The 57,671-nt window shown below is 49.2% G+C and carries 50 protein-coding genes (1 of these 50 running past the window's edge); 22 read left to right on the forward strand and 28 right to left on the reverse strand.

Annotation, left to right across the window (positions count from 1 at the left end):
- Positions 1–86: 86 nt before the first annotated feature.
- From VT06_RS12155 to yjjX, 3 genes are all read left to right on the forward strand, one after another.
- Positions 87–422 carry a hypothetical protein gene (locus tag VT06_RS12155; protein WP_046554591.1) on the forward strand — a complete coding sequence of 112 codons (336 nt, stop codon included), beginning with the start codon at positions 87–89 and terminating at the stop codon, positions 420–422.
- Positions 419–1,036, forward strand: coding sequence for a hypothetical protein (locus tag VT06_RS12160; RefSeq protein WP_046554592.1), 618 nt, complete (start codon positions 419–421; stop codon positions 1,034–1,036). Before VT06_RS12155 ends, VT06_RS12160 begins: the two co-directional genes overlap by 4 nt.
- Positions 1,037–1,121: 85 nt before the next feature.
- Positions 1,122–1,634 (forward strand): inosine/xanthosine triphosphatase, encoded by a 513-nt coding sequence (gene yjjX / locus VT06_RS12165; RefSeq protein ID WP_046554593.1) that lies wholly within the window; start codon positions 1,122–1,124, stop codon positions 1,632–1,634.
- Here yjjX and VT06_RS12170 read toward each other — a convergent pair.
- On the reverse strand, positions 1,631–2,950 hold the full coding sequence (locus VT06_RS12170) for an APC family permease (protein WP_046554594.1): 1,320 nt from the start codon (positions 2,948–2,950) through the stop codon (positions 1,631–1,633). The genes yjjX and VT06_RS12170 overlap by 4 nt on opposite strands.
- Before the next feature lie 322 nt (positions 2,951–3,272).
- Here VT06_RS12170 and VT06_RS12175 point away from each other — a divergent pair, with 322 nt between their 5' ends.
- The 4 genes from VT06_RS12175 (at position 3,273) to VT06_RS12190 (ending at position 5,896) form a co-directional block, all read left to right on the forward strand.
- On the forward strand, positions 3,273–3,995 hold the full coding sequence (locus VT06_RS12175) for a GGDEF domain-containing protein (protein ID WP_052750251.1): 723 nt from the start codon (positions 3,273–3,275) through the stop codon (positions 3,993–3,995).
- A 115-nt stretch (positions 3,996–4,110) separates the two neighbouring features.
- A complete protein-coding gene (locus tag VT06_RS12180) occupies positions 4,111–4,542 on the forward strand; it encodes a DUF4398 domain-containing protein (RefSeq protein ID WP_082122520.1) in 432 nt (143 codons plus the stop codon).
- Positions 4,539–5,465, forward strand: a complete 927-nt coding sequence (locus VT06_RS12185) for an OmpA family protein (RefSeq protein WP_046554595.1) — start codon at positions 4,539–4,541, stop codon at positions 5,463–5,465. The genes VT06_RS12180 and VT06_RS12185 overlap by 4 nt, the downstream gene beginning before the upstream one ends.
- Before the next feature lie 110 nt (positions 5,466–5,575).
- Positions 5,576–5,896, forward strand: coding sequence for a hypothetical protein (locus VT06_RS12190; RefSeq protein ID WP_052750252.1), 321 nt, complete (start codon positions 5,576–5,578; stop codon positions 5,894–5,896).
- A 59-nt stretch (positions 5,897–5,955) separates the two neighbouring features.
- Here VT06_RS12190 and VT06_RS12195 read toward each other — a convergent pair whose 3' ends face one another.
- The 5 genes from VT06_RS12195 to VT06_RS12215 form a co-directional block, all read right to left on the reverse strand.
- A complete protein-coding gene (locus VT06_RS12195; RefSeq protein ID WP_046554596.1) occupies positions 5,956–6,714 on the reverse strand; it encodes a Crp/Fnr family transcriptional regulator in 759 nt (252 codons plus the stop codon).
- Between the two features lie 122 nt (positions 6,715–6,836).
- On the reverse strand, positions 6,837–15,566 hold the full coding sequence (locus VT06_RS12200; protein WP_082122521.1) for a GH36-type glycosyl hydrolase domain-containing protein: 8,730 nt from the start codon (positions 15,564–15,566) through the stop codon (positions 6,837–6,839).
- Between the two features lie 124 nt (positions 15,567–15,690).
- Entirely contained in the window at positions 15,691–16,470 is a 780-nt protein-coding gene (locus VT06_RS12205) for a Crp/Fnr family transcriptional regulator (RefSeq protein WP_046554597.1), read from the reverse strand.
- A 148-nt stretch (positions 16,471–16,618) separates the two neighbouring features.
- Positions 16,619–16,930: a BON domain-containing protein gene (locus tag VT06_RS12210; RefSeq protein ID WP_046554598.1), complete on the reverse strand. Its 312-nt coding sequence runs from the start codon at positions 16,928–16,930 to the stop codon at positions 16,619–16,621.
- A 25-nt stretch (positions 16,931–16,955) separates the two neighbouring features.
- Complete coding sequence (locus VT06_RS12215) at positions 16,956–17,285, reverse strand: BON domain-containing protein (RefSeq protein WP_046554599.1); 330 nt, start codon at positions 17,283–17,285, stop codon at positions 16,956–16,958.
- 221 nt (positions 17,286–17,506) lie between these two features.
- Between VT06_RS12215 and VT06_RS18090 the strand changes: the two genes are divergently transcribed.
- Both VT06_RS18090 and VT06_RS12220 read left to right on the forward strand, forming a co-directional pair.
- Complete coding sequence (locus VT06_RS18090) at positions 17,507–17,653, forward strand: lmo0937 family membrane protein (protein ID WP_152659019.1); 147 nt, start codon at positions 17,507–17,509, stop codon at positions 17,651–17,653.
- 21 nt (positions 17,654–17,674) lie between these two features.
- Positions 17,675–18,337 (forward strand): GGDEF domain-containing protein, encoded by a 663-nt coding sequence (locus VT06_RS12220; protein ID WP_046554600.1) that lies wholly within the window; start codon positions 17,675–17,677, stop codon positions 18,335–18,337.
- A 75-nt stretch (positions 18,338–18,412) separates the two neighbouring features.
- Here the strand turns inward: VT06_RS12220 and VT06_RS12225 are convergent, their stop codons facing one another.
- The 3 genes from VT06_RS12225 to VT06_RS12235 form a co-directional block, all read right to left on the reverse strand.
- A complete protein-coding gene (locus tag VT06_RS12225; RefSeq protein ID WP_046554601.1) occupies positions 18,413–20,341 on the reverse strand; it encodes a S9 family peptidase in 1,929 nt (642 codons plus the stop codon).
- A gap of 104 nt (positions 20,342–20,445) precedes the next feature.
- Positions 20,446–20,694 carry a GNAT family N-acetyltransferase gene (locus tag VT06_RS12230; protein WP_046554602.1) on the reverse strand — a complete coding sequence of 83 codons (249 nt, stop codon included), beginning with the start codon at positions 20,692–20,694 and terminating at the stop codon, positions 20,446–20,448.
- 5 nt (positions 20,695–20,699) lie between these two features.
- Positions 20,700–21,002, reverse strand: a complete 303-nt coding sequence (locus tag VT06_RS12235; RefSeq protein WP_235357420.1) for a hypothetical protein — start codon at positions 21,000–21,002, stop codon at positions 20,700–20,702.
- Positions 21,003–21,069: 67 nt separating this feature from the next.
- Between VT06_RS12235 and VT06_RS12240 the strand changes: the two genes are divergently transcribed.
- The gene (locus VT06_RS12240; protein WP_046554603.1) at positions 21,070–22,329 is read left to right on the forward strand and encodes an NRAMP family divalent metal transporter; all 1,260 of its coding nucleotides are present in this window, start codon (positions 21,070–21,072) and stop codon (positions 22,327–22,329) included.
- A 148-nt stretch (positions 22,330–22,477) separates the two neighbouring features.
- Here the strand turns inward: VT06_RS12240 and VT06_RS12245 are convergent, their stop codons facing one another.
- The 9 genes from VT06_RS12245 to VT06_RS12285 form a co-directional block, all read right to left on the reverse strand.
- Positions 22,478–23,341 carry a CopD family protein gene (locus VT06_RS12245; RefSeq protein ID WP_046554604.1) on the reverse strand — a complete coding sequence of 288 codons (864 nt, stop codon included), beginning with the start codon at positions 23,339–23,341 and terminating at the stop codon, positions 22,478–22,480.
- 84 nt (positions 23,342–23,425) lie between these two features.
- Positions 23,426–23,860: a copper resistance protein CopC gene (locus tag VT06_RS12250; protein WP_052750253.1), complete on the reverse strand. Its 435-nt coding sequence runs from the start codon at positions 23,858–23,860 to the stop codon at positions 23,426–23,428.
- Positions 23,857–24,231 carry a copper-binding protein gene (locus tag VT06_RS12255; RefSeq protein WP_052750254.1) on the reverse strand — a complete coding sequence of 125 codons (375 nt, stop codon included), beginning with the start codon at positions 24,229–24,231 and terminating at the stop codon, positions 23,857–23,859. Before VT06_RS12255 ends, VT06_RS12250 begins: the two co-directional genes overlap by 4 nt.
- 13 nt (positions 24,232–24,244) lie before the next feature.
- Positions 24,245–25,660 (reverse strand): multicopper oxidase family protein, encoded by a 1,416-nt coding sequence (locus VT06_RS12260; protein WP_046554605.1) that lies wholly within the window; start codon positions 25,658–25,660, stop codon positions 24,245–24,247.
- Between the two features lie 9 nt (positions 25,661–25,669).
- Positions 25,670–27,103 carry a TolC family protein gene (locus tag VT06_RS12265; RefSeq protein ID WP_052750255.1) on the reverse strand — a complete coding sequence of 478 codons (1,434 nt, stop codon included), beginning with the start codon at positions 27,101–27,103 and terminating at the stop codon, positions 25,670–25,672.
- Between the two features lie 2 nt (positions 27,104–27,105).
- Positions 27,106–27,429 carry a hypothetical protein gene (locus VT06_RS12270; RefSeq protein WP_046554606.1) on the reverse strand — a complete coding sequence of 108 codons (324 nt, stop codon included), beginning with the start codon at positions 27,427–27,429 and terminating at the stop codon, positions 27,106–27,108.
- Positions 27,430–27,538: 109 nt separating this feature from the next.
- On the reverse strand, positions 27,539–27,862 hold the full coding sequence (locus VT06_RS12275; protein ID WP_046554607.1) for a hypothetical protein: 324 nt from the start codon (positions 27,860–27,862) through the stop codon (positions 27,539–27,541).
- Positions 27,863–28,051: 189 nt separating this feature from the next.
- On the reverse strand, positions 28,052–28,543 hold the full coding sequence (gene ilvN, locus VT06_RS12280; RefSeq protein ID WP_046554608.1) for an acetolactate synthase small subunit: 492 nt from the start codon (positions 28,541–28,543) through the stop codon (positions 28,052–28,054).
- A 1-nt stretch (position 28,544) separates the two neighbouring features.
- Complete coding sequence (locus tag VT06_RS12285) at positions 28,545–30,284, reverse strand: acetolactate synthase 3 large subunit (protein ID WP_046554609.1); 1,740 nt, start codon at positions 30,282–30,284, stop codon at positions 28,545–28,547.
- Between the two features lie 299 nt (positions 30,285–30,583).
- Here VT06_RS12285 and VT06_RS12290 point away from each other — a divergent pair, with 299 nt between their 5' ends.
- Positions 30,584–31,429 carry a tetratricopeptide repeat protein gene (locus VT06_RS12290; RefSeq protein WP_046554610.1) on the forward strand — a complete coding sequence of 282 codons (846 nt, stop codon included), beginning with the start codon at positions 30,584–30,586 and terminating at the stop codon, positions 31,427–31,429.
- A complete protein-coding gene (locus VT06_RS12295; RefSeq protein ID WP_046554611.1) occupies positions 31,429–32,664 on the forward strand; it encodes a methyltransferase in 1,236 nt (411 codons plus the stop codon). The genes VT06_RS12290 and VT06_RS12295 overlap by 1 nt, the downstream gene beginning before the upstream one ends.
- An 8-nt stretch (positions 32,665–32,672) precedes the next feature.
- Here the strand turns inward: VT06_RS12295 and VT06_RS12300 are convergent, their stop codons facing one another.
- The 3 genes from VT06_RS12300 to speA form a co-directional block, all read right to left on the reverse strand.
- The gene (locus VT06_RS12300) at positions 32,673–33,602 is read right to left on the reverse strand and encodes an acyltransferase (protein ID WP_046554612.1); all 930 of its coding nucleotides are present in this window, start codon (positions 33,600–33,602) and stop codon (positions 32,673–32,675) included.
- Positions 33,602–34,495, reverse strand: a complete 894-nt coding sequence (locus VT06_RS12305) for an acyltransferase (protein ID WP_046554613.1) — start codon at positions 34,493–34,495, stop codon at positions 33,602–33,604. The genes VT06_RS12300 and VT06_RS12305 overlap by 1 nt, the downstream gene beginning before the upstream one ends.
- A 109-nt stretch (positions 34,496–34,604) precedes the next feature.
- Entirely contained in the window at positions 34,605–36,491 is a 1,887-nt protein-coding gene (gene speA / locus VT06_RS12310; RefSeq protein ID WP_046554614.1) for a biosynthetic arginine decarboxylase, read from the reverse strand.
- A 135-nt stretch (positions 36,492–36,626) separates the two neighbouring features.
- Between speA and speE the strand changes: the two genes are divergently transcribed.
- From speE to VT06_RS12325, 3 genes are all read left to right on the forward strand, one after another.
- Positions 36,627–37,487 (forward strand): polyamine aminopropyltransferase, encoded by an 861-nt coding sequence (gene speE, locus VT06_RS12315; RefSeq protein WP_046554615.1) that lies wholly within the window; start codon positions 36,627–36,629, stop codon positions 37,485–37,487.
- Between the two features lie 119 nt (positions 37,488–37,606).
- Positions 37,607–38,059 (forward strand): DUF4124 domain-containing protein, encoded by a 453-nt coding sequence (locus tag VT06_RS12320; RefSeq protein WP_046554616.1) that lies wholly within the window; start codon positions 37,607–37,609, stop codon positions 38,057–38,059.
- A gap of 221 nt (positions 38,060–38,280) precedes the next feature.
- Positions 38,281–40,860 carry a TonB-dependent siderophore receptor gene (locus VT06_RS12325; RefSeq protein WP_235357421.1) on the forward strand — a complete coding sequence of 860 codons (2,580 nt, stop codon included), beginning with the start codon at positions 38,281–38,283 and terminating at the stop codon, positions 40,858–40,860.
- Between the two features lie 57 nt (positions 40,861–40,917).
- Here VT06_RS12325 and VT06_RS12330 read toward each other — a convergent pair whose 3' ends face one another.
- Complete coding sequence (locus VT06_RS12330; RefSeq protein ID WP_046554618.1) at positions 40,918–41,550, reverse strand: OmpA family protein; 633 nt, start codon at positions 41,548–41,550, stop codon at positions 40,918–40,920.
- Positions 41,551–41,758: 208 nt separating this feature from the next.
- Here VT06_RS12330 and VT06_RS12335 point away from each other — a divergent pair, with 208 nt between their 5' ends.
- The 3 genes from VT06_RS12335 to VT06_RS12345 are packed head-to-tail and all read left to right on the forward strand — an operon-like array spanning position 41,759 to position 44,552.
- Positions 41,759–42,277 (forward strand): DUF4124 domain-containing protein, encoded by a 519-nt coding sequence (locus tag VT06_RS12335; RefSeq protein WP_052750256.1) that lies wholly within the window; start codon positions 41,759–41,761, stop codon positions 42,275–42,277.
- Positions 42,278–42,333: 56 nt separating this feature from the next.
- Entirely contained in the window at positions 42,334–43,440 is a 1,107-nt protein-coding gene (gene proB, locus VT06_RS12340; protein WP_046554619.1) for a glutamate 5-kinase, read from the forward strand.
- 44 nt (positions 43,441–43,484) lie between these two features.
- On the forward strand, positions 43,485–44,552 hold the full coding sequence (locus VT06_RS12345; RefSeq protein ID WP_046554620.1) for a glycerol-3-phosphate dehydrogenase/oxidase: 1,068 nt from the start codon (positions 43,485–43,487) through the stop codon (positions 44,550–44,552).
- Here the strand turns inward: VT06_RS12345 and VT06_RS12350 are convergent.
- The 5 genes from VT06_RS12350 to VT06_RS12370 all read right to left on the reverse strand — a co-directional run bounded on the left by VT06_RS12350 (position 44,535) and on the right by VT06_RS12370 (position 50,449).
- A complete protein-coding gene (locus tag VT06_RS12350; protein WP_235357422.1) occupies positions 44,535–46,643 on the reverse strand; it encodes a DUF6351 family protein in 2,109 nt (702 codons plus the stop codon). The two genes, VT06_RS12345 and VT06_RS12350, sit on opposite strands and share 18 nt — an antisense overlap.
- Before the next feature lie 93 nt (positions 46,644–46,736).
- The gene (argA, locus tag VT06_RS12355; RefSeq protein WP_046554622.1) at positions 46,737–48,056 is read right to left on the reverse strand and encodes an amino-acid N-acetyltransferase; all 1,320 of its coding nucleotides are present in this window, start codon (positions 48,054–48,056) and stop codon (positions 46,737–46,739) included.
- Positions 48,057–48,258: 202 nt separating this feature from the next.
- A complete protein-coding gene (locus VT06_RS12360; RefSeq protein WP_046554623.1) occupies positions 48,259–49,407 on the reverse strand; it encodes a glutathionylspermidine synthase family protein in 1,149 nt (382 codons plus the stop codon).
- A 6-nt stretch (positions 49,408–49,413) separates the two neighbouring features.
- Positions 49,414–50,025, reverse strand: coding sequence for a DUF1190 domain-containing protein (locus tag VT06_RS12365; RefSeq protein ID WP_046554624.1), 612 nt, complete (start codon positions 50,023–50,025; stop codon positions 49,414–49,416).
- 10 nt (positions 50,026–50,035) lie between these two features.
- Positions 50,036–50,449 carry a DUF350 domain-containing protein gene (locus tag VT06_RS12370; RefSeq protein ID WP_046554625.1) on the reverse strand — a complete coding sequence of 138 codons (414 nt, stop codon included), beginning with the start codon at positions 50,447–50,449 and terminating at the stop codon, positions 50,036–50,038.
- 200 nt (positions 50,450–50,649) lie between these two features.
- On the opposite strand from VT06_RS12370, the gene VT06_RS12375 reads away from it, so the two are divergent.
- From VT06_RS12375 to tmpT, 4 genes are all read left to right on the forward strand, one after another.
- On the forward strand, positions 50,650–52,704 hold the full coding sequence (locus tag VT06_RS12375) for a M13 family metallopeptidase (protein WP_046554626.1): 2,055 nt from the start codon (positions 50,650–50,652) through the stop codon (positions 52,702–52,704).
- A 91-nt stretch (positions 52,705–52,795) separates the two neighbouring features.
- Positions 52,796–55,225, forward strand: a complete 2,430-nt coding sequence (locus VT06_RS12380; protein ID WP_235357423.1) for a S9 family peptidase — start codon at positions 52,796–52,798, stop codon at positions 55,223–55,225.
- Between the two features lie 74 nt (positions 55,226–55,299).
- The gene (locus tag VT06_RS12385; RefSeq protein WP_046554627.1) at positions 55,300–56,526 is read left to right on the forward strand and encodes a serine hydrolase; all 1,227 of its coding nucleotides are present in this window, start codon (positions 55,300–55,302) and stop codon (positions 56,524–56,526) included.
- A 53-nt stretch (positions 56,527–56,579) separates the two neighbouring features.
- The gene (gene tmpT, locus VT06_RS12390) at positions 56,580–57,242 is read left to right on the forward strand and encodes a thiopurine S-methyltransferase (RefSeq protein ID WP_046554628.1); all 663 of its coding nucleotides are present in this window, start codon (positions 56,580–56,582) and stop codon (positions 57,240–57,242) included.
- A gap of 71 nt (positions 57,243–57,313) precedes the next feature.
- Here tmpT and malQ read toward each other — a convergent pair whose 3' ends face one another.
- Positions 57,314–57,671 carry the 3' portion of a 4-alpha-glucanotransferase gene (gene malQ, locus VT06_RS12395; RefSeq protein WP_046554629.1) on the reverse strand. It continues 1,787 nt past the right edge of the window, so the window shows 358 of its 2,145 coding nt (coding positions 1,788–2,145); its start codon lies beyond the right edge, outside the window; the stop codon is at positions 57,314–57,316.

Genomic DNA, 57,671 nt, shown 5'->3' on the forward strand with positions numbered 1-57,671 from the left:
AAACAACACGAAGCCAAGCTGCGTTTTTTACAACAAGAAGCTGAATTAAAGCAGCGCCGTAATGCTGCCAAAAGTAGTTAAGTATAGTGGACAGAGGGGTCCACTATAATCTCGTTGGCGCAGGTATTGCTGCGTTAGTCGCTGGCAGTATGATTGCTGTATTACCACTTGCTGCTGCAGTATTTGTGGCGATTGGCGTGGCTTATGTGTTAAACGAAGTGGATGCTAAATATGGTATTACCAGGGCATTAATTGATCGTTTAGAGCATGTTGAGTCTGAAATGAAGCAGGATGCAGTCGATGGGATATATTACTTGTTTTTAGTTACAGGTAAGGTAGTGAGAAGACGTTTGGTTAGTAGAACACAGCAATATATAAACCGTTTAATCAGGCGCTTTATTCAGTTTCCGGCTTTACGATGAGCGTCAGCAATACTAAAGCTATCGCTGCCGGGTTTGCGCTGCTGATTTTTATCTCGTTGCTACTGGTGGCCATTATTATGCTGCTGGTGCCTTCGTGGTTAAGCCAGCTAAACGAACTTGCATCAGAGCGGCCGCTAATTGTTATAAGTTATTCGGGTAACCTGATGCCTGGGGTTGTACTAAGTTTGATGGTGATGCTGGTGTTTATCATATTCCAGCTAACAGTACGCCTTCGTGGAGAAGTAGCTCTGTCAGTTATTGAAAAGGTAAATAACCTAAGCGGTAAGCTAATGGTTGTATCTTTAGTATTAATGTTTGTTGGTAGTTTTGCATTAGGTAACTGGTTGGACAATAAAGCTGAGCAAGCTGGCTATCAACCCTGCCCGACATCTACTTTACTATCTAATAGAGTAACTTATACCGCTTGGGTTAAAAACGAAGCGTTATGTTATGACCGTGATGTACGACGGATCATTAGCCGGGGCACACCAGACGAAACTGCTCAGGTGGAGCAACATTTACAAGCAAGACAAAAGCAACACGAAGCCAAGCAGCATTTTTTACAACAAGAAGCTGAATTAAAGCAGCGCCGTAATGCGACACAAAATGAATAAGTTACACGTATTAGTTAGGCCGGTAGTTGAGTTAGTCGCATTCACATGTTAAAAACGGCTAACTTAATCGATAAGAACCGCCATTATGTGGACTATTGTTGTTGCCTCGGCCAACCCGGCCAAAATTACTGCGGCTAAGCAGTGCTTTCAAGCTAACTTTCCTGAGCACGCCATTACGGTAACTGGCACCGCCGTGCCCTCAGGCGTGGCCGAGCAGCCATTAACCAGTGCTGAAACTTTACGGGGTGCTGAAAATCGCTTGCAGGCCTTAAAGCAGCAATGCCAGGCCGATTTTTATGTCGCAATAGAAGCCGGGCTGGATAATGACCTGACCTTCGCCTGGATGCTGATAGAGCATAACGGAAAGCAGGGCAAAGCCCGCTCTGCCAGCTTGATGTTACCGCCAACCGCATTGCAACTGCTGGCAGAAGGAGTGCAATTAGGTGATGCCATGGACCAGTTATTTGGTACCAGCAACATTAAGCAAGCCGGTGGCGCTATTGGCTTGCTTACCCACAACCGTTTAAGCCGGGCCAGTGTGTATCAGCAAGCACTGACGCTGGCGCTGATCCCCTTTTTAAACCCTGAACGTTTTTAATCAGCTGCCCGTCCGGCCTGCCAGCGCGCCAGAAAATATAACACGGTACCCAGTATTACAAATAGCGCCGTAGCCAGCACCGAAGACCAACTTACTTGCATTGCCAGCCAGATACAGGCGGCAATACCCAGCAGCGGTATGGTGTAACCTAATGGCAGTACAAAGCTGCTGCTGTTGGCCAGCTTTGGCCTAAGCACTGGCACGGCGGCGCAGGTAAGGCTATATAACAGCAAACGTGATACCACGGTTGCGGCGGCCAGCCACAGGAATGAGCCATATAAGGTGAGTAACAGGGCCAATACACCAAAAAACGCAATAGAGTTTGCGGGTGTTAAAAAGCGTGGCTGTACTACTGCAAACCAGGCCGGCAGGCTGCCATCTTCGGCTAAGGCAAAGCTGGCTCGTGGGGTTGAAAATATTGCACCGAGCAAGTTAGCCGCTACCGAGGAGACGACACCCAGCATTAGTACCGCCGCGCCAATAGGGCCAAATAACATCGCGGCAACGTCTAGCAGCGGGCTGGTTGAATTAGCAATATCGGGCACCGCGGCCACGCTAACCAGCTGAATGGCAATATACAGCAAGGTAACCAGCAGCAAACCAAGGATCAGCGCCCGCGGCATATCCCGCGCCGGGTTTTTTGCTTCACCCGCCGGTATTATTACCGATTCAAACCCGACAAAGGCATATATTAGCAATAAGGTGGCTGCGCCAATATCATAGCCGCTACTAAATACGTTAGCAGGGTTAAAGGTTGGTAGCAGCTGACCGCCCAAATAGCCGGCGCCGGCAATCACCAGCAATAATAGTGCGGTAAATTTAACCACCGTTAGCAAGGCTAACGAGCGAATAGCGCGCACTGAACCCAGTACATTAACCAAGGTCAGGCTGGCGATTATCATGCTGAGCAACACCCCCCGGTAAATTCCCGCGGTCGCCTCGGGCCAGAAATAGCCAATGCTATCAACCAGCAATACCGTGTTAGCCGCAAAAGAGACTAAGCGCGCAATATAATACAGCCAACCGGCCTGAAAGCCGATAAAGGAGCCAAACGCTGCTGTGCCATAACGCACCGGACCCCCACTGCTACTAAAATAACTAGACAGCTCTGCCATGCAAAGCAAAATAGGTAATATTAACAACGCACAAAATAGGTAAATAAGCGGGCTGTACTCGCCCGCCAGTTTGGCTGCACCGCCGGGCAAACCAAAAATGCCGGCACCAATTAAACCATTTACCACCAGTAACCACAGGCCAAATAAACCCAAATGGCGTGGCAGGCTACGCCCAGTTATGGCCAGTTTCACTTCAGACATACATTGTTTATTCCAGACATAAAAGCTATCCGCTGATCCCAGTGCTTTACTATAAAGTGAATGGGCGTGTTATGCACCCTATGCGCGCTAGCGCACCGAACTTAGTTGATCATTAGACTACAGTGGGCTGCTTGTTAGTACATTTCTGTACTGGCGGTAGCAACAACGAGGTATATATGAATAAGTTCAGCACACAGAAAAAATACCCCACTGAGCAAGCGAACCACCTTCAGTTAACAGACAAAAAGCCAACCAAGTCGGCTAAACAGCACGCTGACATAAAAACTGACCAGGTTATACCCATTACTTAGTAGGGAGTGTTATGGACGATCCTCAATTTGTTAATCCGTTTGTTCTGCCAAATAGCGCTTTGCAATTACACTTTGAAGCACTGAGTGCTGAGATGGTACGCATACGCTGTGAAGTGTTATTGCAACATAATATTTGGTACCAACAGCAGCAGCAGTTGCAACAAGATAAAGCACTGCTGTCAGTCGCACTGCTACAAACCAGCGCCTTGCATGCCAGTACTCAGGATAAATTACAACGGCTTGAAGAGCATGGCGAACGGGACGTGCTGACCCAAACCCTTAACCGCGATATTATGCTAGACCGAATTAGCCACGCCATCAGCTTGGCAAAAAGGGAACAAAGCCAGTTTGCGCTGTTATTTATTGATCTGGACAATTTTAAACCAATTAATGATCAATTTGGTCATGCCGCAGGTGATGCGGTATTGCAGCAGGTGAGTGCCCGCTTAACTTCGGCCATTCGTGACAGCGATGCGCTTAGCCGCCATGGCGGTGATGAGTTTTTATTACTGCTGAATAATACCAAATCCCCGCAGGATATTAGCGCCTTCACTGCAAAAATAGTGCACATGCTGGCAGAACCCTATCAGCTTGTTTGTACTACCGTTTCGTCATCAGCCAGTGTCGGTGTGGCGGTATTTCCTGCTGATGGAGACAACGCGGCAGCCCTGATTAACGTTGCCGATGCGGCTATGTACCGGGCCAAGCAACAAGGCGGTAACCGGGCTTGCTAAGGCGGGTCCTGTTATTGCTGCTATGCGCGCTAACGTACCGACGCCGATAAAATTAAAGGCTATTACTAACGTAGGGTGCACCTTTGTTGCCGCCCGCATGTGTCAGGAGCTACAGATGAAAACAACGACCACCGATTCTATATTCACCACTTTGCGTTTATACCGGCTGGGCTTGGGTAAAAACTGCTTATTACTGGCAGGCGCCATGGTAATGCTAACGGCTTGCGCAACAGCACCTAGGCCACCATTGGCCGAGTTGCAGGCGGCAGAGCGCGCTATTAGCGAAGCTGAACAAGCGCAGGTTGTGCGCTATACCACAACTGAATTAAATACTGCCCGTACCGAACTAACGGCAGCCCGCAACGCGGTGACTGCAGAAAATATGCCGCAGGCACAACGTTTGGCACTGCAAGCCGAGTTAAGTGCTGAGTTGGCAGTCGCCCGGGCGGAACTATTAAAAGCAGAAGCCATTAATAAAGATATGCAACAAAGTATTGAGGCGTTACGTCAGGAAACACAGCGTAATGTGTCGGGAGTAAGACCATGAATAAAATTAATATTCAGTTATGCCGTAAAACGCTGCTTAACCTAAGTGTAGCGAGCGTTTTTCTGGCCGGATGCGCTAGCGGCCCTAAAAGCCCTGATGCTGCGGCTAATGTCCGGCAACAACTAACGCAATTACAAAGTGACTCGCAACTGGCGGTACTGGCACCACTGGCAATAAAAGAAGCCGAGCAGGCGGTTATGCTGGCAGAACAAGCAGAAAAAAATACCGTTCTAGTTGAGCACCGGCTCGTAATGGCTGAACGCAAAATCAGTATGGCCAGAACACAAGCTCAAACCCGCCAGTTAGAGCTGCAGCGAGATGGCTTAAATCAGCAACGCGACGACGTAAGATTAAACGCTCGCACCCGTGAGACGGCGAACGCCCGCGCTGACGCCAGTGCTGCACGTAGCGACGCAGAGCGAGCAAGAATGCAAGCCAGCAATGCCCAGGCTGATGCCGCAACGGCACGTGATGAAGCCCGCACTGCTCGCGAGCGAGCCGCTGAGTCAACCGCAACTGCAGCAGACTTACGAGCGCAAATTGCCGAACTTAACGCCCGGCCAACCGACCGTGGCTTAGTCGTGACCTTGGGTGATGTGCTGTTTGATACTGCTCAGGCCAGCCTGAAAAACAGCAACAGTAACCATTTAGATAAACTGGCTATGTTTTTAAATGCTTACCCGATGCGTACCGCCCAAATAGAAGGCCATACCGACAACGTCGGCTCTGATGGCGCCAATATGCTGTTGTCGCAGCGCCGCGCCGATACTGTTAAAGCTTTTTTAGTAGCCAAGGGTATTGCCGGCAGCCGGTTGGAGGTGTCGGGTAAAGGTGAAAGTGTGCCGCTAAGCAGCAATATTACCGCCGATGGCCGGCAGCAAAACCGCCGGGTTGAAGTGATTATAGCCAATATAAAAGAATAACCTGATGCTGCTTAATAAGCGTGCTGGCGCACTGAGCAGGCTGGAAGCATCCATTATATTTGAGACAAGGCAATGGCAATTATGCTGGTGTCGCACTGAACGGAGTAATTATGAATAAGCCAATAGAAACATTTACTGATACTGCTAATAATGCGTTCAACTATGGTATTGATGCAGCATCCGGTACCATGCACAAGGCTATTGACAGTGCTCATGGCGCTGTAAATAAAATGGCTAATGGTGCCAACCACGCTGCCGATGCTATTGCAGCAAAGGGTGTGCAATTGCAACACATGCAACGGCAACTTACTCACAGCGCTAAGACACAAGCTCGCACGCATCCGCTGTTAACACTGGGTATCGTGCTGGCCGGTGGTGCCTTGCTGAGCTATTGGTTTAGCCGGCGTAACAACGGTAATGACGCTGGCTAAAATCAATAAAATAACCGCTGCGGCGGTTTTTTTATTGGTAAGGTTACCAATTATGACGGTTATGGTGTGCCCTGCTCGGTTAATTTCCGGCGAACGGTATCAGCGGTGAGCTTACCCAATAGGCGTTGATATTCGTCTAACTCAATCTGATAACATTCGCATGCTGCACGCTGCACCGCGTTACGGTTTAGAATGGTAATTGCGCCTCTGGTATAACTAATTAAGCCTTGTTTTTGCATAACGCCGGCGGCTACCGTTACGCCGCTACGCCGCACGCCAAGCATATCGGCCAAAAACTGATGAGTCAGATGAAAACGATTGCTGTGGGCGCGGTCCTGGCTCATCAGTAGCCAGCGCGCCAGCCGGCAATCCAGTTCATGAAAATGAACGCAGGCTGCGCTTTGTGACAGCTGGGCCATCAACACAAATAAGTATTGCTGCAGCACATGTTGCAATTGCGGGCATTGTTCCAGCAACTGCTGCAAGGTAGCAATATCTATACGCCAGGCTGTGCCTTTGCCTTGTACCACCGCTTGCGTGGGTGCGGCAGTTATACCTAATGCCAAGGTAACCCCCAGCATCCCTTCATTACCAATTAAGCCCATTTCCAGTGGTTTATGGCCGTCCAGTTTAGTGACGAGTGAAATAAAACCACTCAGTGGAAAATACAAATAGCGGTAACGTTGATGTGGCTCGCAAAGGATGGTACCAAACTCCAACTCTACTATTTCACAATGTTGAAATAGCAAGGTGCGTTCTTGCTCTGGCAGTAAATCGATCAAATGATTGGTAATGAGTGGAAAGTTTACAACGGACATAACACTGACCTCTAGCACGAGCGTTGGAGTAACAGCACAAGACAGGTGCCGTGCAGCCTTGATTCGCAAGTGTAACGGCTGGCAAGCAGTTGTTCTGTACGTTACGCCACGCAGTTGCTGTGTTATTTACCCTGCTGTTCGTTGGCCAGCAGATGCCAGCTGAGTACATGCTGTTGCTGATCTAAGGCCAATGTGATGCAGCGTTCGCTAATAAATAGCGGCGAGTCTGCTGCGATAACGTTATCGTCTAGGGTAAGTATGGCCTGTTCAGGTTGTAGCACTCTATGCTGGCTAATGTCGATGTTATAACAGCTGCTGCCAATATTAATGCTGGCGCTAAAGCCAGGCCAGGCTGCGGGTATGCAGGGTGCGATCTGAATGTGGTCACCACAGCAGGTCAGGCCCAGCAGGCTTTCCACCCCGGCCCGGTACATCCAGCCGGCGGCGCCGGTATACCAGCTCCAGCCACCACGGCCACTATGTGGCGCCACTGAATACACATCAGCCGCCACCACATAAGGTTCTAGCTTATAGCGGGCAACATCAGTAGGGTTTAACGCATGGTTTAGTGGGTTTAACATGCCAAAAAGTTGATGCGCTTTTTCTGCCTGACCCAACTTGGCAAAAGCCATTATTACCCACATGGCCGCATGGCTGTACTGGCCACCGTTTTCTCTCAGCCCCGGTGGATAACCTTTAATGTAACCCGGATTATGCTCGCCCTGGTCAAAGGGGGGCGTAAACAACAGCAATAATTGTTGTTGGCGTTTTACCAGCCGCTGATCAACCGCCGCCATGGCGGTGGTTGCACGTTGGCTGTCGGCGGCACCGGACAGTACCGCCCAGGACTGGGCAATCGAGTCCAGCTGGCACTCGTCGCTATACTGGCTGCCCAGCCAGCTGCCATCGTCATACGTGGCGCGTTTATACCAGTTGCCGTCCCAGCCATACTGCTCTATCGCGTTAAGCAAGATGTCATAATGTGTTTGCCATAACGCCGCCCGTGGATCATTTCGCACCGCTGCCAGCGGAATAAACTGGCGCAAGGTGGTTAATAACAGCCAGCCCAGCCAGATACTTTCACCTTTACCGCCACTGCCAACCTGATCCATGCCGTCGTTCCAGTCACCACAACCTATCAGCGGTAAGCCGCGTTCACTGCTAAGCGTTATAGCCTGATCCAGGCCGCGGGCACAGTGCTCAAATAAGGGTGCTGTCACGTCGCTTGGCATCGGCTGGAAAAACGCATCATGTTGATCTGCGCCCAGCAGCGGGCCTTGCAAAAAGTTGACGTTTTCATCTAACACCGCGAGATCGCCAGAGGTGGCAATATAGCGGGCGCAGGCAAAACCCAGCCATACTCTGTCATCAGAAATACGGCTGCGTACGCCCTGGCCACTGTGCGGTAGCCACCAATGCTGCACATCACCCTCAACAAACTGGCGCTGCGACGCACGCAGTAACTGGGCACGGGTAAGCTCTGGTGCGGCAAAACTCAGTGCCATAGTGTCTTGCAGCTGGTCGCGAAAGCCGTAAGCGCCACTGGCCTGATAAAACGCCGCGCGGGCATATAAGCGGCAAGCAATGGTTTGATACAACAACCAGCCGTTAAGCATAATATCCATGGCGCGGTCGGGTGTTTTAACCTGCACGGCTTGTAACAATTTTTGCCAATGCTGCTGCACTTGCTCAAGCTCGTCGTCTAAATTGGCCTGGCGGTAGCGCTGCACCAGCGCCAGGGCGCTGGTGTGGTCGGCAGTTTGACCAAGCAAGAACACCAGTTCTATTTGCTCGCCGGGCGCCAGGCTAATGCTGTGTTGTAACGCGGCACAGGGGTCTAGCGCTGCGCCATCGCTACCACTTAGTGCCAGTTGCTGCACTAACGCCAACGGGCTTTGGCTGCTGCGATTACGGCCAATAAATTCGGTACGATCGGCGGTCCAACCGGCTAATTCCGAATTATTACCAAACGCCGCAAAGGCGACCTTGCCGGCAAAGGCCGTTTGCCAGGGGTTTTGCGCCAACAGCACGTTGTTAGCACGATCAAATTCACTGATGACATAGGGTGCACTGGCTGCGCGATTACGGCCCAATACCCATTCAGCATAAGCTGTTACCCGTAATTTGCGCGGGGTAGCGCCGGTATTGTGCAGGGTAAGTCGTGAAATTTTAATCGGCTGTTCCAGCGCCACATATTGCAGCAAGCTCAGCGTAATGCCCGCTGCCTGATGCTCGAAACGACTGTAACCAAAACCATGACAAGCGCGGTAATGACCGCCATCGTTTATTGGTGAGCTGGTGGCGCAAAAGAGCTGGCCGCTGTCTTCGTCTTGCACATAAATGGCTTCGGCACAGGGATCGATTACCGGATCATTTGACCAGGGCGTTAGCTGGTTTTCACGACTACTTTCGGCCCAGGTATAACCACTACCGCTAGCCGACACTTGAAAACCAAAGTGCGGGTTAGCAATAACATTAAGCCAGGGCATTGGCGTACGCTGATGGTTATGCAGCAAAATGACGTATTCGCGGCCTTGTTTGGCAAAGCCTCCCAGGCCGTTAAAAAACTCTAAATCAGTACTGTTATAGCGGCTTTCTGCACTGGCATCGGCCACTGCCGGCACTAATGGCTTACTGTACGCCGGCGGCTGTTGTTGGGCGGGTACCGCGGCAATGCGCTGTAGTTGCCGTTGCAGTGGCCCCCGCCTGGCGAATAACACGACGCTGGCAATCGAGGCCAGTAACGCCCGGCTCGGTACCGTCATTAAATCGGCACGCAAGGTATAAACATTACCACTGGCCAGGCGCATTGCGGGTGAAAGTAGCGCGCTGGGACGGCTTTGGCTGCTACGTACCAGAGTTTCTATCGCCTGTTGCAAATCCTGCACATAGGAGCTGGCGCGCTCATTAATGATAACTAAATCAACCGGTAACTGCTTTAAGCGCCAATATTCGTGGGCCCGTAATAACTGACGCAGGCTGTCTACATCTTCGATGTCGTCAATGTGCAGCAGCACAATCGGTAAGTCACCGGAAATGCCATGTTGCCAAATACCCGACTGTGGGCCTGCACCGCGGCTAATGGTGGCTGGCGGCGCACGAAAGCGGCTGTCGCTATACAGTAACGGCCCGGTAAGGCGTTGAAATAGTGCCGCTTCAGCTACGGTTATTGCCAGATAACGCAATTGTACCTGGGCCAATGTCCAGGCCAATGTTGCCGCACGCTCAAAAGCACTGTCTTCGTTATGTTGGCTAACCAGTTCTAATAGCGCTTCGCGTGAGTTGGCTATTAAGGTCCAAAAAGCCACTTTTAGCTGTTTGCCAGCAGCCAGAGTTACCGTGGGCCGTAAACATATAATTGGATCAAGCACCGTGCCGCTGCTGTTACTTAACGCCTGATATTGCTGCATGGCATGGGCTTGCTGCAAGCAGCTACCACTGCCAAAAAATGCCGCACGATCAGTCTCATATTGCAGTGGACTATTTTTCAGCGGCCCAGGTTGTAACACGCCGGTGCTGTGGCCTTCCACCACCACAAAATGGGCCAGCCACAAGGGCTGTTCTTTAGCAGAGCGCCGCCGCCGCGTGGCAATAATAGCGCCGTACTCACTGAGAAACTCGGTTTGCACAAATAATTTAGAAAATGCCGGGTGGGCGTTATCGCTGGCGGCATTACCAAGTACCAGCTCGGCATAAGACGTAAGCTCAAGCTGTTGTTCGTGGCGGCTGTGGTTGTATAAGGTGACGCAGCGCACTTCGCCATTATGCTCGGACGACACTACCACGGTAACTTTGGCGTTTATGTCTTGTTGTGTTACGGCAAATTCTGCACTGTCTTCACTAAACGTCACGCTGTGGCGATGCATGGCCTCAGACTTACTTGCTGCCAGCGGTTGCAAGCTGGCTGCCCAGAACGTTTTACTGTCGAGGGTACGCAATAAAATATAACTGCCGCAATTATCCAGACTATTGTCGGCGCGCCAACGGGTAATGGCTACGCCTTGCCAGTGGCTATAACCGCCGCCTGCTGCGCTAAGCATCACACTATAACTACCGTTACTTAAAATGTGGCTATGCGGTGCGCCCGTTGCAGTCGGGTCAAGGCTGCGCTCGGTAAGTGATTCGCTGACACTGCCGGCGGCAACGGTTACCGCTTCTGCTTTGGGATGCGCATTTAGCACATCACGTGGCACGCGCTCCTGCAACAATAGTTCGCAAGCGCTGATCATCGGTTCGCGATGGAAGCGGCTGCGCATCAGGCCATGTTGCAACGTGTTAAGAATGGCAATCAGCGTCATGCCCTGATGGTGCGCCATAAAACTTTGCACCAGCACCGGCTGGTCTGGATCTGGCAGGCGTTCCTTGGTGTAATCAATGGCCTCAAAAAAACCATAGTCAGCCAGCGCACCTAATTGCGCTAGTGTGGCGAAGTTGGCGCAAGCGGCTGGCGCATCGACCATGCTAGCTAATGCCGTAGCATAAGGGGCAATAACCAAATTTTGCGCCAGGCCACGTTTTAAGCCAAGTCCTGGCACGCCAAAATTAGAATACTGATAGGTTAGGTGTAAATCGCGGGCATTATAGGCTGACTCAGAAATGCCCCAGGGTATGTTGTGTTGCCCGGCATAACTGATTTGCCGTGCCACTATTAGCCGGTTACTTTGCTCTAGCAAACTGCCCACGGCAGCGCGCATGACCAAGGATGGCATTAAGTATTCAAACATGGAACCAGACCAAGAAAATAAGGCAGCACCAGCACCTAGTGGGGTGGCGCTGCGGCCAAGCCTGAACCAATGCTTGCTGTCGACATCACCTTTAGCAATGGCAAACAAGCTGGCCAGACGGGCCTCTGAGGCTAGCAAATCGTAGCAGCTGTGGTCGAGTTGGTTTTCATTTACGGCATAGCCAATAGCCAGTAAATTACGTTCAGTATTGAGCAAAAAAGCAAAGTTCATTTGCAGTGCCATTTCGCGACTACGCGCCGCCAGGGCAGCTAAACGTTGGTGTAGGCGGCGCTGTGCCGTGGGGTTTGCTTCAGCGTCTTGCTGGTGCTGGTTTACGGTTTGTAAAAATGCTTGCAGGTAATAGTGTAGGTTGTCGGTATTAAGGGGGGGCGTGTGCTGGTCCGGTTCATCTGCTGCACTGCTGCTAAAATACAGTTTAAGTGCAGTACTGGCCTGCTTAATTAATTCGCTATACTGCGGCGCTGTGGCATTCGGGGCTAAAAGTAACTGCAATATGCTCGCCAACGTGGCTGATAATGATTGTTGATGCGGCGGTGGGTTATCCTGCTGTGTCAGGCTTAGTCGTGCTAAGGCCAGCGTATCGGCCAGCCCTTGCATGGCCAGTGGTGCCTGCAGCTGTTGTTGCCAGTCTTCTAGGCTGTTAGCCAGCGCAATAAGATGCCCGGCCAGATTGCCGCTGTCTACCGATGAGATATAAACTGGTGCTAATGGTTGTAAGCTCTGGGTATCGTACCAGTTAAAAAAGTGTCCCTGATGGCGGCTAAGTTGCTGCAAGGTGGCAAAGGTTTGCTCCAGTTTTTCGATACTGGCTTTGGTACCCAGCCAGCCAAAGTCCCGCGCGGTGACAACCGACAATAAATACACGCCAATATTGGTCGGTGAGGTGCGATGGGCGATCACCGGTTCTGGCAGCTGCTGAAAATTATCGGGCGGCAGCCAATTATCATCAGCGCTAACAAAGCGTTCAAAAAAGCGCCAGGTACGCCGCGCAATTAAACGCAGACTGTGCGCGTCTGCAGCGGAAAGCGTGACGGTTTTTTGTTGGCTGGTTGGTAAACTAAGCCAATACATTAGCGCTGGTGCCAGGTTCCATGCGGTTAAAAATGGCAGCAGCAACAGCAGGTTTTGCGGTGCCAACCACACCACCAGGCCAGCACTTAACCAAGCCAGTACTAAGCCTGGTGCCATTTGTCGATAGTAGCCGACAACATTAAGCCGTTGCTGCGCCCCGCTGTGTGCTGCGGTAACCCATTGCAACAAGTGTTTACGGCTAACCAGCAAACGCCAGAGAGTGATGCCAACGGCATGGCTCATACGCCAGGCTTGATCGGCCAGTAACATAATATTTAGCAAGCTTTGGCTGGCGGTTTGTTGCACATCACTCAGCAGATTGCTGTATAAGCTGCGTAACTGAATGGCGCCGCCATTTTGCAGAATACTGTGGCGGGGCAGCAGGGCAAAACGGCGCATTAACCAATTGGGCAAAAGGAGTATGGCAAGCAGTAGCATGGTGGCATTGGCCGACAGTGGCCAGGGTAGCAGCAACACTGCTAACAGGGCCATAAAGCCGGTGGGGGCCAGTAAAGAACGGCGTAGGTTATCCAACATTTTCCAGCGGCCAAGCAATGGGATCTGCTCGGCTTGCGGCAGTCTGCGACTAAACAGTGCCGTGCTAAGCCAGGGTAATAACTGCCAGTCGCCTCGGGTCCAGCGATGCTGCCTTTTTACCGCTACATCATAACGGCTGGGGAAATCTTCTACTACTTCAATATCGGATACCAGCCCGGCACGGGCAAATACGCCTTCAAATAAGTCGTGGCTTAGCATGGTGTTTTCCGGCACCCGGCCGTCTAAGGCGGCGCTAAAAGCGGCAACATCATAAATGCCTTTTCCGGTAAAGGAGCCTTCGGTAAACAGATCCTGATACATATCAGACACTGCGCTGGCGTAAGGGTCGATGCCGGCAGGGCCTGAACTTAAACGCAAATAGCGTGATCCCTGGCCGGTTAACGCCAACGCCGGGGTAACCCGTGGCTGCAAGATGCCATAGCCGGCTATTACCCGCCGTTGCTCTGCACAAAACTGCGGCTGGTTAAGCGGATGGGCTATTTTACCCACCAGTTTAATGGCGGCGTTACGGGGTAAGCGGGTATCGGCATCAAGGGTAATAACATAGCGCACCCGGTCTGGTACTGCGTCTGATAACAGGGGGTACTCGGTGCTACTGCCACAGAAACGGCTGCTGCCAGTGCCCAGTAATAATTGGTTTAAATCGGCTAGTTTACCGCGCTTACGCTCGCGGCCAAGCCAGGCTTGCTGGCTGGGGTTAAACTCGCGTTGGCGGTGCAGCAATAAAAATCGAGGGCCTGCAGGGCCTGCCGCGTAATGTTGGTTTAAGACGACAATACCGTCAATGGCCTGTTGCAGCAGGGCATGATCGGCCGGCAAATGTTGTTGGTCGGCATCGGTAAAATCAGACAGTAGTACAAAGCTGATATCGCCATGGCCAGCGGCCAGATAATGCTCTTCCAGTTGTTGTAAATGGTGGCTGATTTCTGTGCGGTTGCTCAGTAATATTGGCACCGCGATCAGGGTTCGTAGCTCGGTTGGTATGCCTTGAGTTAACGCCAGTGCCGGCAGCAGTTTAGCGCCATTAAACCGCCCCGCCAGGCTTTGTAATAAAGCACTGCTTAGTTCGCTGACCGGAATTATCCAGAGCATTAGCAGCCACAGCCAATGAAAACCGCGAATGCCTAACAGTGTGCCAGCCGATAGCAATAATCCGCTACTAAGCAATATAAACAGGCAGATATAACCGGTAATACCACTTTTATGCAGCCGCTGGTGCAACCAACGAGTGGCGCCATATTTAATGCCAAGCTGTTGCTCAAAAGCCGCTCTGCCGCTGCCAATTAAATAATAGCCGCAGTCTGCTTCGCGTGCTGCCTGCACCGGGTTGTTGCCCGTGTCATGGCTTAGTTGAGCCTTACTCTGTAGCGTTTTAATAACGTTAGCAACGATGGCTAACTCGGCGCATCCCGCTTTGCGGGCCAGCTGTTCAATGGCACTGCGATACAGATTACGGCTGGCAAAATCCATGTCATTAAAGCGACAGGCCGTTGCTAATTGGTGATCAACCAGACTAATGCTTTCAAATAGTTCGGTCCAGTCGATATCGGAGATGCGGCGCATGCTGGTAATGACATTACGCACACTGACATTAGATGACCCCAACTGTTGCTGCATGCGTAATACAACATTATCGATAGTGTCGTGTTGGCTGGCCATTTGCTCGGTTAGCCATTGCAACGCCGGGGTAACGCCAGGGTCTTGATCACGTAGTCGTTTGGTTAACTGAGCGGCAAAGCTGTCATTTAAGGGCGTGCTACATTGCTGCACTTCATGCTGCCAATGTGCCCCGGCTAACAGGTTGTCGACGAGCTGGTCGGCAGCCGCCCGCTGCTGTAAGTCATTGCTTATCTGGTCGGTTAAGCGCCGCAGGTTTTCAACCAGCACAATACGCAAGGTAATGGCTACCGCCCATAACTCACCAATGCTCAGTGGCTGCACCTGCTGATAAGCCGTTAAAAAACGAATTAAAATTGCCGGGTCAAAATGGCTGTCGGTATGCGCAACATAGGCCCAGGCAATGCCCAGCACTCTGGGGTAGCCACGAAAAGGGCCTTCGGCCAGTTTGGGCAATTGATTATAATAGCCTGCTGGCAGATCGTCGCGAATTTCCCGCACTTGCTGTTCAACAATATGATAGTTGTCTAGCAGCCATTCTGCGGCTGGCACAATGCTATGGCCATGTTGTAACTCTTTGGCACTAACGTGGTATGCCGCCAGCAAAATCTTGGCATTAGCAGTTAGTCGGCGCTGTAAAGCAGGCTGAAAATATTGGCGTAGCTGTTGTATTGCCGAAGTTTCAGTGACAATTGGTTGTGCCACGGCCAAGCTATGGGCATGTTGCTCTAAGCGCTCAACACTGAATAACTCGGCACGTATCGGCGTGGTGTGCTGCCAAAGCTCGGCTGAAAACCAGCTTCTGGAGCGCTGGCGCAGGGCAATAGACGGGTAACGCATAACACGCGAAAATAAAGACATAGTAACCTGCGGCAGGTAGCAAAACAGAAGATTACAGAGCGTAACCTGTCGTTAGTAGGTTGTCAGTGCGCTGTCGTACATAGGTTGAAGGGGTGCAGTTTAAATGGGCCGCTAACGGCCGCAATTAATGACAAGTTGCAGTTTTTTTGCTGGCCGGTTTATCCTTGCTATAAGGTAACAACCGGTCAGTTTCTGCTTTTACCACCGCGTAGCATTCGCAGCTAAGCTGCTCTAGCTTGTGGCGGTCGGTCACCGTGATATGGCCGCGGCTGTAATCTATTACGCCGTGTTTATGCAAACGGCAAGCGGCTTCTGTTACGCCTTCACGGCGTACCCCGAGCATATTCGCTATAAGCTCCTGAGTCATCAGCAAATGGTTGTCATGTAAACGGTCCAGTGACAATAACAACCAGCGGCATAGTTGCTGCTCAATACTGTGATGGCGGTTACATACGGCCGTTTGCGCCATTTGGGTAATAAGCGCTTGCGAGTACCGAAGCATTAAATGCAGCAGTTCGCCATGGCGGTTAAATTCGTCTTTCATTCGCTGGCTCCGCAGGCGGTAACCCCAACCAGCACTTTGCACCACGGCGCGGCTGGTAGTGCTTTCGCCGCCCATAAACAATGCCACGCCAATCAGGCCGTCATAACCTACAACAGCAATTTCTGCTGACGCGCCATTTTCCATCACATATAGTAACGACACAATGCTATCGGTAGGAAAGTAAACATAGCGCAACACATCGCCAGATTCATACAACACTTTACCCAGCGGCATTTCTATTAGTTCCATGTGCGGAAATAGCCGTTGCTGCACCTCAGGCGACAAGGCATTAAGTAAATGATTATGCGTTGGCTGATGAGATGATGCGGTTTTAGTTTGCGGTTGCGCCGAATGAATCATATATATCCCTATGTTTGTAACAATATATTAGCCGCTACAAATTACAGCGGCGAATGAATATTATGAATTGTAATTGAAAAAAATGTTAACTCTGTGCGGTACCGCACAGAGAGGTGTGATAACATAACATTATTAAAACGGCACCAGGTTATTTGACCCGCATCGCGTTTTTAACCGAGGTCACGCCGGTTACTTCCCGTGCCACCCGAATTGCGGTGTCAATGTCTGCTGCAGAGTTTACAAAACCACTTAGTTGCACCACACCTTTAAAGGTTTCTACATTAATTTCAGCAACTTTAAGCGATGACGTATTAAAAATAGCGGCCTTTACCTTGGTGGTTATCACGGTATCGTCGACATACTCACCAGCACCCTCGCGAGTATCAGTAGCACCACAGCCCAATAATGTCAGGCTAAATAAGCTCAGAAAAAATAGGGCGTAGATATTTCGCATCTTCATGATGGTTATTCCTAGTTAGTGATATTTAATTTGATATGGATGGCGTAATAATGTTCAGGTTATTTTTTACTGCCTTTACCCCTGTCACTTTTTCGGCAACAACACCTGCGCGGCTTTTATCTTCGGTTGAGTTAACTGTACCGTTAAGACTGATTTCACCTTGCTCTGAGGTAACGGTAATAGTACTGTTGTTAAAAAACGCTTCACGTTTTAGTGCATCAGACACGGCGACGTTCAGACTGGTATCCTCCATCTGTATGGTTTTAGTTTGGTTTGCCGGAGTGTTGTCGCAGCCAGTTAATGCCAGTAACGGCAACAGCAGAAACAAGATAAAAATAGTAGGGCGAAGGGTCATATTCAGATTCTCAGTAAGTTTACTATAATGGTAACTTTCAACTTAAAACACCTTGCAGTGGGGATCTGTGCGCTAGCGCACTTTTGTTTGAAATAATAGTCGCCCTCCGATGATAGTCCGACTATAGTTATATTAATTGCGTTATGTTGCATACCGTACATACAACTCTGGCAGTACTGTTGCATAGTTATAGCCCATAAATCGTTAATAGGTAGAACGCAATGTTAGAAACAATAATTGTATTGCTGATTATTCTTTGGGCGCTCGGCCTGGTGTCTTCTTACACCATGGGTGGGTTTATTCATATTTTGTTGGTTGTGGCATTGGTGATGGTGGCGATAAGGCTTCTTCGTGGTCGCAGGATCTGATGTCAGCTGGTCGGAGACAGTATGCAAAGCAAACCCAATACTATTAATCATATTTATGGTGTTTGGCCGATTTTGCGCCATAAAATTTTGTTAACGCCCAGGCGCAGCTATGCTGAATTACAGCAAGCACTGCAGCAGGCGGAAAAAGTAACCGAGCATACGCTGGGCGAATTGTTGGCACTCAGGCAAAGCTTGCAGTTGGGTAACCCTAGCGACACAACAGACCAGCTGCAAATGCAACAGCGTATTCAGTTTATGATTAAGCAGGTGCAGCGCCAGGGCAGTGGCTTTGCTACGCTGTCTGTGCAATTAGATAATTACCAGGAAATATATGTTAATTATGGCGCGACGACCGCTAAGCAGGTTAGCGAGCTGGCCATGACTCGTTTGGCTGAGGCCGTGCGTGAGTGCGATGTAATTAGCCAGCAGGCCGACGACAAGTTTTTACTACTGATAACCGACGTCTCACGCATTTATGATGCGGTACTGGTAGCCGAAAAATTGATGCAAAAGCTGGCATTGCCAAATGGCTTGTGTCAGCCACCACTGGAGTTGTCGGCCAGTATTGGCATTAGCCGTTGTCCTGAAGACGGTATTGACGCAGAGTTATTAATGGAAAGGGCGGCAGCTGCCATGTTACACGCCCAAAGTCGTGGCGGTAATCAGTTTTCTTTATTACGTTAATCTGTTGGTTGCGTTTTAACAGTAAGTTACTTGCTCTGTTTGATAATAGGGGGCTTTAGGCCCCCTCTTGGTTCATTATAAATGTTGCTGTAAAAATGTCAGGTATGTCTGCTGCGCAGTAATGCGGTTAGCTTTTTTCAAGAAGCCGTGGCCTTCATCTGGGAACAGCACATACTCTACTGGTACGCCGTTGGCTCGAATGGCGGCGACCATTTCATCGCTTTCTACCTGCAAAACCCTTGGGTCGTTAGCACCTTGCACCACCAGTACCGGTTTTTTTACTTTGTCACCATGAAATACCGGTGAAATGCGGCGCAGTCGATCGCCATCTACTGCCGGATCACCCAGTTCAGCATACAGCGATTCACGATACGCTTCCCACCACGGTGGAATACTTTCCAGGGTGCGTACCCAGTTAGTTACTCCAAAAATATTGATACCTACCTTAAACTCATCGGTAAAGGCCATGGCGGCCATAGTCAGGTAGCCGCCGTAACTGCCGCCGATCACGCCAATGCGGTCGGTTGCTACCCAGTCCAGTTGCTGCAGATATTTTTTACCGTAAACAATGTCCTGTAAATCATCCTCACCGTGGCGCAGGTCATCCAGGTGATAAAAGGTTTTACCATAGCCAGATGAGCCACGGTTATTGACCGACAAAATGGCATAGCCATGATTCAACAAATGTTGGATCATCGGGCTGTAGCCAGTGCGGGACTGCCCACCGGGGCCACCGTGGATCCAAATTAGTGCCGGTACCTTAGCGTTAGGGTTAGCCTGATGCGGCTTATACAGTAGGGCTGGAATCGTTAGGTCGTCAAAGCTGTTAAAACGAATTACCTCACTTTGTACCAGATGTTGCTCGTTAATGCTGCTGTCGAGTGCTTGAGTGAGTCGTGTGACTTCTGGGCTACCTACTTGCCAGACATATAAATTAGACGGGCTATTATCGGCATTTAAGTAAAAACTCAGGTAGTTACTATCATCAGAAAAGGTTACGCCACGTAAGTCACCGGCAGGTAGTTCGGGTAGTTGCAGCGCGTTACCGTTTTTAAGGTTGGTAATACTGATCACGGTAGACGCGTCGGCATTCACGCCCTGCACCTGGTACTGTTTGTCATCGCTAAAGTAAATAAAGCTGATATCCCAGTCGGCCTGGCTATAAGGCACCGTGCTGGCGTTTTGCAAGTTGTAACTATAGGCGGCAACAAATTCACTGCTGCCATTGGCACCAAACAACAGCGCACTGCTATCCGGCGTAAAGCCGTATACCTGGTGGGAAATATTGCCCTGATGTTCGGTAATTAATTGTGGGTCAGTACTGCTGCCTAGCGTATGCAAAAACAGGTTATTATCGGCATTAGTGCGCTCTTTGCTTAGCGCCAGGTAACGGCCATCTTTACTTACGGCATCTATGCCATAACCATCGTTGTTTTCATACACCAACTTACGGCTGTAGTCGGTTGCATTATAGCGATACAAGTCAAAGAAACGGGCATCACGCTCATTGCTGGCAATAAAAAAACTGCCGTCATCGTGCCAACCAGCAAAATAGGCTTTCAGCTTGTCGCCGGGGGTAAGGTCGCGCACGCTACCGTCGGTTTCGCGCAGATAAACGTGGTTTAGCTCATTGCCGCCTTGATCCGCGGTATAGAGTAAGCGGTTATCATTGGGAAACCAACTAATTGGAAACGCCGGATCAGTAGTCGACTGTGTTAACGGTTGCCAGTCTTTACCGTCAAGGCTAACACGGTACAGGTTAAACACGCCACTTTCATCAGATGCTACCAGCAACGCGCTGGCATCATGGTTAATGTCATTGCCCATATAGCTTTTGGTGGCAAAGAATTGTTCAGCACTGTACTGAGCAATGCTACTACTAGCGCGACTGGCATTGCTACTCAGGTTAGCACTGACAGCTGGATCGGTGGCTTTATTACAAGCACTAAGTAAAAATGCAGCACTTAGCAGTAACGCTACAGTGCTTATGCGGCGTGATAACATAGTCGTTCCCTCTTTTAATCAATATCTGTCATCACGACTGCCTTACCTGTGATGGGTTATCCACTCTTTTTTGGTGTTTTCGCTGCTGCGGTAACCGGTTATTGCTAGCCTAAAAACTTTTTTACATACCAGCAACTGGCATAAATAGTTAAATTCTGCTGTTTAGCCCACGCCAGACCGTGGCGCACCAGCTTTTCAGCTAACCCCTTACCACGCAGTTCGGGTGGTACAAAGGTGTTGGTGAAATTAATGGTGCTGCCCGCCAGTTGATAATCTAGCTGGGCTTGCTCGCCATCATTTGCCAGCACAAAACGCTGCCGCCAGGCTTGATGAATAATCTCCTCTGCTGCCATTATTATTACTCCTCTAACCAGGGGGTTTGTGGCAATAAATTTAAGTGGCTGGTATAGCGGGCTAAATTAAAGCTTTGCTGATGCTCTATCACGTCAACCATTTCCGGCGCCAATGCGCAGGCTATTAGGGCAATGGCATCATCATAGCTGCTGCCGGTCATCCGTAGCCGCATTAATGTGGCTTTAACGTCAGTCGGGTAGTTGTCGGCTAACTGGTTTTCTACCACTTCAAATAGCATGGCCTGGTCAAGTTGTTCATCTTGCATGGTGTTACCTTTTTGCTCGGCGCAGTAACGCTGTTGCTGCATGATTAAGGTGCTTAGGCTAAGCTAGCCAACAATAAATAACAATAAATAACAATAAGCAGTGTAGACTATGCAAGCTCAGCAACAAGGTTTAAATAAAGGTTGGCGCGGCCGCATTCAGGCCCTGGGCCCGGGAATGTTAATGGCTACCGCTGCCATTGGTGGCTCGCACCTGGTGGCGTCCACTCAGGCAGGGGCCTTATTTGGCTGGCAACTTATCTGGCTGATATTGCTAGTTAATATACTAAAATATCCGTTTTTCCGCTTTGGTGTGCAGTATACATTGCAGCATAATGAAAGTTTGTTGCAGGGCTATCAGCGCAAGGGTAAGGCTTACTTTTATAGCTTTATTGGCTTAACTATTATTGCTGCAGTAGTCAATACCGCCGGGGTGCTATTGCTCACCGCCAGCCTGTTACAGTATGCGCTGCCGGGGACGGTATCAATCACCTTGTTGTGTTGGCTTATTCTGGCGGTGTGCTTGCTGATTTTACTGCTCGGCCATTACCGAGCGCTGGATACGGTATCCAAGCTGATTATGCTGCTGCTGACCATAACGACTGTAGTTGCAGTGGCTATTGCCTGGCAAAATGGTGCGCAGGCACCGGCTGACTATATTGGCCCCACGCCCTGGACTCTGGCGGGGTTAGGTTTTTTAGTGGCGTTAATGGGCTGGATGCCGGCGCCTATTGAAATTTCAGCCATCAGCTCGTTATGGTTAAAAGCCAAGCAGCGCCATACCCACATTACCCGCGCGCAGGGGCTGTTCGATTTTAACCTGGGTTACTGGCTGACCGCGACGCTGGCCTTAGTATTTTTATCGTTAGGTGCTTTGGTGCAATACGGTAGTGAGCAACCGATTGCGCTGGCCGGCAGTGCTTTTGCCCAGCAACTAATGAATATGTATGTCAGCACTATTGGCGACTGGTCGCGGCCGTTGGTGGCACTTATTGCTTTTTTATGCATGTTTGGCACCACCATTACCGTATTAGATGGCTATGCCCGCACCCTGAATGAGTCGTTTATTTTAGTAGGCTGGCAACAGCCAACCAATCGCCGTAGCCTAAGTCTCTGGCTGTTAGCGCAGGCAGCCAGTGGTATGGCACTTATTTTATTTTTTAGCTCGGCGCTTGGCCCCTTACTCACTTTTGCCATGACGCTGGCCTTTTTAACCACGCCAGTATTTGCCTGGCTAAATTTCAGTTTAATGCGCGGTAACGGCGCCATAGCATTAAGCTGGCCGCTGCAATGGCTAAGCTGGGTTGGCCTAGTTTATCTTAGCGGCTTTGCATTGCTGTTTCTGGCCTGGTTTAGTGGCTTGTTGTCATAGACTAAAATCGGCTTACAACGCCAGCGCTTTTCACTGCAGGCAATACCCGACACGCCGCCACCAACCGTTTTCAATATAACAATCATCTAACTGGCGTAGGATATTAATCTGATGAGCGATGGCGTCTTCCAAATTATTTTTTCTAAAGTCAGGATCTATCCAACCCTATCACTACCGTTGCCCATGCAGTAACACCTAGCACAAGCAGGCCGGTAACTATTTCAATACTTATAACTGCCCGTAGGCGTTGCAAGGCCAGCGGCTTTGGCAGTTGTGGTACTAGCAGCAATTTATTGATGGCACCCAGTCCCAGCAGTAGCAGCACCAGGCTAAACTTAACCAACAACGTTTGGCCATACGCGGTTTGCCACAGCTGGCGCAAATCTTCGAGCAATAGCAATAGCATCAGGCCGCCCGCTAACAATAATAAGCCAACAAAAAACAGTGCCAGCACGCCAAACTGCTGCATCAGTCGGGCAGTTAGCGCTGGTGTGGCAATTCGGCTTATTTGCCACAATGGCAGCAGTGAACCCATCCAGAGCGATACTGCGATAAGATGAAGCAACAGTGCTAACTGCCCATACCATGGGCTATGAACTAAATGACCATTAAAGGTATAGGCTAAAACAATGCTGAGGCAGGCAACAGGCGCAACCATGCGCAGCAGCGGTTGGCGCCAGATAACAACGTGGCTAATGGCAAAAAGGAAAAAACCGCAAAATGCCAAGCCCCAACTGAGGCCCATATTGCCCGCCAATAGCATACCGTAAAGCTCCCAATCAGCGAAACTGGCCCAGCCCTGGCCACTGAATTGTAGTAATTGCAGCATAAATGCCAGCATTACGCTGCATAGCCCCAGCAGCGCCGCCGCCAAACCGTAATAACGCAACCAAGCCATTACCGCGTTATCCTGTTTGCTAAGCAGGGTAATATAATAGCCACCTATTACGCCTGCGCTGGCAAGGTACAGCAGCACTTTTGCCAGCCAGCTGCCAAGGTTAAATACATCCACAAGTAATTCCTCTAACAGGGCTGAACCCTGCAGTACTCAGTGTACTATTTTGACCAATGAATATGGCTAACCTGCCAATTATCGTTACTCAGTTGTAGGTGCTGTGGTTACGGCAACTGCAGTGGGGTTAACAATAAAACTAAAGTTGCCTTCAATTTTATGGCCATCGTCACCCATGCCCATCCAAAAAACCTGATATGACGCCGCGGCTAATGGGGCGTTAGTTGGCACGACAAAACGGGCTTTAGCCGTGTTACTGCGTTTAAAGTTCAGCGCAACATCCTGTCCTGCATCATCTTTTAAACTCACGCTCATTAAACGTAGCGGCGCGCCAAACTCCAGGTTTAGCTGGTTCACTGCAGTAACCGTCTGACCATTTGCTGGTGCAGAGGCGGTTAAACTGGTGTGAGCCCAGACTTGGGTTGGCGTAACTAACGTCAGTAGCGCCGCTAAAGCGAGCAGCGCAGCAGAATAAACGGCGTTGCTATTTACAAGGGGGAAACGTGTAATAACGCTCATTTTTGTTCTCCTTCATGTGCGCTGGGCGCTGTTTTTTCAATGGCGGTTACCACTAGCTTTGTGCCTATCTTCTTAACTTGGAATTGCACGTTATCACCTGGTGCTAAGCCCTCGAACAAGGTTTTATCGTCAATTTGAAACACCATTGTCATGCCGGGCATTGCCAGGCTTTTTATTGCTTCATGTTTCAGGGTGATTTTGCCGTATTCAACGTCTATCTTACGTACCGTGGCTACGGTCATATCTTCCGCCGCAGCCGCAGGTAGCGTTTCGGCGTTCTGGTGATGTTCAGCATGAGCTTGCTGTGCCAAGGTTGCACACGATGCTAATGCCGCGAATAACACAGTAATACTTACAGTTAATAATTTCATCATTCACCTGTTGTTAGTTATGCCCATTATGGCCTTGAGGTTTACGTACTGTTACTTCCAGCTCTTTTGCCGCTGGTTGCTCTACTGACATAAGCTGGCCGCCATGCTCTGCCGAGCGTTTTGGCGCAGTTATATCGCCGTTCCACTCGCTGGCGACTGTGCCTTCCGGGTGTTTAAACCAACCCGGATCAGCATAATCATTCGGCGCCTGATCTTCTCTAACTTTAATAACACTGAACATACCGCCCATTTCCACCGAGCCAAAGGGGCCGTCGCCGGTCATCATTGGTAAGGTATTGTCTGGAAGTGGCATGGTCATTTCGGTCATATCGGCCATGCCACGCTCGCCCATTACCATATAATCAGGCACCAGGGTCTGGATTTTTTTAGTCATGCCACTATGGTCAACACCTATCATGGTTGGCACATCATGGCCCATTGCATTCATGGTATGGTGCGACTTGTGACAGTGGAATGCCCAGTCACCTAATTCATCCGCCACAAATTCAATTTGGCGCATTTGGCCTACCGCAATGTCGGTGGTGACTTCTGGCCAGCGACTGCCCGGTGGTGTGGGGCCGCCGTCAGTACCGGTAACTGTAAACTCATGGCCATGAATGTGGATGGGGTGGTTAGTCATGGTCAGGTTACCAATGCGGATCCGCACCTTGTCGTTTTTACGCACCACCAAAGGGTCAATTCCCGGAAAGGCCCGGCTATTCCAGGTCCACAGGTTAAAATCCAGCATCGTCATGATTTTTGGTGTGTAGGCGCCTGGCGCTATATCATAGGCATTAAGCAAAAACACAAAATCGCGGTCTACTTCTTCAATATACGGGTGAGCGTCTTTTGGATGCGTTACCCAAAAGCCCATCATGCCCATGGCCATTTGCACCATCTCATCGGCATGAGGGTGATACATAAAGGTGCCGGGACGCCTGGCAACAAACTCGTAAACGTAGGTTTTACCTACCGGGATAGCCGGCTGGTTTAAGCCTGACACGCCATCCATGCCATTGGGCAAACGTTGCCCATGCCAGTGAATAGAGGTATGTTCTGGCAGTTTATTGGTGACAAAAATTCTTACTCTGTCCCCTTCCACCACCTCAATAGTGGGTCCCGGTGACTGACCGTTATAGCCCCATAAATGCGCCTTCATGCCTGGCGCTATTTCCCTGATTACCGGCTCCGCCACCAAATGGAATTCTTTAACGCCATTATTCATGCGCCAGGGCAAGGTCCAGCCATTTAGCGTGACAACTGGGTTGTAGGGTCGGCCTGAGGTGGGCAACGAGGGTGTCATAGTGTCTGCCGAGCTTTGGCTCACCACTTCTGGAATACCCGCCAGTGCCGCTCTACTGACCGACGCGACGCCAACACCTGCGGTAATTGCCCCGATGCTTTTTAGTAACTCACGACGTGAAAACATAATAACTCCTTAATGTTCGGCGCCAGCAGCGCTACTAACAGACGGCAATTCGGTGCTGCTGTTTATCGTGACCGGTACCCCAATCATCACTAAATCTAATTGCGATTTAGCCAGCCAAAAATCCCGGTTAGCATTAACATAACCGGTTACTGCATTAATTTGGTTGCGGGCGTCGGCAATAAGCTCAAACACGCTGATAAACATACCGTTGTAGCGCAATTGATTTTCTTCGGCAATTTGCTGTTGAATTGGCAACATGGCGTTTTTGTAATGTTGCGCTATTTCATGCATGGCGCTGTACTGATAATAGCTTTGTCTTAATGCTGAGCGGGCGCTAATACCAGTAGCAAAAGCGTGGTTAAATGCTTGTTTATACTGATACTCTGCTTTTTTCACCCGATACGAGCCCCAATCGAAAAGTGGCAACTCTAATACGGCTTTATAGCTTCGCTCTGAACGGTCTTGCAGATTACCGCCAACTTCTAATTCAAAGGCATTAATAAAGCGGGTGGCTTTAGTCAGGCCTGCGCTATTGGCAATAAACGCCAGCTGTAATGTTGCCAGCCTGACATCCAGTCGCTGGTCTAGCCCATCTTGTGCAACACTTTGCCACTGTGCTATCTGAGTTGGCATGTCGGGTAAGCGCTCTGGTAAAATTAACTGCTCTGACTGCTGCCACAAGCCCAACTGGCTTTGCAGAGTCTCTTTACTGCTATAGGCTGCCTGCCGTGCTTTCACTAAGTTAAGGGTAGCATCCGTTAACAGGCTTTGTTCACGTAAATAGTCTAGTTTATTAAAGTTACCTGCCTGCAGCATACGTGTTGCCAATTCAGCACCGGCTGCCGTGGTGGTATGCACCTGCTCGATGTAACGCAGTACCTCCTGCGCCGCTACGGCGTTCCAATAGGCGTGTCGGGTGTCGGCAATCATGCTGGCAATACGTTGCGCGGTGGCTAAGCGGGCCTGCTCAAAGCGGTTTGTTGCTAACTGCCGTATTTTGGGCAAGGTAAGCAAGGCCAGAATGTTAAAGCCAAACTCCAGCTCTGTTGCATAATCACCATCAGACACACTGCGGGTTAGCATAATGGCCGGGTTTGGTAGTTGCGATGCCTGTTGCAGTTGCGTAGCCGATACGCCCAGCGCAAATAACTCAGCTTGCAACGTTTTACTGTTAAGAACGGTTATTTCTACTGCGGTATCTAAGGTTAACGGCGTCAGTAATAACTGCTGCACCCGTTGCTGTATTTGTTGCTGCTGCTCATCGCTGTCAATACGTTGCAGTGGTGTCGGATTGATGGCCGCAATATCAGCCTGTACTGCACTTATCGGGTTACCCGGATTAATCGCACATGCTGTCAGGCTGACCATTACTGTTGCTAGCGTAACAAGCTTAGCCATTGCCGTAAATGACGTTTTGCTACACTGCTGTTTGGGCATGGCCATAATCAATGCCCCTCATGCTTATTGGCTTTAGGTTCAGACATCTGGTGCTGCCTATGCTGCTCATGCTGGCCGCTGCCTTCAGTGGCATAAAACATCCAGCCGCCAATCTGGTGTACCCGCTGGTTTACTTCAGCCCAGTTACCCAGGGCAGGAATGGTCGCTTGTGGTGTAGTAACCGACATATAAGGTGGCGCCAGCATTGCAGCGTTTTGTTGCAGTGATGCGGGTAGTGTCAGCTCAGTTGCTGACAGCGTATGGGCAAACAAAATGCTGATGATTGAACATCCGGCACCTGCCAGCACGGTTAGGATTTTACGGCTGAACATAACAATATCCTTAATTAATTTACAGGAAAATGTATACATAATAGACAAGCGGCAGTGTTCAGACACTGGCTCGAGTAGTTTCGTTACCTAAAAGGGACGTTTTAGAGGATTAAGCAGACTTTGGTGGTCGTTCTTGGGGTATAACCACACCAGCGGTAGGGAAGTAGGCAAACTGCAAGGCTTTATCATGATAATGGGCTTGCGCCACAGTAAATAGTGCCGGCAAAGGCGCGCAATGTATCGAACAACAATGGTCGCATGCTTCGCAGGGCTCAGCATTGGCGGCACTTTCATGCGCGTGACTAGCTGCAGTGCTATCTAATGAGTTTTTTGCAACATGCTGATGCTGGGCGTGTGACGTTAGATCAGCTGCAGAGTTAGAAACGGAGAGTGTTGGGTTGATATGCTGTTGTTGTCCTTGGCAATGTACCATGGCGTACGCCCCTGTTCCCTTTAAGAGAAACAGAAAGCATAGTGCCATAATGAACCAATTGTTGCAGCGCATGTGTTATCCAACGATTGTATTGTCTATAGGATAGGCGTTATTACTTAAAAGTTCAAATTCGTTTGTGGTATTGAACAGGGCTGGAATGAAGTTCCAGCCCTTACTAAATGAAGTGAGCTACAACGCCAGTGTTTTTTCCCCACGGGCAATACCCGACACGCCGCTGCGGACCACCTCTAAAATTATGGTGGTGCTTAGCGCCTGAATAAAGGCGTCTAGTTTGTCGCTGGTGCCCACCAATTGCACGGTGTAGGTGCTGGTGGTAACGTCGATAATTTGGCCGCGAAAAATATCGGCACAGCGTTTTACTTCATCGCGCGCCGCGCCGCTGGCTTTTACTTTTACCAGCATTAACTCGCGCTCCAGATGTGGTGACTCGTTTAAGTCAGTCAGTTTTACCACTTCAATCAGCTTATGCAGCTGTTTAGTAATTTGCTCAATGACCTGGTCGTTACCATGGGTTACCAGCGTTAGGCGCGATAAGGTGGCGTCTTCGGTGGGGGCCACAGTTAACGAGTCAATGTTGTAACCACGTTGGGCAAATAAGCCGACCAGCCTGGCTAAGGCGCCCGATTCATTCTCCAGCAGAACAGAAATAATATGCCGCATGTTAAGTCCTCTCTGTTTTGCTTAAGAACATGTCATTCATTGCACCGCCAGGAATGTGCATCGGGTACACGTGTTCTTTCGGGTCTATATGAATGTCGAGGAACACCAGCTGATCTTTTAAGGCAAACGCCCGCTCCAGTGCCGGAATTAACTGTTCAGGTTCGGTTACCCGAATACCCACATGGCCATAAGCTTCCGCTAATTTAACAAAGTCGGGTAATGAATCCATATATGAGCTGGCATAGCGCGACTCATAGTTCATATCCTGCCATTGTTTAACCATGCCTAAATAGCCATTGTTCAGGTTAATAATTTTTACCGCCAGGCCGTATTGCTTGCAGGTTGAGAGTTCCTGAATATTCATTTGAATAGAACCCTCACCCGTCACACAAACGACATCTTCGTCGGGATAATTTAGTTTGACCCCCATGGCTGCCGGCAAACCAAAGCCCATGGTGCCGAGGCCGCCAGAGTTAATCCAGCGGTTGGGTTTGTTAAAACCATAATACTGCGCGGCAAACATCTGGTGCTGGCCTACGTCGCTGCAGACATAGGCATTACCTTTAGTTATTTTACTTAGCTGTTCAATAACATACTGTGGTTTTAGCATCGGGGCTGCGTTGTCGTAACGGCCACCGTGCAATGCGCGCCAGTCGTCAATTTGTTGCCACCATTTTTTCAAGGCAGCAGTGTCCAGTTTTTTCTTTTTCTGCGCCAACAGCTCCAGCATGTCTTCCAGCACCGGTTTCACTAGGCCCACTATTGGAATGTGGGCATTAACGGTTTTAGAAATACTGGCCGGGTCAATATCAATATGAATAATAGTGGCGTCTGGGCAGAATTTTTTGGTGTTATTGGTTACCCGGTCATCAAAGCGGGCACCCACTGCTAGAATTAAATCAGCGTTATGCATGGTTTGGTTTGCTTCATAGCTGCCATGCATACCCAACATGCCAATAAATTGCTTATCGCCAGAAGGGTAACATCCCAACCCCATCAGCGTATTGGTGACCGGTAAATTCAGTAGCTGCGCCAGTTCCGTTAGCTCTTTTGACGCACCGCCCATAATAACGCCACCGCCAGCATATAAAATGGGCCGTTTTGCTGCCAGCAGCGCCGTAACCGCTTTTTTAATCTGACCACTGTGGCCTTTTAATTTTGGCTGATACGAGCGCAGCTTCACTTCGCTGGGGTAGTGGTAGGGAAAGGTTTGGCTGGGGATAGTCATGTCTTTTGGAATATCGATTACCACTGGCCCGGGGCGACCACTTTGGGCAATATAAAAGGCTTTTTTGATGATGGCCGGAATATCTTCTGGCCGGCGCACCGACATATTGTGCTTACAAATGGGCCGGGAAATGCCAAGCATATCGGTTTCCTGAAAGGCATCTTCGCCAATTAAATGGCTCATTACCTGGCCGGTTAATACCACCATTGGAATGGAATCCATATAAGCGGTGGCAATACCCGTAACGGCATTGGTGGCACCCGGCCCCGACGTAACCAGCACGGCGCCGGCTTTACCACTGGCGCGGGCATAGGCGTCGGCCATGTGAGTTGCCGCCTGCTCGTGACGCACCAATACATGTTTTACTTTGGTTTGTTGAAATAAGGCATCATAGATATGTAGCACAGCGCCACCCGGGTAGCCGTAAAGATACTCTACCCCTTCATCGGCCAGTGCTCTGATAATCATCGCGGCGCCCGATAGCATCTCGGTTTGTTTAGTTTGGCTTGTCATGGTGTCGTCTCATCGTTTATGTAGCAAAAATATAGAACCAACGCTGATTGCTCAGTACTGGTTTAACACTGCGGTGCACTAATGGCACTGCCGGTTTGCTACGTGGACGGGTTGGCAACTGACGTTCTTGTTGTTGCTTCTTATGAAGTCATATTATATGAACGCGTAATCAATTTACGGGATGTCATAACGAATGTCGATGGTTTTTTCTGATTTGCCGCTAGCGGCTGGACGCTTGTAAAATAGCAAGCCTGGCCACATAGTATGGCCAATACTGCAAAATACAGGACTGGTTAGTTATGCAAAGCCCCATTATTGAAGTAAGTGTAGAAAATGCCCGTGAGGTGCTGGAACAATCGAAACAGCAGCTGGTGGTGTTTCAGTTTCATTCGGCTCGCAGCGAAGGCTGTCAGCAGTTAACGCCTATTCTAATGGCGATAGTGCAGCGCTATCCGCAGCAGCTGTTACTGGCCAGGGTAGATTGCGATCAGCAGCAAGATTTAGCCACGCAATTTGGGGTGCAATCGTTGCCTACGGTTATGCTGATTAAAGATGGCAGGCCGGTAGATGGTTTTGCCGGGGTAGAAACCGAGCAGGCCATTATGGCCAGGTTACAGCCGTATTTACCCAAACCAGAAGATGAGCTGATTGCCCGCGCGCAGCAGTTTCTGGCCGAAAAAAACCCTAAAGAAGCCTACACGCTATTTAAACAAGCGGTCGATTTAGCCCCCGAGCGGGCTGAACTAAAAGTATGGCTGGCTGATACCGCGGTCAGTCTTGGCCAATTGCCGCAGGCACAGGCCTTGTTAGCTGACGTAAAACTAGCCGATCAGGACAGTGTTTTTAAAGCAGTAACCGCTAAGTTAGAACTGGCCCTGGAAGCCGCTGATACCCCGGAAATTCAGGCACTGGAGCAGCAATTGGCTGCCAAGCCAGATGATAACAGCCTTAAAGAGCAGTTAGCGGTGCAGTATCAGGCGGTGCAACGTAGTGAAGAAGCGCTGGGGCTATTGCTGGGTATTTTACGGCAAGATTTAAATTACGGTGGCAGCAAAAAGCTGTATTTAGATATTCTGGCGGCGCTACCAAAAGGCGATGTGGTGGCCAGTCAATATCGGCGTAAGCTCTACAGCTTGTTGTATTAGTGGCTGAAGTATCGACACTGCAGCAAGCCTTTATACGCTGCAGTGCGCTATTGCAACAATACCGGGACTACTGGCAGTTAATGCCTTTTTCTTGTCAGCAGCTACCATGGCATAACCCCGCATTACAACAACGTTTGCTAAGCATACCAGAAGAGCAGCTTGCGGCTATTGACCAGAGCCCGGCGTTGCAGCAACACCATTTTGGCGACCTGTTTGCGGGTTTAGATAGTGTGGCCAATTATCGCCATGTGGCAACGGCTAAAACGCCGCCAGACTCAGCCGGAATGTTAAAGCCGGTCCCATTTTGGTTGACCAATGGTATTGCGGGTCGAAAAGTGGCGCAAATTACCGCGTTTGCCAGCCAGTTACCGCAAACCAGTCTGCCTCTGCTGGAATGGTGTGCTGGGAAAGGCCACCTTGGCCGCTTGTTGTCCTGGCAGTTTGAGCGGCCGGTAACCAGTATCGAATGGCAACAACCGTTATGTGTTGCTGGCCGCCATTTGGCCGCGCAGTTTCATATTCCACAACGTTTTGTGCATGCCGATGTACTTACCCCGCAGGGTAGCGCAGAACTGGCAGCGCAGCAGCAGGTCGTCGCATTGCATGCCTGTGGCCAGCTGCATATTCAGTTGTTACAGCAGGCGGTAGCTGTGGGCTGTCAGCAATTGCATGTGGTGCCATGTTGTTATCATTTAATTGATAGTGAGCAATATCAGCCGTTATCAGCTTTGGGGCAACAACACGATTTAGCGCTAAGTCAGCATGATTTAAAATTGGCGGTGCAAGGCCAGGTAACGGCCGGTGCCCGTACTGAAAAACTGCGACATACCGAAGTGCAGTGGCGTTTGGCTTATCAGGCACTGCGTGCTGCATTGACTGGCGATAGCAACTACCGGCCGTTATCGTCGGTGGCAAAGCATTGGTTTGCTGGCGATTTTGCTCACTTTGCCTGTTGGGCTGCGGCAGAGCATCAGCTAAGCCTGCCGGCGAAACCCGATTGGCCATATTATTTACAACGTGGCACTACGCATGCCGCACTGGTGCGGCGAATTGAATTGGTACGGCATTTATTTCGCCGGCCATTAGAATTATGGCTGGTGCTGGATCGTGCTCTTTATCTGGAACAACAGGGGTATCAGGTACAATTAAGCGCTTTTTGTGATTACCAGGTTACACCGCGCAACTTGTTGCTGCAGGCAGTACGACAGCCCGCTGCGGTATCACAGCATATATAAAAAAGTGTCTAGCACGCCACTTGCTGTTCGGTACTGGCCGGTAGGTCTTGCTGATAAAACGCTTGTATTTGCAGGTCTTTAGTTTGCCATCGTTGGTTTAACCATTGCTGAAAACCTTCCCGAAACAGCGCATCGTTAAAATAATCACCCATCACCTGCTCATCTACTGCCAGTATATCAGCCTGAATCACAATCCGTTTTAAACGGCCCATTAACATGTCCAGTGCTACATGCTGCCGGTTGTCCGGATAAATTAAGGTTAGGTCTAAAATGGCATTAAACTGCTCGCCCATACTGGCCAGCGTAAAGGCAATACCACCGGCTTTTGGCGGCAGTAAGTGTTGAAACGGACTGTTTTTTGCCTGTTTTTTGTGCTCAGTACAGCGACTTCCTTCGACAAAGTTAATGATGGTGGTCGGCACGGTTAAAAATTTAGCGCAGGACTGCCGGGTCGTTTCAATATCTTTACCTTTAAGATGCGGGTACTTGGTTAGGGTTGCCGGGTTATAGCGTTTCATAAACGGCATATCCAAGGCCCAGCAGCTACTACCTAAAAATGGCACCCATTTCAGCTGGTCTTTTAAGAAAAATTTAGGCTCCGGGATAAGCCGGTGTGCAAAACTACTGACCACCGGAATATCTAACCAACTCTGGTGATTAGCAATCAACAAGTACCAGTTATCACTAGTTAGGCTGGTTTCGCCAGATATTTGCCATTCAACGTCATTAAACAGATTGATCAGGCCGGTATTTACATTAGTCCAGCCACGAAAACAACTACGGCCTGCCATCGCCAGTAATTTTTGAGCGGGGTGAAAGGGTAACAGCAGTTTAAGAATACCTAACGGCGTCACCAAGATGCCCCAAAACGCTAAATTCAGCGCAAAGCCGCTAAAACTGAAGGGTACCAGCAACCAGCCCGGTAAAAAACTTAACATCAGCCTACTCCTTTTTGCGCTAATGCAGCTAACTCCTGATCTTTTTGCCGCCATAACTGATTAACCCACTGCTGAAACCGTTCCCGGTGCTCAGGGTCGTTATAGTCACCCATTACATCACTTGTTATTGGCAATACCTTAATGTTAACCGTTATAGCACGAACTTTACCGGAAATATAATCCCAATAGGTTGGAATACCCTGTGGATAGTGAATAGTAACATCAAGCATTTTGTGCAGTTGACTGCCCATCGCGGCCAACACAAAGGCTACACCGCCCGCTTTAGGTTTTAATAAGCGGTTAAACGGAGATTGTTGCAGATCATGTTTTTCTTTAGTGAAGCGGGTGCCTTCCACAAAATTCATAATGGTGGTGGGTTTATATTGAAACTTGCGACACGCTTTGCGGGTGGTTTCAATATCTTTACCCTGTAAATGGGGGTGTTTTGCTAAGAAGCTTTTGCTGTAACGTTTCATAAAGGGAAAATCCAGCGCCCACCAACAAATGCCTAATAAAGGCACGTAAATCAGCTCTTTTTTCAGAAAAAACTTAATAAAGGGAATTTTGCGGTTAAACACTTTTTGCAATACCAAAATGTCGGCCCATGACTGGTGGTTGGCTAAAATAAGATACCAATCTTTACGCGACAGTTGCTCTAAGCCATTAACATTCCAATGAATGTTGGTGAATATCGCCGTGGTAACATTATTCAGGCTAATCCAGGCCACAGCACAAGCGTTAAGTAATTGGCTAATAAAGGCTTGCCAGCGGGTAATGGGGGGAAGTTTTAGCAGCGCTAACAACACTATTGGCACAAACCAGAACAAGGTATTGATAAAGTACAATAACACCGACAACACGCCAATTAATGGCTTAGGTAAAAATGATAACATAGCGCACCTGGTTATTTAGTGCTGCCGCTGTGGCAACAGGAAATAAGCTTAAGACCAACAGAGCAGCCATTGGCTGCTCTGTTGACGTCCGATCAAATGCTATTCTAGCTTAATCTTCGAAGTAGGTATAACCATAAACACCGGATTTAAGTTCATCCAGTAAGGCGTCTTTTTGGGCATCACTCATGTCTAGTTTAGCCAGCTGTTTAGTGTACGATGCCAGCAACTTAATGGCATCAAACTGCACATAACGTAGCACGTCGGCCACGGTATCGCCTTTGATAATGTTGGTTAGCTTATAACCGCCATCTTCAGTCAGCTCGACATGCACCGAGTCAGTGTCGCCAAACAGGTTATGTAAGTCGCCCAGAATTTCCTGATAGGCACCCACCATAAACATGCCCAGTAAGTACTGTTCATCTTCTTTATAAATGGGTAGTGGCAGGCTTGATTCAATACCATTTCCATCGGCATAGCTTTTTAACTGGCCGTCGGAGTCGCAGGTTATATCCTGAATAATAGCCCGATGATCCAGTGGCTCCAGCATCCGCTCCAGCGGCATTACCGGGAAAAGCTGGTCAATACCCCAGGCATCTGGCATTGACTGAAATAACGAGAAGTTAACGAATAACTTGTCTGCCAGTTTCTCGTTAAGTTCATCATGAATAGCGCGGTGCGAGCGCGCCGATAAATCTAAATTAGCCCGAACTTTGTTAATGGTGGCAAAGTAAATTTGTTCCAGTAATGACCAGTCTTTTAGTGTCAGTAAGCCGTGCACATATTGGGCATGCGCGTCGGTAAAGTAGTGAATGGCATCATGATACGCTTCCACGGCTGAGCGTGGCGTAACATTCTGATACGCTTCCCATAAACCTAATATAACGGTGGGGGCATCATCACTGGGCTCGGGTAAGTTTACCAGCCCTGGTGCCCGCTCAATATCAATAGCATCGGTTACCAGTACCGCATGGTGAGCCGTCATGGCTCGGCCAGACTCAGTTATAATGTCCGGATGCGGTAAATTGTATTCGTCACACACTTCTTTTAAGCCATTTACCACATTCCGGGCATATTCCATCATGGTGTAGTTCATTGAACAGGCCGAGCGTGATTTTGAGCCCTCGTAATCTACCCCTAAGCCACCACCTACGTCTACCGTGGTAATCGGCACGCCTAAGGTGCGCAGTTCTGCATAGTGGCGGGCACATTCACGAATAGCATTGTGAATATCACGGATATTGGCAATTTGTGAACCAATATGAAAATGCACCAGCTGCAGTAAGTCGAGCTTGCCGGCGCTGCGTAATACTTCAATAGCTTGCAATACCTGGGTAGCGGTTAAACCAAACTTACCCTTTTCGCCGCCGGTATTTTGCCATTTACCTTTGCCAACAGAGTTTAAGCGAATGCGAATACCAATGCGCGGTGCGGCACCCAGGTTATCAATTTCCCGCAATAGCGTTTTTAATTCAGACAGTTTTTCAACCACCACGTATACCGTGTGGCCCATCATGTGGCCAATGGTGGCCAGGCGCAAAAATTCGCTGTCTTTGTAGCCATTACAGACAATTTGCAGCGGTTTTTCAGTGACCCCTAAAATGGCCATCAGCTCTGGTTTGCTGCCTGCTTCTAGGCCAACTTTGCCACTTTCGTGGCTAATTAAGCGTTTTACTACTGAAAACTGCTGGTTAACCTTAATGGGGTAAACTGCAGTGTACTGACCCTGATAGTCTTTTTCAGCTTTAGCCGTTTGAAAAGACGTGATCAGAGTATCGACCCGGTGCTGTAAAATGTCGGTAAATCGCACCAGTACGGGTAAAGTCAGGCCCTCTTCTTTAAAGCGCTGGGTCAGCTCCGGAAAGCTTATCCCCGCTTTACTGTGATCTTGATCCGGGTAGGCAATAAGATTGCCCTCCTGGTTCACATCAAAATAGCCTTCACTCCACACGGCAACGTTATAAATTGAACGCGCCTTTTCAATACCCCAATCAGCCATTATGGTTCCTTAAAAAGTTTTTAGTCAGATAGTGTAAAGCCTATGCCCGGAAGCTGCAGCAAAAAACGATAAAAATTTGTTTGTTGCTGCTCATACAGGCAAAATATGCCACCTATACGTTTAAAGGGAAAAAAGATGTCAGTATTTGATGACAAAAAGTGGCTAACCGAAGTGTTTGCCGACAGCGGTAGTGTTTTCGGGTTGGCTATTACTAAAAAACTGGATGAGGTTCAGTCGCCATTCCAAAAAATAGCCATGTACGAAACCAGCCATTTCGGTAATTTAATGGTTATTGACGACGTGATTATGCTCAGTAGCCGCGATAACTTTTTGTACCATGAAATGCTTAGCCATCCGGTACTGTTTACCCATCCTAACCCAAAAAATGTGGTAATTATTGGTGGTGGCGATTGCGGCACCCTACGTGAAGTATTAAAGCACCCTGGGGTAGAAAGCGTTATTCAGATTGATATTGATGAGCAAGTTACCCGCATGGCAGAAAAATACTTTCCGGAATTATGTGCCTCTAATAATGATCCGCGGGCCACGTTGCAATTTGCCGATGGTATTCAGTTTATGCGCGATGCACCAGCCGCGTCGGTTGATATTATTATTGTTGATTCAACCGATCCTATCGGCCCGGGTGAAGGTTTATTTAACCAGGCTTTTTATGCCAGTTGCTTGCAAGCGTTAAGGTCGGGTGGTTTTTTAGTACAACAAAGTGAGTCGCCGTTAATTCATATGCCGTTATTATCGGCGATGCGCCAGGCAATGAGTAATGCTGGCTTTGCTGCGTTGCAAACCCTTAATTTTCCGCAAATGGTTTACCCGTCTGGTTGGTGGACCTGCACTTTAGCCCGCAAAGGCGCGGCATTTAATGGTTTTCGCGAAGCTGATGCGCAGCAAGCGCCTTTTAGCACGGAATATTACAACGTCGACATTCATAAAGCGGCCAGTGCTTTGCCTAACTTTATGAAAAAGGCCCTGGAAACATAGTAAATTAATAACCAGAGCCGATAAGCCAGCTAGCGGTAAGCTAAAATGAATTTGAAACAAAGCTTGCCTAATTGGCAAGCTTTTTGTACATTTATTACTCATAACAAGGGTGAAGTACTATGAGATACGTGTCGTTATTATTTTTTTTGGCTTTTTCAGTACAGGCAACGGTATATAAATGCGAAACAAATGGTGTAGTTGAATTTAGTCAGTTCTCCTGTGCCAAGGATGCCGAGGCTCTGGATATGCGACCTGTAGGCACGGCTTTATCTGGTACCCCTGGTGAATTCCGGCAGCAGGTTGATGCGGTGAAACGAAAAAGTCGCTTTGTCGAATTTAAAATAGCCAAGCTAGAGCAGGAAAAAACACTGGCTATCGACGCGCTTAAATCTGAGCAATATAAGCTTAGACGTAGTTTCCCCCGGACAGAAGAAGTTGCTGCAGTGGCTCAGAAAATAGCCCGCGCTGAACAACGCTATGCTGAGCAAATTAGTACTGAACGGGCTACCTTGCGTGGACTGCAGGCGCAGGTAGTCACTCTGGAGCGTCAATACGCTAATACCAATAATTAATAGTGTAATTATAGTCGATATTAACATTTAACCCTACTTTAGAAACCTGTCAGCCCCGCATGCGGGGCTTTTTTGTGCCAGCAAATGTTAAGAAATGGCTCCAAATTAACTGATGAGTTAATTAAATATCCTTATGTTAATTTATAAATTTATATGCTAATAATTGTTCGCAGTTTAAGCAGTTAATGACAACGCAAATAACAAAAAGGAAGCATATGAACATGTCATTTAAATATTCACTTTGTGCGCTGGCGGTTAGTTCGCTTGGTTATAGCAATTTTAGTGCGGCCCAGCAAAATGCAGATCAAGCGACCACACAGCAGCTTGAAAGAATTGAAGTAACCGGGTCTCGTATTAAACGGAATGATATGGAAGGTGCATCGCCAATTGATATCATTAGCCGTGATGAAATTGCTAAGTCTGGCTTTTCAAATTTACAGCAACTGTTAGAGCGCACGCCAGTTGCAGGAACCGGTACTTTTTCTACCCGCGGCAATAACCAGGATTCAACGGCTAACGGTGGTGCAGCTATCAGTTTGCGCGGCTTCGGATCTGACGCCACCTTGGTGTTAATTAACGGTCGTCGGGTGGCGGTGAGTGCCTTTGCTGAAAATATTGCTAACTCGTTTGTCGATATTAACTCGATACCCGTGGCGGCTATTGAGCGAATTGAAATATTAAAAGACGGTGCTTCGGCAGTGTACGGCTCAGATGCCGTTGCCGGTGTCGTGAATATTATAATGCGTAAAGACTTTGATGGCGCTGAGTTAAGTGTCAGTCATGGCGGCACTACGGGCCCGTCTTACGATGAAACGTCGGCAAGTTTGGTTTGGGGTACCGATACCGATGATGCTAACGCCACATTAATTCTGGATTACTTTAAAAATACCGTTATAACTGGTGCAGAGATGGGCCGCTTTGGAACGGCCAACCAGGCTCCCTATGGTGGTATGGATTTACGTTCGTCGCGTGGTTTTCCTGGCAATTTTATTGTTAATGGTCAAACGCGGATTGATCCGGGATGCCCAACAGACCGTGCATTTGGCCAAACCTGTGTGTTTGACTATGGTCCTTTTGGTATGGTGGTGCCTGCAGCAGAACGTGTTGGGGCAATTTTTCAAGGTAGTCAGCAATTTACGCCGGGTTTGCAAGGGTACGTTGAATTGGCGGTGCAGCATAACAGCTCGCAGGCCGCAGGTGCCCCTACACCGCTGGATCGTGATGCTGGCTTAACCGTTCCCGCGTCGCATCCATATAACCCTTTTGGTGAAGATATTGCGATAAATCGTTTTCGTACCGTAGATGCCGGCCCGCGCACCTGGGATATCGAATCTGATTCAATGCGAATAGTAGTAGGTTTACGCGGCCAGTTACAAGACTGGGACTGGGATATTGCTGCACAAAAAGGTCGCAGCGAATCGATGCAAACCGGCAGTAAACAGCAAGGCTGGGTCCGCACTGACTTTTTACAACAACAAATTAATTTAGGTAATTATAATCCGTTTGGTGGTGTTATTAACTCGCCAGAGGTTATTGACGCTATTACCACTTCATTGGTGCGCCGTGGTGAATCGCATATTACTGCATACGATGCCAGCATCAGCGGTGAAGCCTTCGCCTTAGGTGAGCAAGTGGTATCGATGGCAGCCGGTGTTGAATACCGGGAAGAAGATGCTTTTGACCAGCCAGATGACCAGTTTCAGCGCGGTTTAATTTTCGGTACAGAATCGGTGTCAGCGCAAGCTAAGCGCGATCAGTATGCGGCCTATGTTGAGTTTTTAGTGCCATTATCTGATGAGCTGGAGTTCACGGTAGCCGGGCGTTACGATAATTATAGCGATTTTGGTTCTACTACCAACCCGCAGTTTACGATGAAATGGCGGCCACTGGATAACTTTACCCTGCGCGCTTCATTTGGTCAGGGTTTTAGAGCACCATCACTGGCCCAAATTGGCCTGGGGCCGTCGCAAGAGTCGGTTTTTTTTACCGATACCTTTCGTTGTCCAACGCCTGATACCGCCAACCCAGCTTGTGCTGCAACCGACTACACCATCGTATTTGAAGGCAGTGAAGGCTTGCAACCAGAAGAATCAGAAACCTTTAACCTGGGTGCCGTGTGGCAGGTTAGCGATGAATTTGATGTCACCATGGATATCTGGAGTATCACTCAGGACAACAAAATTGATAAAAACGATTATCAAAATGTTTATAACGCCGAGTGTAATAATCAGAACAGTACCATTTGTCAGCGCCTAGCGCCGTTACCAGGCCAAACATTGGGCGAATTTTCCCGCTTGTTTAACAGCTATGTAAATATTAGCTCGCAGGAAGCAACCGGCTTGGATCTGTCTACTTCATATCTGCTGTCGTTACAGGATATGGGGCAAGTAAGGCTTAACCTGGATTGGTCTTATATCAATAAATTTGAGAAAAATGGTATTGATTACGCTGGCGAGTATAACTATCCACAACACCGTTGGTTGGCCGCTGCTGATTGGAATTATGGTGATTGGGGCGTAGTAACCAGCTTGAGCTATATTGGCGAGTTTGAAGATTATGCGCCGCCAAGCGAAGTAGAAAACACCAGTACTCGGGCTATTAGTGCCCAAATGTTATTGGATGTTCAGCTGCGTTATAGTCTGAATGATAAAACGCAGTTGGTGCTCGGCATGAATAATGCGCTGGATGAAGATCCGCCATTTGCGATTGGCGATGGTGATAGCGATCTTTATGGTTATGCGTCACGGGTGCATAACCCACGTGGTCAATATGTATACGGTAAAGTGAGCTATCGTTTTTAACTGAAGGCACAAATAGAAACAGCGCCTTTTGGCGCTGTTTCTATTTGTGGCAGGTGGTTATTCCACAACAGGTTCAATATGAATTTCTACCCGGCGATTTTGCGCACGGTTAGCCTCAGAGGTGTTGGCTACTGCTGGGTAATTAGGGCCATAGCCCTGAGTTTCTAATCGGATTGATTGCACGTTTTGCGCCATCAGATAGTTTTTTACCGCATCAGCCCGCGCCATTGATAAGTTCATATTATATTGATAAGGCCCGGTATCATCAGTGTGGCCGGCTATAACCAGCATGGTTTTCGGATAGTCGCGCAGCACTTTGGCAATATCATTGAATGCTGGAAACAGGTTGGGCTTGATATCAGAGCGGTTGATATCAAAGGTAAGCTGGGCCGGAATATCTAGGCGTAACTTATCGCCATCACGGATTACTTTTACTCCGGTGCCGCTCAATTCTTCGTTTAAGGCTTTTTCTTGATTATCCATATAACTACCAACGGCGGCACCGGCTAAAGCGCCGACTGCGGCACCAATAATCAACCGCTTATCTTTATTGTTGCCGGTGGCTTTGCCAGCAATGGCACCAGCTACCGCGCCAATGGCGGCGCCACGTGTAGTGTTAGATTGATTGGCACAGCCTGCTAAAACAAGGCTGGCAGCAAGTGTAGCAACAGCAAAAGACGTTAATTTCATAATGTATTCCCTTATTAAGATAAGTACAGCTTAGCACTGCTCTCTGAATTACTGCTGAACTTAAGCATTATATTAACGGTAATGAGCCATGCTTTGATGTAGATTTAATGTGAATAGAATTCCCTTTCGCAGTTTTTTTGGGTAAGGTAAGCTGGTTTTGGGCAGTACAAGTGTTGCTCGCAATTGAAAAACAACCAGGGCTTGTCTAATGATAATTATAATTCGTTGTTTTTGTTTGTTATTTTTTTTAGGGTTTAGTCAGGTAGTCAGTGCCAGTGTGTTTAAATGTACGGCAGCAGATGGCAGCGTAGTGTTTCAGGGCGCCGCCTGCATCTCGGGTAACGAGGCACGCATTGACATGCTGTTTGGCGAGCAGACGATTAATGAACCGATGGCGCTGTTAAATGGTAGCTGGTGTGAACTGGGGAAGTCTAAAGTGCTGGGCGGTACGGTGTATCGGGATGAGGCGTTAAGTAGAACCTGGATCTTCGATAAGCATGAAATGACCCAGCATATTCAGCAAGGCCAGCGGCAAGACACTTTTAACTATAATATTCGTCAACGTACTGGTCAATTTGTAATTGATCATCCGGCTTTTGGCAGCGGCCAGGTTAACTGGCATGTCAGGCGACATACCGAACAGGAACTGGTTATTGCCGCCTATGGCAGCTTTACTCACCTGACTGCAGGTGAATGCGACATTACTGTGGTCAGTACTAAAAACTAATAGACATATAGACGCCCAAACCTTAAGCTGCTGGCAATAATCAGCGGGAGTGTATTATGGCCTTTGTGTCCTGGCGTCGTATCGTTATTAAAGTGGGCAGTGCCTTAATTGCGCCAACCGCACAAGGTTGCTCTACCCGTTATTTGCTTACCATTGCCCGTTTTATTGCCGAATGTCGCCTGGCAGGTAAAGAGGTAGTATTAGTATCCTCTGGTAGCGTAGCGGCAGGGCGCAATGCTATTATCGCTAAGCAGCAGCCGCTGCCCATCAATATTAAACAAGCCATGGCAGCTGTTGGCCAAAGCCGCATGATGGCCAGTTGGAGCCAGTTATTTGATTTTAACTGCGCCCAAATTTTACTGACTCATGCTGATCTGCAAGACCGACGCCGTTATCTGAATATCGACAATACCCTGCGTACCTTACTGGCTAACCAAGTGTTACCTATCGTTAATGAAAATGACAGTGTGGCCACCGCCGAACTACGAGTGGGCGACAATGACAACTTAGCGGCTTTGGTGGCCATAGTGGTCGATGCGGATGTACTGCTAATTTGCTCTGACATTGATGGTCTATATACTGCTAATCCGCGGTTAGAACCTGGCGCCCGGCATCTTGCTGAAGTGGCCGAGATCACCAACGCTATTTATGCTATGGCGGGTGGCAGCCACCATGCCATAGGTACTGGTGGTATGCTAACTAAAATTCAAGCTGCTGATAAAGCGACCAAAGCGGGTATTGATACGCTGATCATAAATGGTCAGGATGCGGCCAGTTTCGAGCGTTTACTGAGCGGTACCGCGGTGGGTACTTATTTTGTTCGCCAGCAAGACCGGCGTAGTGCCAAAAAGCATTGGTTGTTAAATACCTTAACCCAGCAAGGAGTGGTGCAAATAGACGTTGGCGCCAGTGCTGCGCTCCAAAGCAAAGGTGCTTCACTGTTAGCCAGTGGTATTGTTGCCAGTAGCGGCCATTTTGAGAAAGGTGATGCCGTGCTGATAGTTAACGCGGCGCAAAAGCCGCTGGCTAAAGGGATAAGCCAGTACAGCGCACACGAGTTATCAAAAATTAAAGGGCTGCACAGTAAGCAAATCGATGCCGTGCTAGGCTATTGCCCGAGTGAAGAAGTGGTGCATCGCAACGATTTAGTGTTACTGAGCTAACCTTAAGGTGCAACTCGCACACTACAAACGGTTAAGGAATGTTGATGAAACTGGCAATAGTAGGGGGCGGCATTAATGGCTTATCCAGTGCCTGGCAACTAGCCTTGGCTGGCCATCAGGTAACTTTGTTTGAACGCGACAAGCTAATGCAGGCTACCAGTAGCGCGTCTTCTAAGCTACTGCATGGTGGTTTACGCTATTTAGAGCAAGGCGAGTTTCGCTTAGTACATGAAGCATTGCAAGAGCGGCGCTGGTGGCTAAAAAAAGCGCCACAATTAACCCGACGTCTGCCTATTCTTTACCCGTTTTACCCCGACTCCCGCCGTGCCCGCTGGCAGTTAAAAATAGGTTTGTGGCTATACGATACCTTTGCCGGGCGCAAAGGCATTGGCCGCCACCGTTGGTTAACGGCTAAACAGGCGTTGCGTTGCTCACCGCAACTAAAAGCCGAAGGGTTAAGCGGTGCTTACCTGTTTTTTGATGGCCAGATGGACGATCAGAAATTGGGTTTATGGATGGCTGAGCAATGCAGCAAGGCCGGAGTAAAGATCATTGAACACAGCCCGGTGCAGCAGGTAACGACCGAAGGCAAAGTACTATTAGCCAGTGGTTGGCAACAATTTGAGCGGGTAATAAATGTTGCCGGGCCTTGGAGCCAGCAGTTATTAAAGCAATCAGGCTTAGCACAACAACCACTGGATTTAGTACGGGGCAGTCACTTGCTGCTGCCGTCGATCAGTCGCTATGGCCATATGCTGGAAGTACCGGGCGAAGCGCGTATTGTGTTTGTGTTACCGTATCAGGGTAATACGCTGCTGGGTACCACCGAGGTGCGCCAGCAACTGGATGAAACTATTACCTGCTCAGCAGCGGAGCGTGATTATTTGTTAGCGGTATATAATCACTACTTCCAACCGGGTGCTGACAAGACTACGGTATTAGCCAGTTTTTCTGGTGTACGGCCGCTACTGGGCGGTACCGCCAATGCTAGCAAAGCCAGCCGCGAATATCAGCTAAGCTGGCAAGGTCAGTTATTAACGGTATCTGGCGGTAAATGGACTACGGCCAGGGCACTGGGCAAGCAGGTTAGTCAATCAGTAGGGAAAAGCTAAATCTTCCGGCAATGCCTGGTCCGGCATGGTGTAATCACAGACCCCCTGGGGGAACGTCGTTTGCAGCTGCTCAGCATAGGGTTGCATATCAACCGGCAGGTAGCTACCCCTGGCAATTGCCTGATCGGCGCTAATTAAGGCACAACTAAACATTAAGCCATGGGCCGGTGCGCCCGCCTGCAGCCGACTGTTACTTAATGGTGGATAACGGGCAGTGCAATGGCCATTGTCTTGCCAAACGTCATTTCCTTTCGCGATGAGGCTACCATCTGCCTTAAAACACTGGTCAACCGCCTGCGTCGGTTTTTCTGCATGACTCAGCCACAAATCCATTATTTCAATGGCCTCGTCCAGTGGCGTATAGTCGGGGTGGCTGACCCAGATTAACTGGTTATTGGCATCTCCGTTGCGAAGGATTAAACGCTGACGTGCGGCAAAAGACGGTTCCAGATGATGCATATCTAGTTCAGGATCCAAATAATGCCGCAGGTCAATGATCGGTTTATCAGTCATCCCCAAAAACAGTTGGCCATAACGATAGGCCTGGGCAATCGCTAAACTATTTGCACGATAACGTGCTGCTGGGGCAGCGCTGGTGCTGCTGATAATATTTTGCCGGCCAAAGGCACTGCGCCATATCGGGGTACCCGCAAATGGCAGGTAGTTTATTTGCTCTGGTTGCATTTCAGGTTGTGGCCGCCAGCTACCGATGGCGGCATTAAGGGCAATAAATTCTTCGGCCGTGAGTTGGCCTGTGGTTAATGCTGTCAGGCCGTATTGCACACCAAAGTTATCCCACAGGCTATGCCCAAAACCTTGGCTATCGCGGCCGTATATATCGGCCATACTTCCCCAGTAACTCCAGTTTACCTGTGTCAGTAATGGATCTGTAGTCAGCCGTTTCAGCTTACCCTGATGGGGGTTGTGAATTAGTGACGACAAGCCAAGCCAGGCATTGTGACACTGCGTCGCGCCGCGCGGTAAGCTTGGCCAAACCCCTGCGCCTAGTTGGGCCAGCACCACTTGCAGAGCAAATTTCAGCGGGTACTCAGTAGAAACACTCAGGCCTTCCAGCAACTGGCGCTGCTGCAGATCCTGCCAGCGGGCTTTGTCGGGCGCTGTAAAGTGGTAAAAGTTGTGCAGCAAATCGCAATCCAGCGCATACAGGGTTTGGCTTAACATATCCGGATAACTGTAGAGCGCTATACCACCGTCAAGCAGATCGGGGCTGTTCTGCAGCAGTAAATATTGCGCTATGCCACCACCTGAGCCGCCGATCCCAAGGGTGTAGCGTGGCTGACCGTACAGGCTGACAAACTGGCGTTTTACCCGGTTGGCAGTATCTTCAGCTAACAAAAAGTTATATCCAAAGCTGGTTTTATTAATGCTGGCACTGGCGATGGCGAAACCCTGCCGTAGCTGGGGTAGCCGCTCGCTGATCAACCGTTCCAATCGCAAATAACCCTGGCGGTAACCAATGCCTACGCCACCGTGAAACTGATAAATCAGTTTGCCATTCCACAGTGCTGTACTATTGCGCTCAGTGATATCGGTTGGTTGCACTGGCATCAGCAGGTAATAGAAAAACCGATTAATTGTGCCCAGTTCCAACCTCACCAGCAACTCATCGGCGGTAAGCGATTGCTGCTGATAGCGGCTGATGGTGCCATCAGCCGAAATATAAAAATACTGCAGCCCGGCCGGATGCAGGCAGTCTTTGCTGTACCCCAGCGTTTTACCGTACTGTTGAACCGCCACCCCATAGCCTTGTTGGTTGTCGACGAGCGGCGGTGGCAGCTGTTGCTGGCTGAAGTCACAATACAACGGATAACTGAGGCCGCCGCTGTATAACGGCATAACCGGGCCGGGCTGGCCCAGCGGTATAGGGTAGGGATAGGGGTCCGGCGGGCGGGGGCTGTAACGAATGTGCGAGCTTACCTGCAACATAGGTCCGGCTTGCTGCGGTGCTATATCCTGTATCGGGTTAGGTTCACGCCAGCGCTGGCCCGGGTTTAGGCTGCTAAGGTATAGTAAAAACAGCATAACGCTTATTAGCATCGCCAGGCTAAGCGCTTTATAACGTTTAAACAAAAAGAGCATCGCCTACTCAGCTATCAGTTATGGTTAAGTAAGCTTAGCTAACAGACCTGGTATTTACAGTGAAAACGCGTGAAAACTGGCTGTTTACAAGGTAATCGCCAGAATTTTTGAGCGACGTTGATAGTTATACAGCTGCTTTTTCTGGCTGGGTAAATCATCAACGGTAACCAGTTCAAAGCCTTGCTCTAAAAACCAGTGAATACTGCGGGTGGTCAGTGCAAACACTTTTTCATAGCGGCGCTGGCGGGCCTGCTGAATAATATGCTTTAGCAACAGGTAGCCCCGATCGGCATCGCGATAATCGGGGTGTACCGCTAAGCAGGCAAACTCACCCACGTTGTCATCAACAAACGGGTATAACGCGGCGCAGCCAATTACCAGGCCGTCGCGTTCAATTAAGGTAAAATAATCAATTTCCATTTCCAGCTGTTCACGCGAGCGACGCACCAGCAGCCCTTGTTGTTCTAACGGCCGGATTAAATCTAAAATACCGCCAATATCTCTTATCGTTGCCCGGCGCAGTTTCTCGGCCGACTCCGTTACTATTTGGGTACCAATACCATCGCGCGAGAACAGCTCTTGCAGTAAGGCACCGTCTTCATCGTAACTTACCAGGTGGCACCGTGGCACGCCGCCACGGGTGGCCGTAATAGCCGCATGCAAAAACGCCAGCGTACCGGGGCAGGCCGCATTATTTTGTGCTAGCGTCTGTAAGGTTTTTTCCGCTTCGTTGGGCATCAACTCCGCAATAATATCGCCAATTTCATCGGTTATACCACCCACTTCACTAAAGCCAATCATTTTGTCAGCTTTAAGCTTAATGGCCACTTGGGTGGCAATATCTTCGGCGGTTAAGTTAAAGCTTTCGCCGGTAACCGAGGCGGCTATCGGCCCCATTAATACTATGCCATTGTTATCTAACTGGCGGCGGATACCGCTTACATCTATACGCCGCACTTTGCCGCTATGGTGATAATCTATGCCTTCATCTACGCCAAGCGGCTGGGCAATAACAAAGTTACCGCTTACTACGTTAATTTGTGCACCCTGCATTGGGGTGTTGCTTAAGCTCATCGATAAACGCGCGGTAATATCCAGCTGTAAGGCACCGGCTACCTGCTTAATTAAACGAAAAGAGTCATCATCGGTTACCCGTACCCTGTTGTGATAGGTAGGTTCCAACCCCGCCAAAACTAATGCCTGATTAATTTGTGGCCTGGCGCCATACACCAGCACAATTTTAATACCCAGGCTATTTAGCAGGGCAACGTCATTAATAATGCTGCGAAAGCCAGTTTGAGCAATAGCTTCGCCACCTAACATCACCACAAAGGTTTTACCTCGGTGGGCATTAACATAAGGTGCTGATTGGCGAAAACCGGATACAAGTTCAGTAGTGCGCACGGATTAAAGGCTTCCTTTTGCGATATTGGTAACGTTGTAAGGTATAAAGATGGCAGCCATATGGCAAAACGCCAACTTTAGCTGCAGTAAAGTCGGCATTTTAAGCGGTTTATGGGTTTATATCCAACTTTTAAGCATATTTATGCCGCTTTGGCAGTGTGTAGCAGCGCTAAAATCACTCTGACCCTTTTTTATGGTTATGTTAATCAACAATAATATGCGGTAAAAAGCGTGAGCTGTCTTTGGTGATCAGGCTGTTGTCTTCACGAATACAAATGCCAGCAGCGCTATCGCCGACGACCCAGCTGCCAATTAAGGTGTAGTTATCACCAAACTTAGGCAGTGGTGCCAAGGCCTGACGAATAAAGCCATTGTCGGTGTAGGGGCCGTCTTCGGTTAAACGCTGACCACTGCTGGTTACCAATTCAATATTGGCTCCTTCACGCGAGAACAGCGGCTTTTTAACCCAGCCGGCAGTAATCGGTTGCTTATCGTCAAAAAAAGCCGGCAGCAAATTCGGGTGTCCCTGATGCTTTTGCCATAGCAGCGGTAAAATACCTTTGTTCGATAACAACAACTTCCAACTGGGTTCCAGCCACTGAGTTTTACTGGTTAAAATGGTGCTGGCAAAATCTTCCTGCAGCATAAACTCCCATGGATACAACTTAAACAGGCCGTTAATGGGGAAACCGTCCATATCGACCAGCTGGCCATCGATATCACCAAGTTGCTCCAGCTGAATATAGCGACAATCTAGGCCAGCTTGCAGGGCAATATCCATCAGGTAATCAACCGTGCCTTTATCTTCAACACTGTTGGTAACGCTGCTAAAGTAAAATGGCCGGGCCAGGGGCAGCTGGGCAAAGGCTTGCTCCAGTTTGTCTTGCAGCGAATTAAATTGATCGGCGCCTGTTGGCAGTTGGCCACGCATTAGCTGGTCTTCCAGCCACACCCATTGGAAAAAGCCGGTTTCAAATAATGAAGTTGGCGTGTCGTAATTCAGCTCTAGCAATTTGGCCGGGCTGTTGCCATCGTAGCTAAAATCCATACGGCCATAAAGGTGTGGCTCGCCATTGCGCCAACTGGCGGCAATAAAATCCCAAAAACGCTCAGGAATGGCCAGTTGTTGCAGGTATTGCTCGTTAGCCAAAATGTCTGGCACCAAATCTATCGCCATTTGGTGCAGTTCTTCAGTCGGCGCTTCCAGCTGCTGTTCAATTTGCTGCAGACTGAATTGATAATAAGCACTTTCATCCCAGTAAGGCTCGTTATCTATGGTATGAAAACCAAAGCCAACACTTTTTGCAAAATCCTGCCAGCCGGGCCTGGGTTCAATACTGTGCCGTTTCATTGTTGCTTAGCCTCCATAGCTACGAGTTGCGCTGCGCTGGGTAGCCTGAGCGCCAAAACCTCCACGCCGGGCTAATGATGCCGCTTTTGGCTGCACTGCAGAAGGCCGAATGTTAGTAGTACCCGGTTGGCTGGCTACGGCAGTATTGCTGGCAGTACGAAAGGTATTGCGATCGTCCCGTGATTTATACAACGGTTGGGTGGGTACGCTATTGCGGCCACTGGCAGTAGCTTGCTGGCTGGCTTGTTGGCCACCACCTGGTGCTAAGCCGCCACGGTTTAACATTTGGCCGGCCATAAAGCCCATCATCATCGGCATAAAAAAGCTGCCTTGCTGATTACTCTGCGGTGCGGTTTCACACTGGCCGCTGCCAAAATCAGTTTCACATTCCTGCTTATTGGCATAACGTGGCGCAACCTGAGGATGCAATTGCTCGGCTTCGGCAAAGGCGGCCTGACACTGTGCTGGCGGGTTATAAAAAGCAGTACATTCGTCTGGGGTACTGAATACCTGAGCCTGAACTTGTTTCTCGGCGCAGCCGCCTAATACCAGACCGGCTGCTGGTAACATAAAAATTAAGGCGGCTTTCTGGCTGCGTTTGCTGTTAGATAACTTCATGCGGTGCTCCTTAATAACTCATGCAAGCGGCATTTAACATACCAATGGTAATGGAACAGCCTGCTGAAAATAAGCCGGCAGCCAATTCACCTTCTGTAATACGTTTCGGTAACTGTTTTAAGGCAATGCTACTGATTAAAAAGGTTAGTATTTGCACTACTAATGCTACTGCGCCCCAAATTGCACAATCGAGTAACGACAGTGAGTGGGTAATAGCGCTACTTAGTGGCCAGGAAAAACCAATTAATGCACCGGCAAAAGCAATAGCGGCAGCCGGGTTATTGGCGCGGATTAGAGCAAATTCATCATGCGGCGTAACCCAGGTGTAAATCCGGATAAATAGCACTAGCAATAGCACTGCTAAAGCGAAATAAGCTAAAAAAGACGGTATTCCAGCTAAGGATGAAAGCGCGGTGTTTAACATAAGGTGTTCCTGCGATTAAGAGCCAGTGCTGATCCTGCGCAAAAAGCCGGCGTAATTCAAGTAAAACCGCTTTAACGTTATTTGTTTTGCTTTTTGTCGCAGCCTGGCAGCGAGCTAACCTGCACCGCTTTACAACCGGGGCAGAGCTTTTACACTCAAACGTTAATAAAATAATAGCAGTAGTCACTGAAGGAATTACTATGAATAAAGTATCCGCCCTAGCATTAGGTGTGGCGCTATCGCTAGGCTTAGCTGCTTGTAGCAGCCAACCGACCGGCAGCAACACCGTGCAGCAGCAACCACAACTTAGCTCAGGCATTAGCCCAACCAATATGGACACCACGGTAGCGCCGCAGCAAGATTTTTTCCGTTATGTTAATGGCAACTGGTTAAGCAGCACCGATATTCCGGCCGACAAAGCACGCTGGGGTAGCTTTGATGAACTGCGCGAAAACGCAGATAAGCAAGTGCTGGCGATTATTCAGGAACTTGCGGCAACCGCGCATGCAAAGGGCACTGATGGCCAAAAAATGGCTGACTTATATCGCTCTTATCTTAATGAAGAATTAATTAACGTATTAGGCTTAAACCCGCTGCGTGGTGAAATTGCCCGTATTGATAATTTAAATAATGCAGCAGACTTAAGCCGGTATTGGGGTGAAAACCAACAGTTTCGGGTTGGCACACCGCTAGCACTTTATGTTGGCCAGGATCAGCGGCAGTCTGATCAGTATATTACTGGTGCCAGCCAGGCAGGCCTTGGTATGCCCGACCGTGACTATTACTTAAAAGACGATGAGCGCAGCAAAGTACTGATGGCGCAATACGCCAGCTTTATTGAAACATTGTGGCAACTGGCGGGTTGGGATAACGCCAAACAGGCCGCAGCCAACGTACTGGCTATTGAAACCCGGCTGGCCGAAGCGCAGTGGAGCCGTATTCAAAATAGGGATCGCAACGCCACTTATAACAAGTTAAGCAAAGCTGAGTTAGCCGAACTGGCGCCGGGTTTTGACTGGCCAGGCTTTTTAACCGCGGCCAAGCTGAACGATATAGAACATATTGTGGTTCGCCAACCCAGTTATTTTACTGCCTTTGCTAAAATTCAGGCCGAGGTGCCGCTGGCACAGTGGCAACAGTATTTAAAATTTCATTTATTGCGAGCCAATGCCAGTAATTTAAGCGAGCCTTTTGCTAATGCCAGTTTCGATTTTTATGGCCGTACCTTAAGTGGTTTGCAGCAGCAACGCTCACGTGAAAAACGGGCAGTTAGCACCGTGGAAAGCAACCTGGGATTTATGGTCGGAAAAAAGTATGTTGAGCGGCATTTTCAGCCCGCCGCGAAAGAACGCATGGATGAAATGATTGAAAACCTGCGGCTGGCGTTTAAAGAGGCCATTAACGAACTGGAATGGATGAGCCCGCAAACAAAAGTAGAAGCACAGGCTAAGCTGGCACAATTTAATACCAAAATTGGTTATCCGGATGTCTGGCGTGATTATCAGTGCTTAACTATTGTTGCTGACGACTTAATTGGTAACCTGCAACGCAGTGGCGAATGTGAATATCAGCGAATGATCAACCGCCTGGGCCAGCCGGTGAATCGCGACGAATGGGGCATGACACCACAAACGGTGAATGCGTATTATAGCTCTACCATGAACGAAATTGTTTTTCCGGCCGCTATTTTGCAACCACCGTTTTTTAATGTAGCCGCCGATGATGCGGTAAATTACGGCGCTATAGGTGGGGTTATCGGCCATGAATTTACGCATGGTTTTGATGATCAGGGCCGCCGTTCAGACGGTAATGGTAACCTGCGTGACTGGTGGACTAACCAGGATGAGAGCCAGTTCCGCGAGCGGGCGCAGCGGATGATCGACCAGTACAGTAACTTTAATCCTATTGATGACTTACGGCTGCAAGGTGCCTTAGGCCTGGGTGAGAATATTGCCGATTTAGGCGGTTTAACGGTAGCGTACAAAGCCTATCAAAATGCCACTAAAGACCAGCCAGCGGCGACAATCGACGGTTTTACCCCAGAGCAGCGGTTTTTTATGGGCTGGGCGCAGGTATGGCGCATTAAGTTCCGTGACGAAGCGTTGCGCCAGCAAGTGATCACCGGGCCACACTCACCTGGCATGTACCGGGTATTAGGTGTGTTATCGAATATGCCGGAATTTTATCAGGCATTTGAGGTAAAACCAGGCGATGCCATGTATCGTGAAGAAGATGTACGGGTAAAAATCTGGTAGCAGCTGCTAAGTTAGCTGTGAACGACAGGCCAGCGCTGCTGGTCTGGTTCTTCCTTTAAAAGCATCGTGCTTTAGGAACTCAGGGAACAGGATGATGAAAAAAACGCTATTAGTTACAATAAGTTTAGGCTTTTTGTTGGTCTGTACACTGGCCAACGCCACAGCAGTAACAACCGGTTATCGCGAGCCGGTTGATGCAATAACCGCTATTGTTGATGCCGCGCCTACCCCAGGTGCCAGCTTAAGCCCGGATGGCACTACTTTATTACGCTTACAGTATCCGGCGTTACCTAGCCTGGCCGACTTAGCCGCGCCAGAACACCGCCTGGCAGGCGTGCGCTTAAACCCTGCTAATAATGGCCCCAGCCAACCGCGCTATATTGCCGGTGTAACCCTAATAGATATTGCCAGCGGCCAACGCCGAGACATTAAAGGCCTACCTGCTACCCTAAAAGTAATAGCTGCAGAGTGGTCGGCCAATAGCCGTTATATCGCAGTGGTACAACTGGACGATAACCAAAGCAGCTTATGGCGTATTGATACTAAAAATGCCACGGCCAAGCGCTGGGGTAAGCTGCAACCCAATGCGGTACAGGGTGCCCGGTTAGAATGGGCGGCCAGTAATGACGCCGTGTATTTGCTGGCAGTAGCGGCAAAACACCCGGCAGCACCGCTGGCTACTATTGTACCGGCTGGACCTGTAGTTACCGAAGCACGTAATCGCACGGCGCCAGCCCGTACCTATCAGGATTTACTGCAAAACCAGCACGATGAAGCGCTGTTCGGCCATTATTTCAGTAGTCAGCTACTAAAAATAACGCTGAACAATAAAGTAACGAACATTGGTCAGCCGGCGTTAATTCGCAGCTTTAGTTTGTCGCCCGACAACCAACATATTTTGGTAAACCAGATTGAACCACCGTTTTCTTATGCGGTACCCATTTTTCGTTTTGCAAACAGTACCGAGGTGTGGAACCTGCGGGGCGAGGTAAACTACAGTGTGGCGAAACAGCCAGTGGCTGACAACCTGCCTATTTCTTTTGATGCGGTAGTGACCGGGCCTCGCAGCGTTAGCTGGCGCAACGATGCGCCAGCCACTTTACATTGGGCGCAAGCAGCTGATGCCGGCGATCCGGCTAATCAGGCTGAGGTACGTGATCAGTTGTGGCAACTGGCGGCACCGTTTAGTGCTGAACCGGTAAAACTACTGGATATGGCGTTCCGGTTTCGTAATTTACTGGCCGCTAACGCCAGCACAGCGTTGGTGTATGAAGGGTGGTGGCAAGATCGGCAGGAAAAAGTCTGGCTAATTAGCCCCGATGGCAGTGCCGAGCCAAAATTACTGTGGCAACGCTCTACAGAAGATCGCTATGCCGATCCGGGCCAGCCACTAATGACTACCGCCGCCAATGGCCAACGGTTATTGCGCCTTGAACAAGGCCAGTTGTTGTTAATTGCCGAGGGTGCATCTGAGCAAGGTAACCGGCCGTTTATCGATAAGTATGACCTGGCCACCGGCGATAATGAACGGTTGTGGCGCTCAGAAGCGCCGTACTATGAGTATCCGATCACGTTACTCGCCAGCGGCAAGTTACTAACCCAACGCGAAGCACCGACTGAGCCGGCCGACTTTTACCTGCGCGATTTGCAAACTGACGAGCTTACTGCGCTAACCGACACGCCACATCCGATGCCGCACACACTCGGTATTAGCCGCGAGCTAATTAATTATCAGCGCGGCGATGGAGTGCCCATGTCGGCAAACCTGATTTTACCGGCGGGTTATGATGCTAAGCGTGACGGCCCGTTACCCACCATAATTTGGGCTTACCCGCGTGAGTTTAGAAATGCCGCTGCAGCCGGCCAGGTAGCCGACTCACCGTACCGCTTTAACCGCATAAGCTACTGGACGCCACAGTTTTTGGCTACCCAGGGTTATGCAGTGCTAGACAACGCCACTATGCCCATAGTGGGTGAGGGCGAAACCCTGCCAAACGACAACTTTATTGCTCAGCTGGTATTAAATGCCAAAGCCGCCATTGCTGCCGGGGTAAGCCGTGGCGTTACCGATGCCGGGCGGGTAGCCATTGGCGGCCATTCATACGGTGCCTTTATGACCGCCAACTTGTTGGCGCATACCAATCTATTTCAAGCCGGTATTGCCAGAAGTGGTGCTTATAATCGCAGTTTAACACCGTTTGGTTTTCAACGTGAGCAACGTACCTTATGGGATGATCCTGCATTATATCTTGCCATGTCACCGTTTTTTCATGCCGATAAACTGAAAACTCCATTGCTACTGATCCACGGCACCGATGATAACAACTCGGGCACCTTCCCGATGCAAAGTGAGCGCTTATATCAAGCAGTAAAAGGCCACGGTGGTACTACCCGCTTAGTGATGCTGCCACTGGAGTCGCACGGTTACCGGGCGCGTGAATCAGTACTGCATATGCTGTGGGAAACGCAAAGCTGGCTGGATGAGTTTGTAAAAAACGCCGTCCCGCCAGCAGCACCTTAAATCCACCAGCAGCTATAAGCTTAGGGTCAGGTTTCTGATCCTAAGTTTGCTGTTATAAAAAGGATTAATCTGCCATGTGTAATGTTAAAATAATCTTTGCCGGCGTTTTAGCGTTGTTGCTGAACTTAAGCAGTGTCAACGCAGCAGGAGCGCAGGCCGCTGCACCAGACTATCGCCATGCGGCTGAACCTATTGGCACGGTACGTCAGATATATGATGGCAAGTTGTATCCCGATATTCAGGTTAATACCTTTCGTAACATCGACCGCTTGTTTCCGACGCGCACGGTACGCCGTGGTAACACGTTAAGCGAATTGCCTGTTAGCGCCACGCCGTTGCAAGCGTTCTCGTATGTTGTTGATGATCAAACTTATGATCTTTATGACGTGCTGTCGATGAACCGGGTTAGCGCTATGCTGATCATCCGTAACGGTGAAATTTTATTTGAGCAATACCTGTTAGGCAATGACCAGCATACCCGCTGGATGTCAATGTCGGTGGTAAAGTCTATTACTGCAACATTAATTGGCGCCGCCATTCATGATGGCTATATCAACAGTATCGACGACCCAATTGTTAACTATTTGCCGCGTTTTAAGGGTTCAGCTTATGATGGCGTTAGCGTCAGGCACTTACTGCAAATGAGCTCTGGCGTGGCATGGAATGAAACGTACACTGATCCGGCATCGGACCGGCGCCGCATGCTGGAAGCGCAAATTAGCCAGCAACCCGATGCTATTCTGGCGCTTATGGCAACCTTACCCCGGGCTGCTGAGCCTGGCACCGTCTGGAATTACAGTACCGGTGAAACTCAACTGGCCGGTGCACTAGTGCTGGCCGCTACCGGTAAACCCGTTGCTAAGTACCTGTCAGAAAAAATATGGTCGAAGGTAGGCATGCAAGCCGACGCCAACTGGTGGCTACAATCTCCTAATGGTCTTGAGATAGGCGGCAGCGGCTTGTCTGCTACGCTGCGTGATTATGCGCGTTTCGGGTTGTTCCTACTAAATGACGGCGTTATTCAAAGCGCAGGTAAAAAAGAGCGGGTATTACCAGTAGGCTGGATTGAAGCTGCCAGCAGCCGTAAAGTGGTTGCGGGTGAGACGGTTAATTATGGCTATATGTTATGGCCTATGCACGGCAGAAGTTATGCCGCAGAGGGCATTTTTGGTCAGTACGTGTTTGTTGATCCCGATAAAAAGCTGGTAGTAGTCATGTTAAGTGCGCAACCTAAACCGCTGTATCGGGCTGGTTTGGATGAATACACGTTTCTTAAAGCACTTTCAGATTTTTTTCACTAAATTCAGTATTAAGTAGCAGTGTGGTGGTAATCTGGCACTAAAAAGGTGTAACTATGGAACCCGATTTTTGGCTGCAAAAGTGGCAAGATAAAGAAATTGCCTTTCATCAGGTGGCCGGCAACCCGTTATTAGTCAAAAATTTTAACGCACTGTTGTTGGCGCCAGGCAGCCGGGTGTTTGTGCCGTTATGTGGTAAAACAGGTGATATTGCCTGGCTACTCGCTAATGGCTATCGGGTGGTTGGCGCAGAGCTTAGCAATATTGCCGTTGAAGAACTTTTTGCCGAACTTTCTTTTAAGCTCTCTGCAGAATGGGGTATTACACCTACTGTCAGTAGCGTTGGCAAATTGCAGCAGTACATCGCGGTTAATATTGATATTTTTGTTGGCAATATTTTTGATTTAACGGCCGATATGCTTGGTGCGGTTGATGCTATCTACGACCGGGCTGCGCTGGTGGCATTGCCCGCTGACATGCGACCAGCCTATACCCGTCACCTTATAAAAATTAGTCACTGTGTACAACAGCTGGTTATTTGTTTTGACTATGAACAAGCGCTGCTAGCCGGGCCGCCTTTTGCCATAAATGCCAACGAAATGCAGCAGCATTATGCTAGCGCGTATCAGTTAGGTTGCATTGATAGTGCAGAGGTTGTTGGTGGTTTAAAACGAAAATGCCCGGCAGAAGAACAGGTTTGGCTGCTAGTAAACAAGTAGCCTGTATTACTAATACAACATACTCAGTGGCGATATAGCATTGGATATATCGCCACTGAGCCTGTTTTGTGTCAGTGCTGTTGGCGCTGATTCGCCATGGCAGTGATAAGTTCGCGCACGTCACTCTGCATAAGCGCTTGCTCAAACTCAATTGGTAATTTACGCCGCCAGTTGGGGTATTCGGTACTTGTGCCCGGAATGTTAACCGGGGTAGCCACCAGCAATAAATCTTCCAGCTGATAAGCCATTAAACGGGCCGCGGTGCCCGCTAAGTACACATGGCTATGGTAGACCAGTTGCTGCATATTACCGTGCTCTAGTTGTAGCTGGTGGCAAAGGGTGTGCTTTTCATCCAGCCGCAACTGTTGCAGGTTGGCGGCAATTTGCGGGCTGGGGAATAAATCCAGTTTATGGCGCAGTGCCAAATCA

The organism is Arsukibacterium sp. MJ3, from assembly GCF_000987765.1.
Lineage (GTDB): Bacteria > Pseudomonadota > Gammaproteobacteria > Enterobacterales > Alteromonadaceae > Alishewanella.

Bases quoted from the DNA above. Each gene is read 5' to 3' on its own strand.
- VT06_RS12380 (WP_235357423.1), top strand. From the start codon at position 52,796: ATGATGAAAAAAACGCTATTAGTTACAATAAGTTTAGGCTTTTTGTTG.
- speE (WP_046554615.1), top strand. From the start codon at position 36,627: ATGTCAGTATTTGATGACAAAAAGTGGCTAACCGAAGTGTTTGCCGAC.
- VT06_RS12365 (WP_046554624.1), bottom strand. From the start codon at position 50,025: ATGAAGTTATCTAACAGCAAACGCAGCCAGAAAGCCGCCTTAATTTTT.
- VT06_RS12260 (WP_046554605.1), bottom strand. From the start codon at position 25,660: ATGTTTTCACGTCGTGAGTTACTAAAAAGCATCGGGGCAATTACCGCA.
- VT06_RS18090 (WP_152659019.1), top strand. From the start codon at position 17,507: ATGTTAGAAACAATAATTGTATTGCTGATTATTCTTTGGGCGCTCGGC.
- speA (WP_046554614.1), bottom strand. From the start codon at position 36,491: ATGGCTGATTGGGGTATTGAAAAGGCGCGTTCAATTTATAACGTTGCC.
- VT06_RS12225 (WP_046554601.1), bottom strand. From the start codon at position 20,341: ATGTTATCACGCCGCATAAGCACTGTAGCGTTACTGCTAAGTGCTGCA.
- VT06_RS12320 (WP_046554616.1), top strand. From the start codon at position 37,607: ATGAGATACGTGTCGTTATTATTTTTTTTGGCTTTTTCAGTACAGGCA.
- VT06_RS12230 (WP_046554602.1), bottom strand. From the start codon at position 20,694: ATGGCAGCAGAGGAGATTATTCATCAAGCCTGGCGGCAGCGTTTTGTG.
- VT06_RS12190 (WP_052750252.1), top strand. From the start codon at position 5,576: ATGAATAAGCCAATAGAAACATTTACTGATACTGCTAATAATGCGTTC.
- VT06_RS12205 (WP_046554597.1), bottom strand. From the start codon at position 16,470: ATGATTCATTCGGCGCAACCGCAAACTAAAACCGCATCATCTCATCAG.
- VT06_RS12345 (WP_046554620.1), top strand. From the start codon at position 43,485: ATGAAACTGGCAATAGTAGGGGGCGGCATTAATGGCTTATCCAGTGCC.
- VT06_RS12175 (WP_052750251.1), top strand. From the start codon at position 3,273: ATGGACGATCCTCAATTTGTTAATCCGTTTGTTCTGCCAAATAGCGCT.
- VT06_RS12305 (WP_046554613.1), bottom strand. From the start codon at position 34,495: ATGTTATCATTTTTACCTAAGCCATTAATTGGCGTGTTGTCGGTGTTA.
- VT06_RS12215 (WP_046554599.1), bottom strand. From the start codon at position 17,285: ATGACCCTTCGCCCTACTATTTTTATCTTGTTTCTGCTGTTGCCGTTA.
- VT06_RS12290 (WP_046554610.1), top strand. From the start codon at position 30,584: ATGCAAAGCCCCATTATTGAAGTAAGTGTAGAAAATGCCCGTGAGGTG.
- VT06_RS12195 (WP_046554596.1), bottom strand. From the start codon at position 6,714: ATGTCCGTTGTAAACTTTCCACTCATTACCAATCATTTGATCGATTTA.
- VT06_RS12335 (WP_052750256.1), top strand. From the start codon at position 41,759: ATGATAATTATAATTCGTTGTTTTTGTTTGTTATTTTTTTTAGGGTTT.
- proB (WP_046554619.1), top strand. From the start codon at position 42,334: ATGGCCTTTGTGTCCTGGCGTCGTATCGTTATTAAAGTGGGCAGTGCC.
- VT06_RS12235 (WP_235357420.1), bottom strand. From the start codon at position 21,002: ATGCAGCAACAGCGTTACTGCGCCGAGCAAAAAGGTAACACCATGCAA.
- VT06_RS12375 (WP_046554626.1), top strand. From the start codon at position 50,650: ATGAATAAAGTATCCGCCCTAGCATTAGGTGTGGCGCTATCGCTAGGC.
- VT06_RS12240 (WP_046554603.1), top strand. From the start codon at position 21,070: ATGCAAGCTCAGCAACAAGGTTTAAATAAAGGTTGGCGCGGCCGCATT.
- VT06_RS12200 (WP_082122521.1), bottom strand. From the start codon at position 15,566: ATGTCTTTATTTTCGCGTGTTATGCGTTACCCGTCTATTGCCCTGCGC.
- VT06_RS12160 (WP_046554592.1), top strand. From the start codon at position 419: ATGAGCGTCAGCAATACTAAAGCTATCGCTGCCGGGTTTGCGCTGCTG.
- ilvN (WP_046554608.1), bottom strand. From the start codon at position 28,543: ATGCGGCATATTATTTCTGTTCTGCTGGAGAATGAATCGGGCGCCTTA.
- VT06_RS12330 (WP_046554618.1), bottom strand. From the start codon at position 41,550: ATGAAATTAACGTCTTTTGCTGTTGCTACACTTGCTGCCAGCCTTGTT.
- VT06_RS12275 (WP_046554607.1), bottom strand. From the start codon at position 27,862: ATGGTACATTGCCAAGGACAACAACAGCATATCAACCCAACACTCTCC.
- tmpT (WP_046554628.1), top strand. From the start codon at position 56,580: ATGGAACCCGATTTTTGGCTGCAAAAGTGGCAAGATAAAGAAATTGCC.
- VT06_RS12270 (WP_046554606.1), bottom strand. From the start codon at position 27,429: ATGTTCAGCCGTAAAATCCTAACCGTGCTGGCAGGTGCCGGATGTTCA.
- VT06_RS12250 (WP_052750253.1), bottom strand. From the start codon at position 23,860: ATGAGCGTTATTACACGTTTCCCCCTTGTAAATAGCAACGCCGTTTAT.
- VT06_RS12170 (WP_046554594.1), bottom strand. From the start codon at position 2,950: ATGTCTGAAGTGAAACTGGCCATAACTGGGCGTAGCCTGCCACGCCAT.
- VT06_RS12285 (WP_046554609.1), bottom strand. From the start codon at position 30,284: ATGACAAGCCAAACTAAACAAACCGAGATGCTATCGGGCGCCGCGATG.
- VT06_RS12255 (WP_052750254.1), bottom strand. From the start codon at position 24,231: ATGAAATTATTAACTGTAAGTATTACTGTGTTATTCGCGGCATTAGCA.
- VT06_RS12360 (WP_046554623.1), bottom strand. From the start codon at position 49,407: ATGAAACGGCACAGTATTGAACCCAGGCCCGGCTGGCAGGATTTTGCA.
- VT06_RS12265 (WP_052750255.1), bottom strand. From the start codon at position 27,103: ATGGCCATGCCCAAACAGCAGTGTAGCAAAACGTCATTTACGGCAATG.
- VT06_RS12385 (WP_046554627.1), top strand. From the start codon at position 55,300: ATGTGTAATGTTAAAATAATCTTTGCCGGCGTTTTAGCGTTGTTGCTG.
- VT06_RS12180 (WP_082122520.1), top strand. From the start codon at position 4,111: ATGAAAACAACGACCACCGATTCTATATTCACCACTTTGCGTTTATAC.
- VT06_RS12220 (WP_046554600.1), top strand. From the start codon at position 17,675: ATGCAAAGCAAACCCAATACTATTAATCATATTTATGGTGTTTGGCCG.
- yjjX (WP_046554593.1), top strand. From the start codon at position 1,122: ATGTGGACTATTGTTGTTGCCTCGGCCAACCCGGCCAAAATTACTGCG.
- VT06_RS12185 (WP_046554595.1), top strand. From the start codon at position 4,539: ATGAATAAAATTAATATTCAGTTATGCCGTAAAACGCTGCTTAACCTA.
- VT06_RS12370 (WP_046554625.1), bottom strand. From the start codon at position 50,449: ATGTTAAACACCGCGCTTTCATCCTTAGCTGGAATACCGTCTTTTTTA.
- VT06_RS12325 (WP_235357421.1), top strand. From the start codon at position 38,281: ATGTCATTTAAATATTCACTTTGTGCGCTGGCGGTTAGTTCGCTTGGT.
- VT06_RS12210 (WP_046554598.1), bottom strand. From the start codon at position 16,930: ATGAAGATGCGAAATATCTACGCCCTATTTTTTCTGAGCTTATTTAGC.
- VT06_RS12300 (WP_046554612.1), bottom strand. From the start codon at position 33,602: ATGTTAAGTTTTTTACCGGGCTGGTTGCTGGTACCCTTCAGTTTTAGC.